The sequence below is a fragment of the Caballeronia mineralivorans PML1(12) genome (assembly GCF_001028175.1).
In the GTDB taxonomy this organism is placed as follows: Bacteria; Pseudomonadota; Gammaproteobacteria; order Burkholderiales; family Burkholderiaceae; genus Caballeronia; species Caballeronia mineralivorans.
Map to the genome: position 1 here is coordinate 1 of NZ_AEJF01000184.1, position 44059 is coordinate 44059.

Below are 44059 nucleotides of genomic sequence, written 5' to 3' on the forward strand. Positions count from 1 at the left end.
CCCGATGCGCGCGGATGAAGTCGCCGAGCGCATGTGCCGGCGTGGCGTCGAGGGGCGGCGCGGAATCCGTTGTGCCGGTGGCGGGGGCGGTAGGTGACAAGGGCATGAGGCTCAATACGCGTTTTGGACAGTCCGGCAGCGGTTCGGGTAGGCTAGATACCAGAATAACCGTGCAACTTGTACCGGTACAGGAGGTGCCTATTGTAGCGTTGCCACCGGCAGGAAAATACTGACGAAAACCTTGAGCAATCGATGAAACGTCGCGATAAGATCGCCGCCTATCGAGGCGAAATAAGAAAAGAAAAAGCCGGCTGCACAAGCCGGCTTTTCATTGAAGCGTGATCACGCTGCCTAAGGACGAATCACCCCGTATTGCGCAGCCCTGCCGCAATTCCGTTGATCGTCAGATGAATCCCGCGTCCGAGCCGCACGTTGTCATCGCCCGCTCGATGGCGTTTCAGCAACTCCACCTGCAAGTGATTCAGCGGATCGAGATACGGAAAGCGGTTCTTGATCGATCGCGCAAGCAGCGGGTTATTCGCGAGCCGCTCGTTATTCCCCGTGATCTCCGACAACACGCTCGATGTCCGCTCCCACTCCGCCACAATCCGGCCGAACACATGCTTGCGGAGCTTCTTATCGGTGACGAGCTGCGCGTAACGCGAGGCCACCGCAATGTCCGTCTTCGCCAACACCATGTCCATGTTCGACAGCAGATTCGCGAAGAACGGCCAGGTCTTGTGCATCTTCTTGAGCGTGGCGAGACGGCGGGTGCGCTCGGCGGCGTCGGGCGAGCCGTCGAGGAACTCGGTTACCGCGCTGCCGAAGCCATACCAGCCGGTGAGCAGCAGGCGGCATTGACCCCACGAGAAGCCCCACGGAATGGCCCGCAGATCCTCGATCTTGCGTTGCTTCGGATCCTGCAGTTTCCGCGATGCCGGCCGGCTGCCGATGTTCAGTTCAGCGATCTCCGAGATTGGCGTCGATTCGAAGAAATACTCCTTGAAGCCGGGCGTTTCATAAACCAGCGCGCGATACGCGGCCATCGCCGAATCCGACAGCGTCTGCATGGTGGCTTCGAATAGCGGCAGTTGCGCCGGCGTGTTCTCGTGCGGCAAAAGCGATGCTTCGAGCGTTGCAGCAACCACGAGTTCGAGATTGCGCCGCCCGATCTCCGCATTGCCGAACTTGCTCGCGATCACTTCGCCTTGCTCGGTCGTGCGGATCTGGCCATCGACGGTACCCGGCGGCTGCGAAAGAATCGCCTGATAGGTCGGACCTCCCCCGCGGCCGACCGTGCCTCCGCGGCCATGAAATAGCCGCAGCGTGGTCTTGTGCCGCTTGAACAAAGCGACCAGCGCCAGTTCTGCACGATAGAGTTCCCAGTTCGATGTGAGGAAACCACCGTCCTTGTTGCTGTCGGAGTAACCGAGCATCACTTCCTGCTCGCCGCCTTGCAGTTCGACCAGCTTGTCCACGCCCGGCAGCGCAAAAAAGTCGCCCATGATGTGCGGCGCGTTGCGCAAGTCGGCGATGGTTTCGAACAGCGGAATCACCATCAGGCCATCGTGCGCGGGATCTTTGGCATGTCCCAGGCGGCCATGCAGCAGGCCCGTTTCCTTCTGCAGCAACATCACTTCCAGCAAATCGCTGACCGTTTCCGTGTGCGAGATGATGTAGTTGCGCACCGCGCGTGTACCGAATTTCTCACGCGTCACGCGCGCCGTTTCCAGTACGCCGAGTTCGCTCTTGGCGAGATCGGAGTATTCGAAATAGGGCAGGCGCAGCGGTCGCGGCTGCGCCAGCTCGCTCAGCAGCAACGTGACCTTATCGGCTTCGGGCAGCGCGGCGTAATCGTCCTGGACGCCCGCCCGCGCGAGCAGTTCCGCGATCACCGTTTCGTGAATGTCCGAGCTCTGACGCAAGTCGATGCTCGCCAGATGAAAGCCAAACACTTCGGCCGCACGCGCGAGCGGCGAGAGCCGCGGCGCCGACAAATACTCGCCGTGATGCGTCGCCAGCGATTCGATCAGCACGTTCAGGTCGGCGGCAAATTCGGCCGCCGACGCGTACGGTTTTGCCGGATGACGGCTGCGCGCCGCGACCACGCCGTGTCCCAGCCGCTCGTCGGCGCTGGCCACCAGCCGCGCATACACGCCGATCAATGCCCGCCGATACGGCTCATCGATACGATGCGGCGACGAATCCGGCGAAGCATCGGCGAGCTTCTTCAGCGCATCGCTTGCGCCGGCCAGCAAATGCGACACCGACAACTCCGCGCCCAGCTTATGCACCTGATCGAGATAGTGTTCGAAGATCACCGTGGCCTGTCGCGTGATGGCGTGTACCAGCGTGGGGGCGGTGACATTCGGATTACCGTCGCGATCCCCGCCGATCCAGCTACCCATTTGCAGGAACGGCGGCAGGCGCGCGGGCAGGCCGTGCTCGGTCAGCGCGCCTTCGATATCGGCGTAAAGCGCGGGGATCTCTTCGAGGAACGTCGCGTGGTAATACGACAGCGCGTTTTCGATTTCATCGGCGACGGTCAGGCGGGCGTCGCGCAGCATCCGCGTTTGCCACAGCGATGTGACGCGCGAGCGCAGCATCGCCTCGTTGTGCGCCCGTTCGCGCGCGGTCAGTTCCTGGTCGCGCTCGGCGAGCAGTCGGGCGACTTCGTGTTGCGCATCCAGAATGCTCTTGCGCGAGACTTCGGTCGGGTGGGCGGTGAGCACCGGAACGATGAGCGCGTCATCGAAGAATTTTTGCAGCGTGGCTTTCGCCGACGCCGCATTCGGGCTCGCCTTCAGGCGCTCGATTGCATAGGCCATCGTGCCGGGTTGCGGGGCCGAGCCCGCCAGCGCGTGGATCCTGCGGCGCCGGTTGTGATGCCGGTCCTCCGCGATATTCGCCAGATGCGAGAAATAGCTGAACGCGCGCACGACGCTCACCGTCTGCTCGGGCGAGAGCGATTTCAGGCGCTTTTCCAGTGTCTGCGACGCTTCGTTGTCTTCCTCGCGACGAAATTTCACTGCCGTCTGACGAATCGTTTCGACCACATCAAACACTTTGTCGCCTTCCTGCTCGCGCACGACGTCGCCGAGCAGGCGGCCGAGATAACGGATGTCTTCGAAGAGCGGCAGGTCCTTGTCGTCGCGCGCACGCGACGAGGCTTTGGGCGGCTTGCCGTTCTGACTGGTTTCCTCGGGCGCGGGAATGGCCGCAGCACGTCCGTTCGCCACGCGTTTGGTCGTCCCGGTGGTTTTGGACGCCTTGGCGACAGTTGCCGCGCGGCTGATAGCGGCGGACGCCGTATCGGGCGTGGTGGAAGAAGCATCCTTCGATACCGCGTTGCGGCGGGGGCGGGCGTTGCGCGCCGATCCGGGAGACGTCACGTTGAGTTCCTCTTGAAAGCCAGAGACAGGATACGGAGGCGGCCGGGCGCCGGAGACCGGCGCGACACCGCCGGCCAGTGCGACGTTCGACTGCTTTGCCATGCTGCATTACTGCGTTGCGGATGAAACCGGGGATGCGAAGGTGCCTGACCGCGGGCGCACGATAAAATGCGTGCCCCGGCGATGCCGCGCGATGCGGCAAAACCTTGTTGTCTCCGTCCTGCCGCATCGCGCGAAACCCGTGCCGCGGCGCTTGGGCGCGGGGTCCGACTGTAAATGGGCAATGGCGTGCGTGCTACCATTGTTCGTTATCCATCCCGTCATTCGATTGACCTGCAATGAACTCCGAGACGCCTTCCACGCCACCGCCCGAAAGTCTGGTTATTGCCTCGCGGGAAAGCCGTCTAGCCATGTGGCAGGCCGAGCACGTGCGGTTTGCGCTGCACAAATTATATCCATCTTGCGACGTCAAAATCCTCGGAATGACGACGCGCGGCGATCAGATTCTCGACCGGACCTTATCGAAGGTCGGCGGCAAGGGCCTGTTCGTGAAGGAACTGGAAGCCGCACTCGCCGACGGCCGCGCCGATCTCGCCGTGCATTCGCTGAAAGACGTGCCCATGGAATTGCCTGACGGCTTCACCCTGAGCACGATCCTCGAGCGCGAAGATCCTCTCGATGCCTTCGTCTCGCCGCACTATGCGTCGCTCGCGGAGTTGCCTGAAGGCAGCATTGTGGGAACCTCCAGCCTGCGTCGCGAAGCCATGTTGCGCATGCATTTTCCTCATCTAGACGTCCGCCCGTTGCGCGGCAATCTCGATACCCGGCTTGGCAAGCTCGATCGTGGCGATTACGCAGCGATCATTCTTGCCGCAGCCGGCTTGAAACGGCTCGGCCTTGAATCACGGATTCGTGCGAGCTTGCCGGCTGAAACCAGTTTGCCCGCTGCAGGGCAGGGTGCGTTGGGTATCGAAATCCGTGCCGGCCGCGAGGATCTCGCCGCGTGGCTCTCGCCCTTGCATCATGAAGCGACGGCGGTGGCAGTCGAAGCCGAACGGATGGTGTCGCGCTCGCTTGGCGGCAGTTGCGAAGTGCCGCTTGCCGCGTACGCCGACTGGCGCGACGGTGTGCTGCATCTGCGCGGCTGTGTATCGACCATCGACGGCACGCGGGTTCTGCGCGCCGAAGGCTCGGCCAAGGTTGCCGACATACAGGCTGCGCTCGATCTCGGCAGCCGCGTCTCGGCCGAACTCGAAGCGCAGGGCGCGATGGACATCGTCCGTGCGTTGAGCACCGCGAGCGGCGCGCATATTCCTCCCGCTGCATCGCCTGCTGACTGATGGCGAGCGCTCACGGATCTGCCCAATCATCGGCTGAACGGCCAACGCAGCGACCGGCTGTTGTCGTCACGCGTCCTTCGGGCCAGTCGGCCGCTTTGTTCGCGCTGCTTGAGCGAGCAGGATTTGAGCCGCTCGAGTTTCCACTCATCGATATCGGCCATGTGGCGGATGCCGCGCCGCTGCGCGCCGCGCTCGGCGAGTTGTTCGCGCCCGCTGAACTTGGGTATGCGCTGGTGGTGTTCGTATCGCCGAATGCAATCGATCACGCTTTCACCGCGCTTAGTTCCGCGTGGCCTTTGCATGTTCCGATCGGCGTGGTAGGACCCGGCAGCGTGGCCGCGCTCGCGCGACAAGGCGTAACGCCGCCGGCCTATACGATCATCAGCCCGGGGGCTGGTGCAACGGTGACTGAAACCCCCACGGACCCCCGTTACGATTCCGAAGCGCTGTACGCGGCGATCGAAGCGCATTTCGGCGCCGATGGTCTCAAGGACAAACGCGTTCTGATCGTGCGTGGTGACGGCGGCCGCGAGTGGCTGGCGGACGCGTTGAGCGCAGCGGGCGCGAAGGTGGAGAAGGTGGCGGCGTACCGGCGGATCGTGCCGGAACCGTCCATGCGCGACTGGGAACGCATCCACGCGCTGCTCGCCGGCGAGCCCCATGCATGGCTGCTGACGAGCTCGGAAGGCGTGCGCAATCTCGAAGAACTTGCCCGCGAACATCTCACCGTCGATGAAACCCTGGCGCTCAAGCACGTGCCAATCGTGACGCCGCATCCGCGTATTGCCGAAGCCGCGCGGCAAGCGGGTTTTGATAGGATTACGGTGTCCGGAGCCGGCGACGAGCGTATCGTGCAGGCGCTCGTTACTATCTTCGCCCCGGCAACGGAACAGAAAGCGCAACAAAAAGAAGAACCGGAAGCGCAGGTTGCAAAAGCGCAGGAACATGGATACAAGGCCTCGACGGCAGCGCCGTTCAGCCAGTCCAGTCAAACCAACCAGGAGTCCGCGCCGACGGATTCCAGGCCGGCTTCAACGCCGGCTCACCAACCGGCTCAATCACGCATGACTGATTCGATCGATACCAGTAAGACCGCTGCTCAATCCACCTCGTCAACTCCGCCGTTGCCGCCGAACACACCGTTCACGCCTTACGAGTCGCAGCCAAAACAGCGTGGCGGCGGTGCGGGCACCGCGCTACTCTGGCTGGTGTTGTTGATTGTGGTGGTGGTCGCGGGGGTGGGCGGTTTCATGCTCAACCGCAAGTTCGATCAACGTGATGCGCAACTCGCGCAACGTATGCAGGCCAACGACACGCAAACCGCCGCGTTGCGCGCCCAAGCCGATCAGGCAGCCAGTTCTGTGTCTGCCATCAACACGCAGATCATCCAATTCCAGGGCAAGCTCACCGACGCGCAGGCCCAAAGCCAGGCGCTGCAGCAGCAATATCAGGATTTGGCGAGCAATCGCGACGACTGGACGCTTGCTGAAGTCGAGCAGATCCTGTCGAGCGCAAGCCAGCAGTTGCAACTCACCGGCAACGTGCAGCTTGCGCTGTTCGCGCTGCAAAGCGCCGACACGCGTCTCGCGGCCACCACTGGTCCGCAGATCGTGACCATCCGTAAAGCCATCGCGCAGGACATGGACAAGCTGCGCGCAACGCCATCCACCGATCTCACCGGGCTTGCCATCAAGCTCGACACAGCCATCGATCAGATCGACACCCTGCCGCTCGCCGGCGAAGCGCCGATCGCGCCGGCTACGGCGCACGCGGATGCTCCCGCCAACACCGCGTCGATCGCGGCGGCGACCCATCAGCCGCAGTGGAAAGTGTGGCTGCAGCAGATTGCCACCGGGATCGGGCAGCAGTTGTCGAGCCTGGTGACGGTGCGTCGAATCGACAACGCCGACGCCATGCTCGCGTCTCCCGATCAAGGTTATTTCGTGCGTGAGAACGTGAAGCTGCGCTTGTTGTCGGCACGTTTGTCGTTGCTCTCGCGCAGCGAACCCGCGCTCAAGTCCGACCTTCACGCCGCCGATACCGCGCTCGGCCGCTACTTCGATCAATCGTCGGGCAAGGTCAAGGCGGTCCGCTTGCTCCTGCAGCAAGTCGATCAGGCGTCGCTCGCGGTCACCGTGCCCGATCTGAACGCGAGTCTCGCGGCGGTTCACCAGTTCAAGCGAGGCGGATGATGACGATGCGTGGACTCATCTGGTTTGTGCTGCTGTTTGCGGCGGCCGCGGCCTTGGCGCTGGTCGGTGTCTTCGACGGCGGGCAAGTGCTGCTCGTGATGCCGCCGTATCGGGTGGATGTATCGCTGAATCTGTTCGTGGTGGCGCTGGTGGTGTCGTTCATCGTGATCTACGCCGTGCTCCGCGCCATTCGCAGCGTGCTGAAGATGCCGCAGCGGGTGTCGGCGTATCGCACGCGCTCGCGGCTTGCGAAGGCGAACGCCGCGTTGCGCGATGCCATCGGCCATCTGTATGCTGGACGTTTTTCGAAGGCGGAGAAGTCGGCGCGCGATTCCCTTATCGCCGATGAAAACAGCGGTGCGGCAGGCCTGATCGGTGCGAAGGCGGCGCATGAGATGAACGAGTACGCGCGCCGCGACGAATGGCTCGCGAAGGTGACGGATAGCGACTGGCAGGACGCGCGTTTGATGGCGACTGCCGACATGCGCGCCGATGGCCGCGACGCCGATGGCGCGCTGGTCGCGTTGACCGAGATGCAGGCGCAGGGCGGGCGGCGTTTGCATGCGCAGCAGATCGCGCTGCGCGCGCAGCAGCAGTTGAAGAACTGGGGCGAAGTGCTGAAGCTGGTCAAGACGCTGGAGAAGCGCGAGGCGCTGCATCCGGCTGTCGCGGTGCGGTTGCGTCAGGTCGCCTCGGAGAATCTGCTGCGCGACCGGCGTCATAACCCGGACGCGTTGCTGGAGTTCTGGCAGTCGTTGTCGCCGATCGAACGGCAATCGCCTCGCCTCGCTGACCTTGCTGCCGAGTTGTTGATCGCGCTGGACAGAAGGAACGATGCGCGCAAGATTGTCGAAGAAGCGCTGAATCACAATTGGGACGCGCGTTTGTTGCGGCGTTATCCGGATTGCGCGTCGCCGGGCGATGCGTTGCCGTTGATCCAGCGTGCCGAAGCGTGGCAGAACGAGCGCACGGAAGATGCGGATCTGATGTTCACACTTGGGCGGCTGTGCCTGCATCAGCAGTTGTGGGGCAAGGCGCAGGCCTTCCTGGAATCGGCATTGAAGCTCGCCGATAACGAACCCTTGAAGATCCGCACGCATCGGGCGCTGGCTCGATTGCACGAACAACTCGGCGATAGCGAAAAAGCTAGCCTGCATTATCGCGAGAGCGCGCTGGCGATGAACGTGGTTTGATTTTTTGCAGGCTTTGAAAAAAACCGCGGGCTTCTTTGACAGAAGCCCGCGGTTTTTTATTGCGGCATCGAGCGGCGTGCCGCTGCGTTACGCGAAAGCCGACGAATCAGTACGTGGGCACGGCCGGATCGACTTGACGCGACCATGCGTCAATACCGCCGAACAGGTTGAACACGTGCGAAAAGCCGCGCGATTCGAGGAACATGCCGACTTGCGCGCTACGGGCGCCGTGGTGGCAGATGCAGACGATTTGCGCTTCGTCGTCCAGTTCTTCGCTGCGCGCCGGGATGTCGCGCATCGGGATGGCGACGATGTTGGCGAGCTTGGCAGTTTCGATTTCCCACGGTTCGCGGACGTCGAGCAGGACAGGGGCGGGACGCGATGAATCGGCGAGCCATTCGGCCAGTTCGGGTGCGGACAGGTTTTGCATGGGATTCCGGTGAAAGTGGTGAGCGACAGCGAGCCGTATGGCCTGCCGATGCTACCGGCACAAACAAACGAACAGCTTGCTACGGGAGACTTTGGACTCGCCGCGAAAACGGGAAAGCGCAGATGCAAGCGCGGGCACGAGTCCGAATCTGCCAATGTGCCGCGTCAGAACTTGAAGCGCGACGGCTGCACGGCGTTCTTGAGCGGCGGGATTAGCGTTTCGAAAATATCGGCGACGCGGAATTGTTTTTCGTCCACGCGCGTAATGATCTGCGCCTTCATGACCGGTGCACTGCCGACAAACGCCGCCAGCCGCCCGCCAATCTTCAACTGATCGAGGAATTCCTGCGGCATCACCGGCAGGCCGCCCGAGACGCAGATCACGTCATACGGTTCGCCGTCTTTCCAGCCGAGCGCGCCGTCACCGAGTGCGACCTGCGCGTTCGATACCCCGTTCGCCGCCAAATTCTCTTCGGCCAGCTTCGCGAGTTCGGGCTCGATTTCGACGGTCGTGACCGAACGGCCACGTGCGGCGAGCAACGCCGCCATGTAACCCGAGCCGGCGCCAATCTCGAGCACGACTTCGTGCTTTTTCACGGCCAGTTCCTGCAGCACCCGCGCCTCGACTCTCGGAAACAGCATGTGCTGGCCGGCGGGCAGCGGAATTTCGAGATCCGCGAACGCAATGTTGCGATACGCGGTCGGAACGAAATTTTCACGCTTGACGATCGACAGCAGGTTCAGGACGTCCTGGTCCAGCACATCCCAGGGACGGATCTGCTGTTCGATCATGTTGAAACGCGCTTGCTCGATATTCATGTTCAGTCTGCGGGTCGATCGACCGTTGGGGTGGAGTTGACGTAAATGAAATGCCGGAAATAAGACGAAAATCGAGGAGAGATTGTAGCAAATAGCCAAGCGCTTTCGCTCGCGGCTGCGGGCGGGGCCGCCGGCACAAGCGCCAAAGCGCCAGTCAGTGTGGCAGCCGGACGTCCAACTTAAGCGTGACGAGCCGCGCGACCAAAATGAACCCGGTCGATATCAACACGCTGTACACCCCTTGCAGCCCGAGCCAGTCGAGCCCCAGATACAGCCAGCAGCCCGCGAACGCGCACACCGCATACGGGCGCGAATCGCGCAGGATCAGCGGCACCTCGTTGCACAGCACATCCCGCATGATGCCGCCGAACACGCCCGTCACCACGCCCATCATGGCTGCCGTGAACGCGGGCATCTGCGCGTCGAGTGCGATCGACGTTCCCGAAATGCTGAACAGGCCAAGCCCGATGGCATCGGCGATCAGCAGCGCGCGCTGGTCGAACAAGCGCGTGGTCGTGCGCAGCAGGACCGGCGCAAAAAGCGCCATGACGAAAATGACGATCACGTAGTCCTGATGCTGGACCCAGTAAAACGGCCGGCGCGAGAGCAGTACGTCACGCATCGTACCGCCGCCAAAAGCCGTGGCAAGCGCCACCAGGAACGCACCGACGGCATCGAGCCGGCGCTTTCTCGCTTCGATCAGCCCGGAAATTGCATACGCGAAGATCGCGAATGCCTCCATGATCGAGATGGCCAGCGTGAGCCTGGGATGCACGATTACGGCCCCTTGCGCTGATCGTGCCGCTTGTCCTCGCCGCGAACCCGAAGATCCCGGTCTTGCGGATGACCATGATGTTGCGGCGAGCCGCCCGGCTGCAGCAGCACAAGCACCGCGCCCGAGCCGCCGTCGTGCGGCCGCGCCTGACAGAACGCGATCACTTCCTCTTTCTGCACGAGCCACGCGCGCACCTTGCCCTTGAGCACCGGTTCACGTCCGATCGACCCGAGTCCCTTGCCGTGGATCACGCGCACGCAGCGCAGCCCCCGTTTCACCGATTCACGGATAAATTCCGATAACGCCTCACGTGCTTCCTCGCGCCGCATGCCGTGCAGATCGAGTTGCGCCTGCACGATCCACGCGCCGCGCCGCAGCTTGCGCACCACTTCCTGGCGCACGCCGTGCCGGCAATAGGAGAGGGTGTCGTCGGTATCGAGCAGGCTTTCGGGATCGTATTCGTCGGAGAGTGCTTCGTGCAGCACGGCTTCTTCGTCAAGACGCGTCTGCAACGGCAGCGGCGACGGCGGCAGGCGCGGCGGCGTCATACGGGGCGGGACTTTCAGCGGTTCCACCTCACCGATGGCGCGGCGAAACACATCCGCGTCCGCGACGGCTTCGCGCTCGCTCATCGCGGTGGCGGCGCGCTGTATTTTGCGCTTGGCAGCCTCGGCTTCGAGCGAGTTGCGCAACCCGCTGAGCCCCGCGAGGCCATCGCGTTTCAATGCCGCCGACAATTCCTGCGCCGTCGGCGCAGTAGTCTTTGGCAGGGTCGTGACGGCACCCGGCGCGGCGTCGCGCTGGCGCTTGAGCTTGGGTTCGTTCGGATGGGGCAGGTTCTTGGGCATTGCACGGCAGAAGAAAATGCACGGCGGCGGAACACGGTTCACGCCGCTTTCGGAAACCCTTTTTAACATGGGAAGCGGAAAAATCGGCGCGCGGCGGTGTTTTGAACCGCCTTCGGGCGCGCTGAAAACACAAACGCCGGCCGATCCAGGGGATCGCGACCGGCGTTTTGTTGCCCGCGTATCGAGGCGGCGCTGAACGTCATCTTGACCGCTCGTTGCGCCGCCGCCCCGGCCGCTTAGCGTTCCGCTTCGGCGCTCATCGACCGTTCGGCGGGGTTTTCGTCGATGCTTTCAAGATAACGCTGCGCATCGAGTGCGGCCATACAGCCTGTGCCGGCGCTCGTGACAGCTTGGCGATAGATGTGATCCTGGACGTCGCCGGCGGCGAATACGCCCGGGATGCTCGTGCCCGTCGCGTTGCCTTGCAGGCCGCCGTGCGTGATGATGTAGCCGTTCTTCATCTCCAACTGGCCAACGAACAGATCGGTATTCGGCTTGTGGCCGATTGCAACGAACACACCTTGCAGCGGGACGTCGCTGGTCGTGCCGGTTTCCGTGCATTTGATCCGCAGGCCGGTCACGCCGGTATTGTCGCCCGTGACTTCATCGAGGACGTGGTTCCACTTGATGTCGACCAGGCCTTCCTTTTCCTTCGCGAGCAAGCGGTCGATCAGGATCGGTTCAGCACGGAACTTGTCGCGCCGATGAACTACAGTCACCTTCTTCGCGATACCCGACAGATACAGCGCTTCTTCCACGGCCGTATTGCCGCCGCCGATCACGGCCACTTCGCCGTTCTTGTAGAAGAAACCGTCGCAGGTCGCGCACGCCGACACGCCTTTGCCCATGAACGCTTCTTCCGAAGGCACGCCAAGATATTGCGCCGATGCTCCCGTCGCAATGATCAGCGAGTCGCAGGTGTACTCGCCCGAGTCGCCGATCAGGCGGATAGGTCGTTCGGTCAGCTTGGCGGTGTGGATGTGATCGAAGACAACTTCGGTGTTGAAGCGCTCGGCGTGATCGAGCAAACGCTGCATCAACTCCGGGCCTTGCACGCCGCTTGCGTCACCGGGCCAGTTTTCGACGTCGGTGGTCGTCATCAGCTGACCGCCCTGCGCCAGGCCCGTGATGAGCAACGGCGACAGGTTGGCACGCGCCGCGTAGACAGCGGCGGTGTAGCCGGCGGGGCCGGAACCGAGAATCAGCACTTTTGCGTGTTTGGGCGAAGACATGAGAGCAATCCGTTGTGGTTAGGGCCGAACCGTTGATCCATTAAACGATTCATATCGACTTGAGCGCGCGGACAGGGGAAAGTCGCTTTTGGCGGCGAACCGCATGCCGCGCGCGGCTATCAGTGACCTGTAGTTAGGTGCGAATTCGCCATTATAAAGGCCGTGAAGAAGGCCCGCCGAGTGATCCTTTTAATCGCGGCCATAGCACGCTTGAAGGCTCGCGGCGTGTAACACGGGTGTTACAGGGTGAAACCGCAGACCATTTTTACTCGATCATCGCAACGCAGCGTTTACAATGCGTCATTAACTCTGTCGACCCGGTGCACTGTGTGCAACGGATCAAAAAGCCTTACGGATCAATGGCAAAAGCTACCTATTCTGCAAGCGCGCAGGCATTGCCGCACCGCATGTCGCGCCTTTTCACCGAGATTCGATGGATCTTGCAGGTCGCGCTCTGCGTGTTCCTGCTGATGGCGCTGGTGAGCTACAGCCGCCACGACCCAAGCTGGACCCACGCCGCCCAGGTCGACCAGATCGCCAACTGGGCGGGCCGCGTGGGCGCGTGGACAGCAGATATCCTGCTGCTTTTGTTCGGGCTGTCGGCTTATTGGTGGGTTGTGCTGCTGGTGCGGCGGATCATCGCGAATTATCGGCGGATCACCAATCACGAAGAGGCTGACGAAGCGCCGTCGAAGGATCGCACGTGGCTTGCCGAGGCCTTCGCGTTCGTGCTGGTGCTGGCCGCGAGCGACGGCATTGAAGCGTTGCGGATGTGGTCGCTCAAGGTGCAGGTGCCGCGTGCACCGGGCGGCGTGATCGGCGAGGCCGTTGCGCATGGCGTCTCCCACGCGCTGGGTTTCACCGGCGCGACGCTGTTCCTGCTGGTCGCGCTGGCGATCGGTCTGTCGCTGTATTTCAACTTCTCCTGGCTGTCCGTCTGCGAAAAAACCGGCGACGCCATTGTGGCCACCATCACCGGCGCGAGAATGCGCCGCGAGGCGGGCCGCGATCGCAAGCTGGGTGAAGCCGCGGCTGAGAAGCGTGAAGGCAAGGTCGTGCGCGGGCGCGTGAAGATAGAGGAGCAGGAACCGGTGATGATCGTGCCGCCGGTCGCGCCCGCCAAGTCGGCGCGCGTGGAGAAGGAAAAGCAGGTGCCGCTTTTCACCGATCTCCCCGGCGATTCCACGCTGCCGCCGCTGGCGCTGCTCGACGCCGCGCCGGAAGTGAAGGAAACCATCTCCGCCGACACGCTCGAATACACGTCCCGGCTGATCGAGAAAAAGCTCAAGGACTTCGGCGTGGAGGTGAACGTGGTTGCCGCCTATCCGGGACCGGTTGTGACGCGCTACGAAATCGAGCCGGCAACCGGCGTCAAGGGCTCGCAGATCGTCGGGCTGGCGAAGGATCTGGCGCGCTCGCTGTCGCTCGTCTCCATTCGCGTGGTCGAGACCATTCCTGGCAAGAATTTCATGGCGCTCGAGTTGCCGAACCAGCGCCGCCAGACCGTGCGTTTGTCCGAGATTCTCGGTTCGCAGGTTTATGCCGATGCCGCGTCGCCTTTGACCATGGGTCTCGGCAAGGATATTGGCGGGAAGCCGGTATGCGCCGATCTCGCGAAGATGCCGCACTTGCTGGTGGCCGGCACTACCGGTTCGGGCAAGTCGGTGGGTATCAACGCGATGATCTTGTCGCTGCTGTATAAAGCCACCGCCGACGAAGTGCGCATGATCCTCATCGACCCGAAGATGCTCGAAATGAGCGTCTACGAGGGCATTCCGCATCTGCTTTGTCCGGTCGTCACCGACATGCGCCAGGCTGGGCACGCGCTCAACTGGGCGGTGGCCGAGATGGAACGCCGCTACAAGCTGATGAGCAAGATGGGCGTGCGTAACCTCGCTGGTTTCAACAACAAGATCGACGAAGCCACCAAACGCGACGAGAAGATTCCTAACCCGTTCAGCCTGACGCCGGATGAACCGGAACCGCTGAACCGCTTGCCGACCATCGTGGTCGTGATCGACGAACTCGCCGACCTGATGATGGTAGTCGGCAAGAAGGTGGAAGAGCTGATCGCGCGGATTGCACAGAAGGCGCGCGCCGCCGGGATCCACTTGATTCTGGCAACGCAGCGGCCGTCGGTGGATGTGATCACCGGTTTGATCAAGGCCAACGTGCCCACGCGCATGGCGTTCCAGGTGTCGTCGAAGATCGATTCGCGGACCATTCTCGATCAGCAAGGCGCCGAATCGCTGCTCGGCATGGGCGACATGCTTTATCTGCCGCCCGGCTCGGGCTTGCCCGTGCGTGTGCATGGCGCGTTTGTGTCGGATGAAGAAGTGCATCGCGTGGTGAACAAACTGAAGGAGCAGGGCGAGCCGAATTACATCGAAGGCATTCTTGAAGGCGGCGTGCTGGGTGACGGTGAGGATGGTGCGCCGGGTGGCGCGGGTGCGGGCGGCGCAGAAGGCGAGGCTGATCCGCTTTACGATCAGGCGGTGGAAATCGTGATCAAGAACCGCCGTGCGTCGATCTCGCTGGTGCAGCGGCATCTGCGCATCGGTTATAACCGGGCCGCGCGACTGCTCGAACAAATGGAAAATTCGGGGCTCGTTTCCGCGATGTCCTCGAACGGCAATCGCGAAATCCTCACGCCGGCGCGTGAAGCTGAATAAGGTTTTCTGGAGAGTTTTTTATATGCAGTCAGTTTTGAGATCGGCTTTGGGGGCAGTTTTGAAGTCAGCTTTGAGCTCGAGTAACCGCACGATCAAAGCCGTCGTTTTCGGCGCTTCGATGTTGCTGGCGTCGCAGGCTTTCGCGAGCGGCACCGAGCAGCTGAAGACGTTCATCGCGCAAGTGCACTCGGCGCACGGCACCTTCGTCCAGCGCGAGGTGAAGGCGCCGAGCAAGGCAGCGTCGGCCACGCAGGGCGTGGCCTCGAGGATTAGCGGTACGTCGAGCGGCACGTTCACGTTCGCGCGGCCCGGCAAGTTCATCTGGTCGTACGAGAAACCCTACGCGCAAGTGTTGCAGGCCGACGGCGACAAACTTTACGTCTACGACAAGGACTTGAATCAAGTCACTATCCGGCCGTTGGGCAACGCACTGGGCGCGAGTCCGGCCGCGATTCTCTTCGGCAGCAACGACCTCGACAAGAATTTCACGTCGCGCGACGCGGGCGTGAAGGATGGCATCGACTGGTTGGAACTGACGCCGAAAGCGCAGGACACGCAATTTCAGCAGGTCGGCATCGGCTTCAAGAACGGCAATCTCGAAGCGATGGAATTGCATGACGTGTTCGGTAACGTGACGCTGCTGACGTTCTCCAATATCGAGAAGAATCCGCCGCTCAAAGCCGATCAGTTCAAGTTCATCGTGCCGAAGGGCGCGGATGTGATCAACGGTTGATACCGTTGCCTGACGCGCGAGACGGTTGCCGCCTCGCGCAAATAAAGCATTCCTCAAGTCGTCCGGCTTAGCCGCCTGTCAAGCCGCCGACGACCGGCTTTCCTCCGGTCGACCCGCTACCAACGCCAGATAAGCCACCGCGCCCACCAAAAGGGCCGGCAGCGTTGCGCCGAGGTTCGGCAGCCACTGATTGATCGCGTGATACGCCGCGATCCCCAGCGCCCACGCAATAAACCCGCTTACGTGCCAACCGCCCGAGAACCCGTACGGTCCGCGCGGATCGGTGAGCGCGCCAATTTCAACGCGGCGTTTCCTCACGATAAAGTGATCCGCCAGCACCACGCCAAACAGCGGCGCGAACACCGAGCCGATCAGCAGCAGGAAGTTCTGGTACTTGCCCATCTGCACGAGCAACGCGATCAGCGTGCACAACGCGCCGAATGCGGCCGACAGCAACGGCACGCTTGCCTTCGCCCAGAACGTACCGGTGGAGACGGCGGCCGAATGGATATCGGCGAAGGCGTTGTCGATTTCATCGATGAGAATCAGCAGCAGCGCAATCCCGCCCGCTGCCTGGGCCAGCGCGACGGTCAGAAGCGCATCGCCGCCGCCCGCCGCCAGACCGTAGAACGCGCCGAGCGCATAGAACCAGATATTCGCGATGCCATAGCCGAACAGCGTGCCGCGGAACGTGCCGCCTGCGCTGCGCCCGAAGCGCGTGTAATCGGCGATCAGCGGCAGCCACGAGAGTGGCATGGCGACCACCAGATCGATACCCGCGCCGAACGGCATTTCACCGGTGCCGGGGCGGTTCATCAGCGCGCCAAAATCCTGCTTCGACAGCAAGTTCCACGTCAGCCAGCCTGCGCCGCCAAGCAGCAGCCAAATGCCCCACGTGCGCAAGAAGCGCCGGACGAACGACAACGGTCCGGTGATTGCGAGCGCCGTGGCCAGCACGCCGAAGATCAGCGTCCAGATGAGCGGCATCGAGAGGCCGAACGATTGTTTTGCGAGGGCATCGGCGGAATCGCGCATCACGATGATTTCGAATGAGCCCCAACCGACCAGTTGCACGGCGTTGAGGACTGCCGGCACGGATGCACCGCGTAGCCCCAATGTGGGGCGCAACGACGACATGGCGGCGAGCCCCGTGTCCGTTCCCACTACGCCCGCGAGCGCGAGCAAGATCACGCCGATCACCGTGCCGATCACGATGGCCGCAAGCGCATACGGCAGCGACATGCCCGGCACGAGCAGCGCGCCGGCCTGCGCCACCAGCAAGCCGATGCCGAGCGAAAACCACAAGGCAAAGGCGTCCGACGTGCCAAACGCGCGGCGCGCGTGCGGAACCGGCAAAAGCGGCGCGTAGGTCGATGCGCCGGTTTCGCCGGTCGTGGCCGTAGTGTTCTCTTGTCCCATTCGCGTTTCGTCCTTATGTGTAGGGCTTGACCCGGTTCATGCGCGTTTCTGCGAGCGTTGCGCGGCTGTCATAATCACCCGTTGCGGCTCGATTCACGATTTACGATTATCGAGGCGAACCGCCCATTTTGAAGCAGCGGCGGCGTCCGTCTCGAAAAGCGCACGATTATCGCTGTCTTTGCTCAAACTGCACCATCCAGACTTATTTGGAAACCTTTCAGAGCGCCATGTTCGAAGAAAACCGTGCCAATGTTCCGCTTGCCGAGCGTCTGCGCCCTCGCACTATCGACGAGGTCATCGGCCAGAAACACCTTCTCGGCGCGAGCAAGCCGCTGCGCGTCGCGTTCGAGTCCGGCGAAGCGCATTCCATGATCCTCTGGGGGCCGCCCGGCGTCGGCAAGACCACGCTCGCGCGGCTGATGGCGGCGGCGTTTCATGCTGAGTTCATCTCGCTGTCGGCAGTGTTATCGGGCGTGAAGGACATTCGCGAGGCGGTTGAACTGGCGCAGATTCATCGGGCGAACGGGCATCAGACGCTGGTGTTCGTCGATGAAGTGCATCGTTTCAACAAGAGTCAGCAAGACGCGTTCTTGCCGCACGTGGAGTCGGGCTTGTTCGTGTTCGTGGGCGCGACGACCGAGAATCCATCGTTCGAAGTGAACAGCGCATTGCTGTCGCGGGCGGCCGTGTATGTGCTGAAAAGCCTCGACGCGAGCGAGCTCACCGAGTTACTGGATCGTGCGCAGGGCGAACTGGGCGGCCTCACGTTCACCGATGAAGCCCGTGACGCGCTGATCGGTTCTGCCGACGGCGACGGCCGCAAGCTGCTCAACAATCTCGAGATCGTTGCACGGGCGGCCGCGCAGCAGAAGTCGACAAACATCGACGGCGCGTTGCTGGGCAGCGCGCTTGCGGAGAATCTGCGCCGTTTCGATAAAGGCGGCGACGCATTTTACGACCAGATCAGCGCGCTGCATAAATCGGTGCGCGGCAGCAATCCCGACGCGACGCTTTACTGGTTTTGTCGAATGCTCGATGGCGGCGCCGATCCGCGCTATCTGGCGCGGCGCATCGTGCGCATGGCTTGGGAAGACATTGGTCTCGCGGACCCTCGTGCCGGCCGGATTGCGCTCGATGCTGCTGAAACCTATGAGCGGCTGGGTACGCCGGAAGGCGAGCTGGCGTTGGCGCAAGCGCTGATTTATCTGGCGATCGCGCCGAAATCGAATGCCGGCTACATGGCCTATAACGAAGCGCGGCGGTTTGTGAGCAAGGATCAATCACGCGGCGTGCCGGTGCATTTGCGCAACGCACCGACCAAGCTGATGAAGGAGTTGGGTTACGGGCATGAATACCGTTATGCCCACGATGAGCCCGATGCGTACGCGGCCGGGGAAACGTATCTGCCGGACGGCATGCGCGAGCCGCACTGGTACGAGCCGACGCCGCGTGGGCTGGAGGGCAAGATCGGCGAGAAGATGGCGCGGCTCGCCGAGATGGACGCGCAATGGCGGCGCGAAAACAAGGGGGAGAAGAAGTAACCGTGTCACGGGGGATGAATCGAAAAGCAGCCCGTTTCACGAAAGATCCTGAAGACCTTGTTGGTGCCGAAAACAACCTCGTTGCCAGGCCGAACGGCTAACGCGGCCAAACCGCGGCAATAACCCTTCGGTGCTGCGCTAAAATCGCGGATTCGCACCCACTAAGAACCGGCCCTGCCATGCTCGACATTCAACTTCTGCGCAAAGACCCCGACGCTGTTGCCAAGCGCCTGGCCCAACGCGGCTACACCCTCGACGTTGCTGCGTTTGCGGCACTGGAAACCGAACGTCGCGAGATCCAGACGCGCACCGAAGAACTGCAGATGCGTCGCAACACGTTGTCGAAGCAGATCGGCGCCATGAAAGGTCGTGGCGAGGACACGTCAGCGGTGATGGCCGAAGTGGGCGGTATTGGCGACACGATGAAAGCGTCGGCGGCGCAACTCGACGATATCCAGAAGCGTCTCTCCGACCTGATGCTTGGCGCACCGAACCTGCCGCACGAAAGCGTGCCAGTCGGCCGTGACGAGACGGAAAACGTGGAGGTTCGCCGCTGGGGCACGCCGCGTTCGTTTGATTTCGAAGTGAAGGACCACGTCGATGTGGGCGCGCCGCTCGGCCTCGACTTCGAGACTGGCGCGAAGCTCTCGGGCGCGCGTTTCACGCTGCTGCGTGGTCAGATCGCGCGGCTGCATCGGGCGCTTGCGCAGTTCATGATCGACACCCATACCGAGCAGCACGGCTACACCGAGGCGTACACGCCGTATATCGTGAATCCGGAGATTCTGGTCGGCACGGGCCAGTTGCCCAAATTCGCGGACGACATGTTTCGCGTGGAGAAGGGAGGCGAGGAAAACACGGTCACGCAATATCTGATTTCCACGTCCGAAATTTCGCTGACGAACACGGTGCGCGAAAGCATTCTCGACGCCGCCGCGCTGCCGGTGAAGCTCACCGCGCATTCACCGTGCTTTCGCTCCGAAGCGGGCTCGTATGGCCGCGATACACGGGGTCTGATTCGCCAGCATCAGTTCGATAAAGTGGAAATGGTGCAGGTCGTATCGCCGGAAAAATCGTATGACACGCTCGACGAAATGGTCGGCCACGCCGAAGCGATCCTGCAAAAACTCGAACTGCCGTATCGCGTGATTACGCTGTGCACCGGTGACATGGGTTTTTCGGCATCGAAGACATTCGACCTGGAAGTCTGGCTGCCGGCGCAGAACACGTATCGCGAGATTTCGAGCTGTTCGAACACCGAGGCGTTCCAGGCGCGCCGGATGCAGGCCCGGTTCCGCAATGCACAGGGCAAGCCCGAATTTGTCCATACGCTGAACGGCTCGGGACTGGCGGTCGGACGCACGCTCGTTGCGGTGCTCGAGAACTTCCAGAACGCCGATGGATCGGTGACGGTGCCGGCCGCATTGCGGCCGTATCTGCGTGGGGTCGAAAAGCTGGAAGTGCCGAAAGCGGATTGAGCCCGCGTGTTGTAACAGGCTCACGAAAAGGGGTTGGAAATCGATTCCGAGTCGTCTATAATCTTTCTCTTCGCTGAGCACCGACCCGCTCAACGAGGGCCGCAAAGAGCAGTAAAGCGGTTGCAGTAAATGGAAAGGTGGCAGAGTGGTCGAATGCGCTGGACTCGAAATCCAGTGTACCTTTAGGGGTACCGTGAGTTCGAATCTCACCCTTTCCGCCAGAATGCTCAAAAAATCCCCGTAAAATCAATGATTTGCGGGGATTTTTGTTTCTCGACTTACGATTCAACTATCAAAGCTAATACGTATCCGTCAGCGGAACCCGTTAGGGCGGTTTTGCGCGGCTAAATGTCGACGATCTTTCGCAGTAGAGAGTACGAAACGCGCCAGTGGCCATCGGTGTCATTAACGGCGACCGATGCGGTCTTGGCATTCAGCCTCACGACGACTCCGACGCGCTCGCTTAGGTGCTTGTCGGTGAAGCTCACTGTGTCACCGATGAAGAATTCTTCACGCTGCGTTCTCGGCGGCGGTGTCGGTTCGACGTCAGGCTGACCAGTCGAAGTTTCTGGGATGATCGCCGCATAGTGCACTCCCCAACGGCGTCGAGTTGCGCTGTCTTGAACCACTGCCTGTGTCTGCCGGAGTTCAACTATGGTGCCTTTCGCCGGCGGCCCAAGCGGGTTGTCGCCGATGTAGTTGACGGCCATCCCCAGGTGCAGGCGTTGACGTATTTCGAGAATACGTCGGGGATCATCAAGCATTTTGCCGATAGCAAGATAGAGCCGATATAGCTCGGCACTGGGCGCCTGCCGAAGCGAGTCGAGAATGTCCATGATGTTGAGGTGTTTTTAACGGGTGAGCGGCAAGAGCTCGTTCACGCGATTGACGGGATACGACGGCCATTGCTCAAGCGTCCGTTCGAGCCACGCGTCGGGCTCGATACCATTAAGGCGAGCCGTTCCGATGAGTGAGTATATCGTTGCGCCCGCACGGGCACCGCGTGCAGAACCCGCGAACAGCCAGTTTGACCTTCCGAGGGCAAGGGGCCTGATCTGGCGCTCAAGCGCATCGTTGTCTGGCAACAGGACGCCGTTCTCTGTATATCGGACAAGCGCCTCCCAATGTCGCAATGCATAACCGAAGGCTTTGCGCCCTAGTCGAAGCCGTCTTTTCAGAACGGTGCTTCGGACGACCATTTTTGGCAAACCAACGAGTTAATGAAGAGGATGGCTGCTTACAAACACTCCGGTATCTGGATCGACGGCATAAAAATGGTCGATCGTCATCGCAATTTCGGACAACCCCATTGAACTAACACTAATCACGAAACCGGGCTGCCCTTGCTCAACGGTAGGCCAACCAAAGGTGCACGCCTGATTCGATTTGTAAAACGGGCTGTCCGGCCATGGATTGCGAAGGTTGAAGCGAGTGGTCAAATCGGCGTTCCAGATTGCCGCTGACGTTGTGCCGTCACTCTGCCAGGAGGTTATTAGAAAGCCGGAACGGTCCGGGAGTAGGTCATAATTGATCTTGTCACCCCCACGCTCCAATTCAAGTTCGAGCGTGCGACCACCGCAATTCCACCGCAGCTTTACGATCTTCACAATGCCGTGCGGCGGGTAAAGCTTTCGTCGTTCTTCGCTCGACATCCATTCAGCAATTTCTTCCCCGTTGACGCCGACCTCGGTCAAGCTTTCAACTTTCATTTGAAAAGCGCCTGGGTAAAGCTTTCTGGCTTCGGACGGAACAACAGTGTCGGCGTACCGCTCATTTTGCTCCCAATAGGTGCCACAGGAAGGGCAGCGGTGTAGTCTCGAATGCGTCGAGTAATTGATGGCGAGCTCCGGCGGCTGCTTTCCAGATTCCCAGAGGTTTCGGCATACGAGGCAACCGTTATCTTTCCACCGACTCATATCCAAAAATCTCTCATGGGCATCCTGTCGTCATTGCCAGTTTATCAAGGGGATATGTCGACCGTTAGTAGTGCGGACATGCTCAGCAGCGCCGTTGGTGCGCAACCCGGCAACTTGCGGATACCGCATTCCAGCAACGAGAACACCGAACCGCTATGGCGACAATCGCCTAGTCAGAGGCTTTCTCGGAAATAATCTTCGACATTTCGCACTTTGTCGAGCAGTTCGTCGTCTTCACACCATTCGCCGACCGCACGGCTCAGGCCTAAGCCGGCGCCGGGCCGAGTTTCCCCCCTCGATCGCCGAGGCAGCTTATCCTGACTAGCAGTATCCCTTAAGACCTGTAGATTTCGAATGAGCGTGTCGTACGATCCGATAAGCCATACCTCAGCGCCAGCAGCTTTCGCGCGCCGCCGCTTTTCTTCCGCCATGAAGATGAGCCCATCTAGACGTAGAAGAAACTCTGCAGTGCGCCGACCGCTCACGACGAAAGCCGGCGAAGCGTTTCGATAGTGGCAACCATACCGGTGTCTGGCGAATCCGCGACGGACAGCACATCTAGGGCGAGGGGCATATTGTAATGAATGGCCTTGTCTTCTTTTTGTGTCTTTTTAGACATGCAAATTGGCGAGAAAGTCATCGAAATTATATGCAATTTTTCGCATATACCGATATGAGCAGGTCCCGTCATCTCACTATTTGCCCCATCACGGTAATACACCCCTCCGTCTTTCATTGCCGGAGCCTGACAACAAACGACGTAGGGTCGCTCTGGCCGTGTGTGAACGACACGACATACTTGCAAGGAAGGGACGCCGGGTGGTGCTGGATATAACGATGATCTAGGATCGTTTGGGGAACTGTGCTGTTAGCTCGGTTAATCGATCAGTTTTTTGTCGCGAAGCTTCTGCAGGTAAATCAACCCATCCGGGTCCGCAGAAAAAATCCCGTCTCCATCAAGCATGTATGCTTTCAGTAAGCTCTGCGTGCCTCCGTCTTCATCGGCCAGCTTAATCAAAGCTTGTCCCAGTCGATAGTGGACGAATGGATTTCCTGGGCCGCCAGGACCATTGAGCGCATCGTAGAAACTATGCCGCGCAGCGTCCAATTGGCCGAGTTGGCATTGCGCGTTCCCGATGGATGCCGACAACCATGTGTAGATAATGCGACGGATCATTATAATTGTTCAGGAAATCCTCGCGAGTGATGTGGCGTTCAGCCGCACTGATAGCTACTCCACAACCACTTAGACAGCATCGCGGTTGTCCGTCAACGACTTCAACTCTTAGGTGTGCCGAAAGGAATACGCGGAGGCGAAAGTTGACGCAGGATCGTCAAATGTATATCGGCATTGACCTTCTTGAGGTGATCCACCGTCATGCGACCGCCGGCAACTAAGGCGGGCTCAAACCCATAAATTTCCCCACTTTGTGGTGGCCCTAGCTTTGCCAACGTCCTTTCGAACATTGGCCTTTTGCTCTCGTCCTTGAGGTCGCACTCGTCCGGCGTCGTGCCAGCGAAAAACATGCTGACTTCATGATTTGGATTCACCAAGGGTTTCTTCAAATCCTTTTCGAGGGCGATCAGAGAATGTATGGGGCAGGAAACTGTGAGGCTGGGTCCAGTCCTTTCGCCCCAAGCGAATAGCTTCCCAAAGGCTGTTCTGGCAATAACATGGTAGCTATCGATTTCTTCAAATGGCGTATCTTCTAACCACATGTCGAGTACGTCTGCGTAGTCGTCGGGATTCACCGTCCAGAACAAACCATGACGGTAACCGCACCAGCCCTCACTTTTCCAATAGCTGAGCAACTGATCCGGGAGCACCCCTTGGAATTTTGCGACGGTCTCGTCAGGTACATTCGCTTGGCTGGTGGCTTCACCAAACTGCGAGATAAAGAACGAAAACAATTTGTCTCTCATCGCATCCTTGGTCTCCGTATGATCTGAACTTCGCCTCTTCCGTGTTAGTTCGTTGCCGTCCTTGAGTGCCCGGCTCAGCGTGAACAATTCACATGCTACGGCAGCCTCTAAAGCTTCGCTCCAGCGAAAGGTATTTTTGGCGGAGCGAGCTGACGCAGAATGGTCAGATGCACATCAAGGTTGACCTTTTCCAGGTGCTCAAGTGCCATCCGGCCGCCCGCCACCAGTGCAGGTTCGAAGCCATACATTTGGGTGGACGACAGCGGACCTAGTGTATGGCGGGCGTGTTCGAACAGCGATTTCTTGTGTTCGTCCTTGAGGTCGCACTCATTGCGGGTCTTCGCACCGAAGAACGTCTGCACACGAAAGTCGGGATTGGGCAGCGTACTTTTCAACTCCCGCTCCAATGCTATGAGCGAGAAGGTCGGACAGGAGACAGTTAGGCTCGGCCCAGTCTTTTCTCCCCACGCGAACAACTTGCCAAATGCCGTTCGGGCGATTATGTGATAGCTGTCAATTTCCTCGAACGGGGTATCTTCCAACCATAGATCCAGTACGTAGCCGTAGTCGTCAGGATTGACAGTCCACAGCGGGCCGTTCGCATATCCACTCCATCCTTCTTCGGCCCAATATTTCAGCAACTGGTTCGGCAATACATTCGTGAATTTTTCGATACTGGCCTGTGGAACGTCGACACGCCTCGTCGATTCCCCGAAGTTGTTGATAAACAAGTCGAAAAAGAAAATACCTTATTGTTGACGAGTTCGGGATGCCATCTGCACCTAAAAAATTAAAAGACGCCCGCTCGTATGCTCCAGTATTGGCCAACGACAGGAATTCCTTGTATTGAGTCGGTAGACTAATATTTATTTAGCTCATTTTCCATTCTATCAATCTTCTGCCTTACCTTCAGAGCATTGTCCATTACTGCCCTCCGTTCGCCCTAGCGGCTGAAGCGCCGCCGGTATGCGTCGCTGCGTCGTGGGATCACTCTGGATCAACTGCATGCTAGTACCGTCCTCATTATGGCGCCATCGTTTGGCGAATCCGCGACGGAAAGGACGTCCACGGCGAGCGGCATATCATCGTGAATGTATTCTTGGACTTTGGGCTTGCCACCGAATGCCGAAAGGGCATGCCGGCCTATAGATTCTCGCTCGGCGGATATAGGACTTTTAGTCATGCCACCGGCCACTGCTGTTTTCGAGCGATCAGATCAACGTCCGTTGCCGTAGCAGGTCCAGGTACTTTTCCCCACCATCTTCCACAAAAATTGTATCGCCATCCAGCATATAGGTCCGCAAGAGCATCTCTACGCCTCTTTCAGTCTGTCCTTGTTCCACGAAGACTTGACCTAGTCGGTAGGTTACAAAGGGAGAGGGCGAACTGCCGGAACAGTTTAGAGCATTCTGCAGCGCTTCCTGCGCACGCTTATAGTTATTGAGTTCATAGTATGCATCGCCAATAGCTGCATACAGCCACTCCGACGCTTCCCAATTGTTTTTAGGCTCCGGCAAAATCTCTAAAGCTTCTTCCCATGTGCTTATGGCATCAGGCGCGCGGCCCTGGTCAAGGAAGTCGCTCCCAAGCTGACTGAGTTCGTCCAGCTTGAGAGCAATGTTTGCCGGCAATGTCGTCACTTCTTGTCCTTTGACACTCGCTTCACGAATTCCAAGTATTTTTTGTCCTCACCGGAAAATGGCCTATTTCCGTACTGTTCAAACAGAGGTAAAAAGAACTGAGAAGCCTTGTCGAGATCGCCGGCTTCAAAATAAACGGTTCCGCTGAGGAAGCCTACTGTCAAGTCCGGCCCGGTTCCCGGACCATATGCTTCACGCATTTCAGAAAGCCAATGTCGTGCTTTGTCGAACTGCTTTGTGTCGCGATAAAAAATGACAAAACCTCGGCAAAGTGACGGAGCTAGGTCATATTGACGCTTTGGTTCGGGCAACACTTTCCAAGCCTTAAGGAAATCAGTCTCGGCTTCGTCTAGCGCCCCACGCTTCCAAGCTTCCCGACCTGCAGCGCCGAGTGCGTAGACTTCCTTGGTCAGATTCTCTGGTAGTTTCGTAGCCATTAGTTAAGTGGGGGTAAGTAACTTTCACCAAGTTTAGCACCGAGGGATCGGTTGACCCAGTACGGTTGGAGATCGTAATTATCGGAATCCAGCATCCAATCACGGACTTCAGGGGACTTCGCCCCATACTGTCTGCCAACGTCATTCCACCAGGTCACCGCGTCAGTCTGGTGAGCCATGTCAGCGTCCTTGAGCGGATACCATTGACCGTCGTATTCAAACTCTTTCTCTCCCGTGAATGGGTCTTCGCGCAATCTTCCCTCTTCAGTGAGCCGCTCCTGGACTTCTCTACCCGTCCGTGAACTCTTCCCGGGCGTCCGGCCAAGGTATTTTTCGCGAAGCCGTTTGGGTTTGATCTTTACCCCGTTTCCTGCCGGCTTGACATCCGCCAAGGCTTCTGCAGCATCTGCACCTTTCGCGCCGGCAGTTCCCGCTTCTGCCGCCTTACCAGCCTGTCCGGCAGCATCAGCGGCTTCTCCAAGCTTTCCAGCCGTGTTTGCGATTTCGCCAGCTTTGCCAACTGCGTTCGCCGCTTCGCCCACCTCGCCCGCGACGTTCGCTGCTTCGCCGGCCTTTCCAACAGCACCGACTCCGCCGACGAACAGGCCACCGACATCGATCGCTCCACGGCCCAGCGCCTCTCCATAATTTCCTTGCGCCCAAGCCTCCGCATACGGCTTCGTAATGCCATCAACGATAGCGCCGGGATGGTTGTATATCGTCTGCGCGGTCTGGGAGACCGCTTGCTGCGTTTCGGAATAGCCGTGATAGCTGTACAAGCCTGTGAGATTGGAAAGCTCTTCGGCAGCCTGCGATACCGAGGACAATTTGGCCGCGCCCACACCCAGGCCGACGACCCCTTTGCCCATGTCCCACAGTGCGCCGCCGGCCCCTTTGAAGAACCCGCCCACCTGGTGCATGACACCCTTGTCGGGCGGAGGATTCGCATCCCCAACTACATTCCCGCTGGTGTCGACCGAGCTCCCCGGAGCCGGTGCGGTGACATAGGTGCCTGTGCAGTTGCCATTGTTCATCGTGCACGGATCACCGTCCCGGATGATCGCGTGTCCGCCAGCTCTGACCGTGCTGCTACCCTTCGTCGGTTTGACTTCACCGCCAACCGTGCTGGATTTCACCCCGTTCGCCGTACCTGGTTCATCGCCCGTGCACGTCGGGACCACGCTTTGATCGAGCACGTAGGCTGGCTTGCCGTTGAACCGCACGCTCGACACGATGCCGGTCGAGCCGCCCAGATCAGCGACTATCTGATACGGCACGGGCGGCGTTGAACCACCCATTGGTGTTTTGCAAACGTCCGGCGTATTGCTCACCGCCTTGAAGCTACCGTTCTGACGCGTCGCAATCCGGTTGCCCTTGGAAAAATGATCGGCGGGCTGTGCGTCCGTCTCTGGCTGATATCGCCCCGACTCGAAACGCTTTTGGACTTCCTGACCAGCCCAGCCGAACGTTTCGCGATCTACCGGGCGACCGCGTTCGCTCCACGGATTCGGCGTGTTCCATAGCGCGTCAAGATTGCTGGCGGCATTCCTCGCCTGCCCGACGTTCTGGATGTTGAATTGCTGGCGGAAAACGTCGGCGGCGTCGCCGCTGATCGAAACCTGCAAAGGGTCAGCCATCGGCTGCTCCTAGATCGATACCCACGCCGGTCTCGGGAAATGCCGATACGCGGTTAGTGTCAGAGCGCTGGATAAACCGGGCTTCGAAGCGCTGGATGCCCGTGGCTCTCAGGAAGGTGGCGCGCCAAACAAGTGTCGCTGCGGGCCTCGATGCATCCGACAGGTCGATAGACAGGGTGTCCAGCAGAAGCGGAGCAAACTTTAACGTCTGATCCGTGTATGCCCATCCCATCGGTAGATGGCCCGGCAACTGGATGCGCAACAACGTGTTGCCCTCGGCATCGCTGTCAGTGCCGGTTGTGCCTGCGGGCAGGAGATTAGTCAGCAGGATCGCTTCGTCACCCTTCAGATGGGGTGTTTGCATCTGCTCAGGTGCACCGTTCCAGTAGCCGAACTGGAAGTCGTCGGGCAATCCCGGATGCCGTTCCGCCAACCAGTGCTCATCGTATGTACCGGCAAGCGCGCGCCGTGGGGACCATGCTTTGCCGATGACACCGAAACCCGCCCGTCGCAGCGCAGGGGAGGGCTGCCCCCGTAGGCTATCGATCCATGCTTGTGCGGTAACCGGAGCACTATCCGCCTCGATTTGCGGGGCGCGAATCCTCTCCGGCTTGACCGCCTTCAGGAACCACGGCTCGGTAAAGCCGGTTCCGACCGGATTGTCCTCACAGACCGTATGCGCGACCGGACTATCGCCCTGGTCGGTATGCTCCGCCCACTGCTGATCGTTTAGAAGAAATTCTTTCGGTACGCGCTTTGCCGCGGGATCATCTGCGCAGACGAGGCATTGTCCACCCCACGTATGCTCGTATCGGACCGGCAGTTCAGCTACCGGCTCAGGCGATGTCAATTTCCACGCGGGGAGGCGAACGAGGCCAAGGGTGCACAGTGTCATTAGTTGGCTCGCTCGCCGCACAAGTCCCGAGCGCGGCACAAGCTCTCGCGGCCCAGTGATCGCAAGGCGGCGATCCAGCAGAACCTGCGGCGCTGAAGCACCCATCTGCCCCGAGGCGGCAGACGATCCGATGATCTGCGCGCGTACAGCAAACCGCGGGACTGCTCGACCTGACGGAGCATGCGCGCTGCCGCTGATCACTACGTCGCAAAGCGGCTTGTAGGGCGCAAGATCGCTTTCCTCCGCTACGCTGGACCGGTTGGGTTCGCCATAGAAGCGATCCGAGGTCGCGAGCGGTTTCTGCGCTTGTGCAAGCACGAGCGAGCCGTCGTGCAGTTCGAAGGTTTGCCGCAGTACGATGGTGTGAAATGCCGCACCGTCGGGCATAACCGACTCGAACGCCAGCGCCGGAAAGGGCGTGTGATTGGAGAATTCCATCGCCAGCGCTCAGTTGATGTCGACGTCTTTGCCGTTGATCTGAACCGGCCCGGAGCCTTCGATCAGCAACTGAGTGCCGCGCAGCGTGATGTGTCCGTTGCTCTCGAGAATCAGGACGGCGCTGCCGGTCTTGAGTTCGATTCGGTCGCCTGCGGTGATCGTGTAGCTCTTGCCCACCATGGTGGTTTTGGAAAGCCCGACCTCTTCAGCACTCGCGAGTCCGGCCGCAGAATTCATCGCGCCAGCAACCGTCACTGTGTAGGCACCGCCGACTGTCAACGCCTTCGCGAGCCCGACCGTCTCGGTAGACGTCAGCGCAACCACCAGGTTCTCCATCCCGCTGATGGTCTCATTGCGATTGCCGCCAACAGAAAGCGTCTCATTGCCGCCGACCTGCTCGGTGCGATTTACGCCGACGGTAATCGTCTCGTTGTTACCAACCGTCTCCGTGCGGTCGTTGTTGACCTGAACGGTCTCGTCATGATCGACGGTCTTTACGCGGTCATTGCCGACGGTATGAGATTCGTTGTTCTCGACCTCGATGCGCTGGTCCTTCTCCGCATGAATCCACACCTCTTCTTGGCCGCGCTTATCCTCGAAGCGGATTGCATTAGCGTTGGCCGCCGTTGCTCCCTTGCTCGAACGGGTCAGAAAGCCGCTTTGGGTCGCGTTGGCAGGTAGCGCCCACGGCGGCGTGTTCTGCGCGTTGTACACGCGTGAAGTGATGAGCGGCCTGTCCGGATTTCCGTCGAGGAATGAAACGACCACCTCGTCTCCGATGCGCGGAATCTGGACCGCACCAAATCCTCCACCCGCCCAAGGCTGACCCACGCGCACCCAGCATGAACTGCGATGATCCCTTTGGCCCAGACGGTCCCAATGGAACTGCACCTTCACGCGACCCAACGAGTCAGTGTAGATTTCCTCGCCCTTCGGGCCGACCACGAAGGCCGTCTGTGGGCCGAGTATCATCGGCTTCTGGGTGCTCAGCGAAGGCCGGAATGGAATCTTCTTGCGGATGCACACGAAGCTGTTCGAGTACGTTGCCGAACCCTCGTGCGATTGATAGTTGTTCATTCCGTGATGGCTTACAGACAGTATCAGGAACTGACAGTCCTCCTGCGTGCCGGAATCATGGTCGTAATGCCCGGTCAGCTGGAAAAAGCGTCCAGGGCCGAGCGTCCGGCAGTTGCTCGATCCGATGAAAACCTTGCCCGCCGCTTCGAGCGCCTCCAGGCGAAAGCGGGTCAACTCTTCGCCGCGATCCGTTGAGTCAAATCCGTGCAAGCCGACGTAATCGTAAATCTCGTAGCGTTCGGCATTGCCCTGGTCGGTGGTCGTGTCCGCTGACACAAAGCGACGCGCACCCGGTGCCTTGTAGTCGAACGTTTTCATGCTGATGCGGCCGGACTCGAGTTGCCGGTCGGCACGCCAACTCGTCACCACGCTCTCGTTGTCGAGCATCTCCCCTGTTGCATATCGCAACGTTGAGTCGCCATCGATTGGCTTGGCCCCTTGCGAGTCGTCCGTGATAATCAGCTTGTGACCGTCCTTCGTGTGCTCAAAATAGAAGTAAAGTCCTTCTTGTTCAAGCAACCTGCGTACAAAGTTCAGGTCCGACTCGCGATACTGGGTGCAATAACTGTAGGGCTTCGGGTCCTTGCGAACACGAAATTCATAGGACGCGAGCTTCGAGTATTGCAAGAAGACATCGCTGAGTATGTCCTCTACGGTTTTGTCCTGAAAAATGCGGGTGTCAAAGCGCCGGCCTAGCATCCATATCCACGGACGCACGGTTGCCGAGTAGGTCGACAGACCGCCGTCAGTTCCAAGGTGGATAAAGCGTGTGACATAACCATTAAAATAGCGTGTCGATCCGTCATTAACTTCCAATTCGATTGAAACTTGCTGGGCGATCAGTTGTTTCAGCTCGATGGTCGCGTCCTGAGAAACCAGTCCAACCTCAATATTGAAAAGCTGTGACAACTCGTCACTACAACTGAAGTCGCTAACCAGCAACTGGGACTGCCCGGACAGCGGGGTGTCAATCGAAAAGAGCCTGCTGTTCTGCAGCCCAAAGAAGCTTGTTACATCGGACATCTGCATGACGTTCCCCCATTTCCCGCTAGTCAGTTATGCGCATACAATGTCGAAGACCTGAAAGGTATGACGAAATCTGCCTCGCGATTATATTGCGTGTCGAAGGCAACAACCGCGCTCGATAAAAATTAACGATTTGTTCATGCAGTCATGAGCAGTGATGTGGCAATATTTTCTCGTTCTATTCGAATTGCATAGACAGGTAAAATATTCCGCGCGTATTCCGATTCAACAGCGCAGGCAACCATGAGCGATACAGATTTTTACGCTTGCACCGCCGATGATCCAAGTACGCTGACCGGACATTACGGTCTGCTGGGACCCGGGAATTCACCGTGGCTAGGCGCAACGGGGTCGTATGGCTCGGAGGTCGCACCGCTGATGTTGAACCTCGGCGGCAAGCTCTATCCGGCAGATTGCGCGACGGCCGCGCGCTACCTGATTGCCGAACTGAAATACGACGACAAGCTCACTCCACAGGAACGTCTTAACGATCTGGCTCAACTGCAACAAGCGCTTCGCGATGCCGAAACAACGGTCAATAAAACTGAATTTGGCAAACTGTACAAAGAAGCGCAGAGCGTTCCAGGCTTGACGGGAGATTTTCTCAACGCGCTTTATTCCCCTTCAAATGTTGGCGCAACATTGGCTACCGCGACAGGTGCTGCAATGTCGCTGGTGTCGAAAGCACCCACTTCACAACTGATCGACATTCCCGAGTCCACAAGGCAGAAGCTTATCTCGTGGGCAAAGAAAGGCGGTAACCAAGGCATCAAATCCGCACGGAAACGTTTTGGCGACTCGCTGAAACTCGTGCGAGTCGAGGGCAAATGGGCTTTCGAAATTCCAGTCAACAAGCAGGCTGCGGGTTATGTAATCAAGGGGCGCGCCGCAGCGAATGTGGTCCGCATTCCGGCTTATCGTCAGGCAGCGCTGGAAGCGCTCGAAGCGCGTAACCGAATCAGTATTGAAGGGTTTAGCGGCACGATCGGCGGCCGCATTACTGGATTCCACGCGGGTGGATTGCTGGCGCTCGGCCCCCAGGCGATTTTCGATGCCATCGATGCGCGTAATCTGCGCGATTTCGCCAGTCTGGAAGCGCATAGCCAGCCCGCGAATGCCGCCGGATGGCTGGCGGGTTGGGGGGCGGGTGCGATGCTGCCGGCGCTCGTTGTCGCGTTGCCGTTCGAGGTACCGGTTCTGGCTGTGATTGCAGTCGGATTTGGCGTCGGTCTGATCGTGCAGGTCGCCGTGAATCACTATTACGGCAAAAGCATCGGCGACACCTGGGATCGATTCGCCGCTTCGCATCACTGGTAGGCTGGGTGCATGGAAAAAAATATTATTAAGCTGCCGCTCGGCATGTTTGCGTTCAACGTGTTGTTCGGCGCGCTGGCGGTGGCGAGTTTTCCGGTGCTGATTTGGGCGCTGCCTGTGATGCTCGGCGCCGCGTTCGTGTATGCCGTGTTTGCGGCTTTTTTTGCGACTGGATACACGGCCTATCATCAGGGCATGAGCATTCTCATGCGGCTCAATTTCTGCCTCTTCGCGGCAACAGTGTGTGCACTGCTTGCAGACACGCTCGGCCTTGCGCCGCGAGCGATGTTCGTCTTGACAGGCGGATATTTCGCCGCGCTGATCACGGCGTATTTCATTTTTTTCTTCCGGGAACGAGGGCGGAACTGGAGCGACTTCCGCGACTCGCTACGCAGCCCCACGCTTGCTATCGAAGGGGTGATGGTGGTGCGGTTCATTCGTGTGCGCGGAAGCTCCCGGGCAAAAAAAGGCAAATCGCCATCGCTCCTTGCGCCGCTTGGTGCGGCGGCGGGCGTGGTCGCAATGACAGTCGTCGGCGCTGTGTTTGGTGCCCAGGGGAAAGCGCTTTTTCAATGCGCCGTTGAGGCCGCGATTCTGGTGGCGCCCTTCGCCGTGCTCCCCTTTGTGATGACGTATTTTGTGGGCGTCCACGAAGTGAGGCGCGTCGAGAAACGACAGCGGACCCGATTTGTGTTCGACAATGTCGAGGCATTGCAACATGAGCGTGCGAAGTTGGGCATCGCCCGGCTCGTCAATCCCAGGCTGCGGCAAGTGGTGCCTCCGGCCCAGTAGTACGCCGACAGGAAAATCCGCAAGCGAAACGACGTACAACGACGATCGGAATGGAAGAACTACTGCCTTTCTACGAGCGCGAGCTAACGTTGCTCCGACAATACGCGCGCACGTTCGCTGAGCGGAATCCCAAAATTGCTGCCCGGCTCGCCATGGTCGGCGACAACTCCGAGGACCCGCATGTTGAGCGAATGCTCGAATCTTCGGCCCTGTTGGGTGCTCGTATCGGCGCGCGGATTGAGGATGAGTTCCCTGAATTCACCGAGGCACTGCTGGAAATGCTGTACCCGCAATATCTGCGGGTGATTCCATCGTGCTCGGTCGCGCAGGTCGCAGCGGATTCCCATGCAAGTCAATTGACCGAAGCTGTGACGATAGCGCGTGGAGCGGCACTAGAAGCACGCGTCGGTGAGTGCCGGTTTCGTACTGTCTATGATGTGACCGTGTTGCCTCTGCGTTTGACCGAGGCCCGGTACTCTGCGACGGCTATCGCACCGGTGAGCGCCCAGCTTCCGTCGAACACTACCGGATTGGTTTCGATTTCGTTCGAGCCGGCAACAGAAGCTGAAGCGTTTGGCTCGACCAAAGATGACCGTCCGGTGCGGATACACCTCACTGGACAGCAGACCTTCGTATCGGCATTGACCGATATTCTCTTGTTGCGCACAGTCGCCGCGTTTGTCGAGGCGGATGCCAGCGGTCGATGGAAGGCTCTCACGGACATCCCGTTCAGGGCCGTCGGCTTCGAGGATCAGGATGCTCTTGTCGGCGGCGCGTCGGACACCCCCTTGGCTTTTCGCATGCTAACGGAGTTCTTTGCCTTTCCCGAAAAGTTTCAGTTTATCGACCTCCATTTTGCCCGCTTGCTGCGAGCCGCGGGCACATGCCGGAAGCTGACGCTGCATATCGCCGTCGCAGACGTGCTGAAGGAATCGTCTGTCGCGCGCGCGATGGAGACGCTTCAGGCCGACAATCTGCGGCTCTTCTGCACGCCCGTCGTCAACCTGTTTAGACGTGAGGCATCGCCACTACGAAATCCCAATAACGCGATCTCATACCCGGTTGTACCCGAGGCACCGCGCGTTCCGAACACTGAAATCTACTCGATCGATTCCGTCTATTCGATCGAGCAGACGGCGGCAGGCAAGGTGGTGACGGAAATCCCGCCATACCGTTCGATGCTGCATGATGAATCGGCTCAGTCATCGCGAACATACTGGCTTGCCCGCCGCGATCCATCGGTTGCTCAGCAGCGCCCAGGCTATGAAACCGAGATTTCGTTTGTGAGTATCGATGGGGCACCGGCCGCGATTAAAACTGATCAGTTGGCAATCGAGCTGACCTGCACCAACCGGGACTTGCCGCCAACCATGCCTTTCGGTATGCCCGGCGGCGATTTGCTGAATGAGGACGCATCGTTCGCCTGTGCTATTTCAATGCTACGGCCGCTTACCAGAAGCGTGAGGCTACCGCAGGGCGGTAATGCTCTCTGGCGTATCGTGGCGCAACTCGCGCCGAATTCGCTTTCGTTGCGGCTTTCCGGACTCAGAGCGTTGCTTGATCAGTTTGCTCATTCGGCATCGATATCCATGTCAAGTCTGATCGACGGTATCGCGGGACTCGATCATCGCCCGTGCATGAGATGGATGCCCGTTAAGCCGCTTGCAACGTTCGTCCGAGGTATAGAAGTGACGTTGACGATAGATGAGGCAGCGTTCGCGGGCATCAGTCTAGGTATCTTCATTGGCGTGATGGACCGGTTTTTTTTACCGTACGCGCATTTGAACAGTTTCACCCAACTGGTCGTCGTTTCAAAAAGTACCGGTGCCGAGATCCAGCGCTGCGCGCCCCGTCAAGGCACCTCGCCGCTTCTCTGAGTCCCGCAAATGTGCGTGCGCTATCAAGCATGTCAGCACTGAAATCCCAACAAAACGGTAAACGCAGCAATGCGGAAAGTCTGAATCTTGGCCGGCTGCGTGCTGCATTAGGGACGCGCTCGCGGCATCTTTCGCTGATACCGCTTTCGCCGACTTCTTGACGACACCGCTGGGTAGGCGCATGATGGCATATGCTTTGGCATATGCCGAGGAGGGCATCATGACGAAAACGACTGAGAACCGGCACGTCCGGCTGTTTCGCAATGGCCGCAATCAGGCGATCCGGATTCCACGCGATCTTGAGCTACCGGGTGAGGAGGCCGTCATCCGCAGAGAGGGCGCGCGCCTGATTATCGAGCCGGTGAAGACCGTGCCATTAAGGGAGTTGCTCGCGCAGTGGGCGCCGCTTGACGAGTCCTGGCCGGAAATCGAGAGTCTGCCTGCGGAACCGGTTGACCTTTAATGTCCCTGTACCTGCTCGACACGAACATCATCTCCGACGCGATTCGCAACACGCGTGGCTCGTGCGCGGTCCGTATCGGACAGGAGCCTGCGGAGAACATCTGCACGTCGATCATCGTGGCTGCCGAACTGCGCTACGGGCTGGAAAAGAAAGGCTCAGACGAGTTGACCAAGCGTGTCCAGCGCGTGCTGACAAGCTTACCGGTGATGGCGTTCGATAGCGAAGCGGACCGGTTCTACGGAAGGTTGCGTGCCGATCTGGAACGCCAAGGCAAGGTGATCGGCGCGAACGACATGCAGATTGCCGCGCATGCGCTGGCGATGGACGCGGTGCTCGTCACGGACAACATCGATGAGTTTTCCCGGGTGCAGGGCCTTGAACTCGAAAACTGGCTGCTACGCGGTGCTGGCTGACACGCGGATGGGAAGGTTCGCGATGGTATTGTCGCCATCGTCGTTAAGGTGCGAGCGATGACGCGATGGCGTAGTTATCGAGAAGGTTCTTCGATAGCCACTGAAAACGCCGTAACGAGATTTCCGCGTCTGGCCTGAGCGCCGTTGTTCGGCTCAAGCCGCACCAGAAAGTCGATGTCCTTTTGCGCGAGCCGAGCGAACTGCTCTTCCACTGCGGCGAATTTCAGCAGGCACTGGACCTGCCAGTTCATCCCGACGACGAGCCATCGAGACAGGCCGTTCCACTCGCTCAGAAGGATGGCTCCAGCGCTGCAATACTCCTCCGCGAATTTTTCGATGCGCTTCTCGACAATGCGCGTGTCGTCGGGCGACATGGTGCCCGCAATGCGAATCGAGACCGAATGCGCAACCTCATCGTGTGCCAAGTAGATCGTCGCGATACCGCCAAGATGACGGGACACCCGGTCGATCTGTTCAGCGTCTAGATCGTCTTGTACGGGTAGCGCCCCTGACAGGACGTATTCTCCGTTCTTCTCCATGAGACTTCTCCGCTACCTCCGCGCCGCAGGTGACGATGCGGCAGCATGCTCCGGCGCCGGGCACGCTGCCAATGATCGTGGTCGATGCGATCACACGGGCTGTTCAAGTCGCGCCAGAATCCACGCCTGTCGCGCACGCATCGCACGGACCTGCTGGTCCAGATCGTCTAGTTCGGTGAGCAGTTCGACATGACGTTCAAGCCCGATAGGCAAGAAGGACAGATCTCCATACAGATTCCTGCTGAAGACCGCACCGGCACGAGCCCATTTTTGCGAAAACTGCTTGAGTGTGTCCTCAGTTTCCGCTTGTTCAGTCTCGGACAGACGGCCGCTTACGTGGAGGACTAAAGTATGAGTGACTGCGTCAGTCGCAAAATAGACGTGAGCTGGGTTGGCGAGCCTCTCAGCCAGGCGCACCGCATGGGCATGCTGGAACTGAGGGTGTACGGGCAAGGCGCCGCAGATTTCGTACGTTCCATGCATGAGCGTCTCCAGGGGACGACAGGGCGCAGCTATCCGACAGGCGAGACGAAGCCTGTACCGAAGACAGGTGCGGTACCATCGAGGTGAACCATATGATATGAGCACATTAGTACGCGTTTGTACCGTAGTCAATAACCAAAATGTGACAAATGGATGATTTTTCGGCGCGTCTAAAGCAGGAACGGCAACGCTTGGACTTGAACCAGGCTGAATTCTCCGCACTGGGTGGGGTCCAGAAGCAGGCGCAGTTCCATTACGAGCGAGGAACGCGACGCCCCAACTCCGATTATCTTGCGAAGATTGCGTCTGCTGGCGTGGATGTTCACTATGTGCTGACCGGCCGCAGTGCCACGCTCGCATTAGACGGTGACGAGCAAGCCATACTTACGGGATACAGAGCGCTTGATGCGCGCAAGCGAACTGCAATTCGGGCGCTGATCGAGGCGATGGATACCATACCGGGAAGCACTCAGGAGAATGACGACTCGTCACAATCTCCTCCGCCCGCACGACGTCGGTCGACGGGCACACGCAACGACGACCGGGGTTAACAATAGTTAGCCTTTTAAACTGATCCGTCGACATGCCCTAGGGTTTCAGCCTTCGCGTCTTGGATGCGACGCTTATTCCCACCCAGGAGTCACGCTTGGCCTCGATGGCTGAGTATGGGCGAGCCGGCGCTGACGACGAGAATAGGACTACCAACCGCTATGCAGACTCCCAAGCGGGCGCATCCAGTCACTCCAGGTCGGTAGTTCCATCGGTTTGCCAGAACCGAACCGCCCGCATATCTATTGCTCTACACCCGCTCCAATTTGCCGCTGCGGGCTCGTCACGAACTACAGACCACGATCGCCATTGATGTGTTCGCCGTAGCTCCCGTCTTGCGGTGCAATTCCCACCCCACAGAGTTTCATGCCTCGTTCATCCCGAACCCGGTCAGGTGGTGCGCGACAATTGGGAAGTCCGCTCGATACGCATGTACAGGCGTCACGGAAAGCGAGACAGGCTTGTCGACCGGCGGCGCGACGGGGCCTGTAGGCAGTGACGGCAATCGCCAGCAAGCTCTTGCGGACGTTGAGAGCGAGGTGGTTCATGCGTGAACCTCCGTTGTGGGAATCCGATGGCGGTGCAGGCCTCGACTGACGCCTCTCGGCAAACGGCGAGGCAATTGTGTGAAAAGCAACCGCGAGTTTGCTGATTTAGCCTCGTTCGGCTTATAGCCATATCAATAACTGTTTAAAATCTCTAGTTCATTGCATTAATTAAGTTAATAAGCACGTGCGTGCATATTAATAACCGATGCAAAACTACGACAAAAAACATCGTAACGTCCCTCGCTTTAAGCGGTGGTGAAGCGAGAGCCCATAAATAATAACTAAAAAAGGTAATTAGGACCCCTCCGATTGGTCCCGTACGTCCCTGCAATTTAATCTTTCGCTTCGTTGCGGAATTCAGCCCAATAGAAATTCGGTGAACCTCATTCACAATGAATGTGCACGAATGTGGCAATTAACGTTGCTGTTCGATTTAATGTTACGTAGCAAACCCCATGTCCAATTTAAAGAAATTTTTTTTGCCGCACTGGTCATCGCCGCGACCGATATTTCGTGTGCTCAAGCGAGCGAGTTCGCTGGTCCCTACGCCGGCTTCAAGGTAGGGGAGAACTGGTCTGACGCATCCGGCGTCGTTAACACCGCATCCCATAGCACCACGTTCCCCGGCCTGACCGCGGGCTATGGATTCGATGTAAAGCAATTCATGATCGGCGCAGAAGTGTTCGCGGATTTCCACCACGGTTCGACCACCTACAAGGACGGTGGCGTGGACCTCAAGGTCGGAATGCCATTCAACACGATCATGCCCTATGCACGTCTAGGTGTGACGGGAAGCTGGCCTAATGCGCGCCTTCATGGTGGCTTGGGCGTCGAATATAAATTCATGAAGCAATTCAGCGTCGCGGCCGAATGGGCCGCCGATTCAAGTAGCCATGACGGAACTAAACGCAATAACGACAGTTTCACCCTCGGGCTTCATTACTATTTCTAATTGCCTGAATAATTGATTCAACGAATATTAAAAAATCCCCGATGAATTATTAATTCACCGGGGATTTTTTATTTAGCGATGGTCAGTTAAATTCAGGTGGTGCAGCGCGCAATATCGAAGCGCATTTCCGGCTCGGACAGTCCGCCGTAATCGCCCGAAGATTTTTGTACCTTCACCGTCGACCCGTATTGCGATGGCGTGAGCGTCACTAGCCACGCGTTCGGTCCGACGAGCAGTTCCGAGGCGCTACCCAGCTTCGACGCGGATACGGAAGGCAGTTTGTCTTCGAGGCAATTGAGGACGTCGCCGAGCGGGCGGTGTGACGACACGTAGATCACCGGACTTGATGCACGAAGTTCGGGGACGCTAGAGGAACTGCACGCAGCAAGGGCGAATAAAGATGCAAGCAGGGATGCGAACGGGACAACTCGGCATGAAGGCATAAGCAATGGGCGTCAGTAAAAACGAGGCAGCGATAAAACGGAAAAGGCCGTAAATCAGGGGCCAAAACAACCCGCAGAAGCAAACTGAATCAAGCCTAAAGCATGACGTTGCCGGGCAGCAAGGCAATCGTACAAGTCATCGAAAAAAGAGGGGAAAAGCGCGCGATGCTATCATCGCCGGCATCCTGAATTATTGCGCCGGTGAATCACCGAACCCGCGCGCCGACACACCAACGCTCCATGGCCATCACACTCAAGTCGCCTGCCGACATCGAAAAACTGCGCATTTCCGGGCGCTTGGCCGCAGAAGTCCTCGCGATGATCGGCGAGCATGTGCAACCGGGCGTCACCACGGAAGAATTGGACACGATCTGCAATCGCTTCATTGTCGATGAACTGAAGGCGATTCCCGCGAACGTGGGCTACATGGGTTTTACGAAGACCATTTGCACGTCGGTGAATCACGTGGTCTGTCACGGCATTCCCGGCGGCCGGGTGCTGAAGGACGGAGACATCGTCAACATCGACGTCGCGATCATCAAGGACGGTTATTTCGGCGATACCAGCCGCATGTACTACGCCGGCACGCCGAGCCGCGAGGCAAAACGGCTATGCGACACGACGTATGAAGCGATGCTCGCCGGCATTCGTGCGGTGCGTCCGGGCGCGACGCTGGGCGACATCGGCTATGCGATCCAGACCGTTGGGAATCGCGAAGGGTATTCGATTGTGCGCGAGTATTGCGGGCACGGCATTGGCCGCGTGTATCACGAGGATCCGCAAGTGCTGCACTACGGGCAACCGGGCGCGGGATTGCGTTTGAAGCCGGGGCTGGTTTTCACCATCGAGCCAATGATCAACGCGGGTCGCGCTGCAACGCAGCAATCGCGCGATGGCTGGACAGTGACGACAAAAGACCGGTCGCTGTCGGCGCAATGGGAGCACATGGTCGCGGTGACCGACGCCGGCTTCGAACTGCTGACTCCATGGCCTGATGGCACGGGCGAATACGACGCGCCGTGATGTGGTGACGAGTGATCTGACTCGCGCGGGTGGTGGGCTGGAAGGCCCATGGCAAGGGCGTTTCGCGCATCGCCTGAAATAATGATTTGACTCGTTCGCCTGTTCGGTTGAAGCTACTAAAACGACTAAGCTGGCTTAGGAAAGCTTAAGAAGCTTGTGAAAGCTTGAGAGAAAAACACCCGCATGAGTCCTTCACTAACTGTTCGCAGGATCGCCCCGCATCAAGGTGCAGTCCTGCGCGAGCTTCGTACAGCGTCATTGCGCGAGGCGCCTTACGCGTTCGGGGAGACGCTGGAGGAGGCCTTGTCCGCCGATGTCGCAAGCTTCGACGAAACGGCCGATCGCCACGCGAATTCTCCCACCACTGCGTCGTTTATCCTGTACACCGAAGGTCATCCGGCGGGTCTGGTCGGTGCGTTTATCGATGAAGCGCCGGACCCGCGCGCTTTCGTCTACGCGTTGTGGGTTGCGCCGGCAGTGCGGCATCTGCGAGGTGGCGAATTGCTCGTTAATGCCGCCACGCAATGGCTCGCGGAACGGCGCGTGCACGATGTCTTCGCCTGGGTCACCGATGAAAACCGCAACGCGATGCGTTTCTACGAGCGCCTGGGTTTCGGTCCGACTGGCGAACGACGCCGTATTCCAGCGCATCCCGAGGAATACGAAACCCTGCTCGTGCGTCGCGTGAGTGATCATGTGACCTGAGCGCTCGACCTGAACCGGGACCCGCAGCGTTCTTCGCGTCACGGTTTGCTTGGCTCTGATTTCCCTCGCCGTCCTTTCTGCCTCTTCCATCGTGCTGCCGTCGCGCCGCCCGCATTTGGGCGTCAATCTGAAATATTCCGTTTGCTTGCCTCACGCCTGTAAAATACGCAAAATTTTTGGCTTTACCTATGTCGCTCAAAAAAACGCCCTTTTTCGAATTGCGCAGCGGATCTGTCGACACGCTTCTGTTTGTCGTCAAGACTACCGACCTCGACGCGCTGCGCACAGAACTCACGCGGCGCTTCGAAGCGACTCCCGAGTTTTTCGCGAACGATACGGTCGCCATCGACGTGCGCCGTCTGAGCGCCGACGAGCGCATATCGATCAGCGAGCTCGCGGCGTTGCTCGACAGCGTGCGTATGCGCCCGATCGGCGTGGTTGCATCGGGGGATCAGGCATGGGCGTCCGAAGGCGCGCTGCCGTTGCTCGAAGCACGCGACCGGCGCGGTGCGCCGAAGCCGTCGGTGGATGCGGGCATTGAGAATACCGAGGCGGCGGCGGTGATCGAAGCGGCCGTGGCGCAAACGCCTGCGCCCAGCGCGCCCGTGCCGAAGACGACCATCATCGACCGGCCGTTGCGTTCGGGCCAGCAGGTCTATGCGAAGGGCGATCTCGTTGTGCTGGGACTGGTGAGCTATGGCGCGGAAGTGATCGCGGAAGGCAACATTCATATCTATGCGCCGTTGCGCGGCCGCGCGCTCGCGGGTGTGCACGGCAATCTCGATGCGCGCATCTTCTGCACGTGTCTGGAGCCGGAACTGATCTCTATCGCCGGCATCTACAGGACGATGGAAACACCGCTTGGCCCTGATGTGCTGGGCAAGTCGGTGCAGATCTGGCTCGACGAAGAAAAACTGATGATCGAACCGCTGCGACTGACCTGAGAGGCATCAGCCGGGTGCGCCTGATGGGGACGGCGCGCTCTCGGACAGAAGGCCAGCGGACTTAATTGACGAACACAAGGTACAGGAATGGCAAAAATCATTGTGGTGACTTCGGGCAAGGGCGGCGTCGGCAAGACGACCACCAGCGCGAGCTTCGCATCGGCCCTCGCGTTGCGCGGGCATAAAACGGCCGTGATCGACTTCGATGTCGGCCTGCGCAATCTCGATCTCATCATGGGCTGCGAACGCCGCGTGGTGTACGACCTCATCAACGTGATCCAGGGCGAAGCGAACCTCCACCAGGCGCTGATCAAGGACAAGAAGTGCGAGAACCTGTTCATCCTGCCGGCCTCGCAGACGCGCGATAAAGACGCGCTCACGATGGACGGCGTCGAGAAGGTCATCAACGACCTGATCGCGATGGACTTCGAATACATCGTCTGCGATTCGCCGGCAGGGATCGAGTCGGGCGCGTTGCTGGCCATGCATTTCGCCGACGAAGCGCTGATCGTGACAAATCCGGAAGTGTCGTCCGTACGCGATTCGGACCGCATTCTCGGGATTCTCTCGTCGAAGACCAAGCGCGCCATTGAAGGCAAAGAGCCGATCAAGGAACATCTGCTGATCACGCGCTATAACCCGAAGCGTGTGAGCGAAGGCGAGATGCTCTCGCTCACCGACATTCAAGAGATCCTGCGGATCGAACTGATTGGCGTGATTCCTGAGTCGGAAGCCGTGCTGCATGCGTCCAATCAGGGTCTGCCGGCCGTGCACCTCGATGGCACTGACGTGGCTGAAGCCTACAAGGACATCGTTTCGCGCTTTCTTGGCGAAGAAAAGTCCCTGCGCTTCATCGACTATCAGAAGCCAGGTCTGTTGCAACGCATCTTCGGCAACAAGTAAGGGGACGCAATGTCGATTCTTTCGTTTTTGCTGGGCGAGAAAAAGAAGTCCGCTTCGGTCGCGAAGGAACGCTTGCAGTTGATCATCGCGCACGAGCGAGCGGGCGGTCATGCGCCCGCCGATTATCTGCCGGCGTTGCAACGAGAACTCGTTGCCGTGATTTCCAAGTACGTGAAGATTTCAAGCGACGATATCCGGGTGAGCCTGGAGCGTCAGGACGATCTCGAAGTACTCGAAGTGAAGATCGAGATTCCATCAGTTTGAGGTGGGGTGGGGTTGCGTTTGAATCAGCGCTGAATATTCGCTGTCTGCGTGCAGCACCTGAAAGCCGGAATCGTTGTTCGATTCCGGCTTTCGTCCTTTCCGGTTATTGATTGCGCGATGCCGGAAAGCATGCACCTTCAAATCGCATGGGCAAATTACATCAATATTCCGTTGCAGATTCGCCAACGCCGTTACACCGGCGCTGTCGGCTAAAGCGTGGCCTCGCGCATTGAGTGTGTATCGCCGATACGAGGCGAACAACTCAAGAGGCCGACCATGAAAATTCGACTGTTAATCGCCCAAGCGGCCATTGTTGTGGCCGGCGTTGCCGCTGTCGCAGGAAGTGCGTCGGCTGAGGTCATCATCGTGGCGCCGAACGCGCCGCCGCCCGTGCGCGTGGAATCCGTGCCGCCCGCGCGCGTCGGTTATGTGTGGGATCACGGCCACTGGCGCTGGGAACACGGCCAATACGTGTGGAATCCGGGGCACTGGGAAGTCGAGCGCGTGGGGTATCACTGGGTTCCGGGACACTGGATTGCACGCGGCGGTGCATGGCGCTGGATGCCCGGACACTGGGCCTGAGCTGCGATACGTCGCTAGCTTCACGGGCGGCCCGATGAGCGCCGCCCGAATCCGATGAACCCGTTGCGGAGTTCCACATGAAAACCAAACTGTTGATTATCGGCTTGCTCGTAAGCGTGCTCGCTGGCTGCATTGTCGTGCCGGCGCATCCGTATGCTTATCGGCCGGCGCCGCGCGTCTACGTTTATTAAGCTGCTATTTGGTCACTGGCGC

The 44059-nt window shown here is 59.2% G+C and carries 42 protein-coding genes and 1 tRNA gene; 21 read left to right on the forward strand and 22 right to left on the reverse strand.

Annotated features, from left to right (window positions below; translation table 11 throughout):
- Positions 1 to 362 precede the first annotated feature (362 nt).
- On the reverse strand, positions 363 to 3392 hold the full coding sequence (gene ppc, locus EOS_RS31245) for a phosphoenolpyruvate carboxylase (RefSeq protein WP_047896111.1): 3030 nt from the start codon (positions 3390 to 3392) through the stop codon (positions 363 to 365).
- A gap of 338 nt (positions 3393 to 3730) precedes the next feature.
- Here ppc and hemC point away from each other — a divergent pair, with 338 nt between their 5' ends.
- The 3 genes from hemC to EOS_RS31260 are packed head-to-tail and all read left to right on the forward strand — an operon-like array spanning position 3731 to position 8117.
- Complete coding sequence (hemC, locus tag EOS_RS31250) at positions 3731 to 4732, forward strand: hydroxymethylbilane synthase (protein WP_047896074.1); 1002 nt, start codon at positions 3731 to 3733, stop codon at positions 4730 to 4732.
- Positions 4732 to 6924, forward strand: a complete 2193-nt coding sequence (gene hemDX / locus EOS_RS31255) for a fused uroporphyrinogen-III synthase HemD/membrane protein HemX (RefSeq protein WP_047896075.1) — start codon at positions 4732 to 4734, stop codon at positions 6922 to 6924. The genes hemC and hemDX overlap by 1 nt, the downstream gene beginning before the upstream one ends.
- On the forward strand, positions 6924 to 8117 hold the full coding sequence (locus EOS_RS31260) for a heme biosynthesis protein HemY (protein ID WP_200908724.1): 1194 nt from the start codon (positions 6924 to 6926) through the stop codon (positions 8115 to 8117). The genes hemDX and EOS_RS31260 overlap by 1 nt, the downstream gene beginning before the upstream one ends.
- 106 nt (positions 8118 to 8223) lie before the next feature.
- Here EOS_RS31260 and EOS_RS31265 read toward each other — a convergent pair whose 3' ends face one another.
- The 5 genes from EOS_RS31265 to trxB form a co-directional block, all read right to left on the reverse strand.
- Positions 8224 to 8547 (reverse strand): rhodanese-like domain-containing protein, encoded by a 324-nt coding sequence (locus EOS_RS31265; protein WP_047896077.1) that lies wholly within the window; start codon positions 8545 to 8547, stop codon positions 8224 to 8226.
- Positions 8548 to 8711: 164 nt separating this feature from the next.
- Complete coding sequence (locus EOS_RS31270; protein ID WP_047896078.1) at positions 8712 to 9365, reverse strand: protein-L-isoaspartate O-methyltransferase family protein; 654 nt, start codon at positions 9363 to 9365, stop codon at positions 8712 to 8714.
- 154 nt (positions 9366 to 9519) lie between these two features.
- Positions 9520 to 10140, reverse strand: coding sequence for a trimeric intracellular cation channel family protein (locus EOS_RS31275; RefSeq protein WP_047896079.1), 621 nt, complete (start codon positions 10138 to 10140; stop codon positions 9520 to 9522).
- A 2-nt stretch (positions 10141 to 10142) separates the two neighbouring features.
- Positions 10143 to 10988 carry a Smr/MutS family protein gene (locus tag EOS_RS31280; RefSeq protein WP_047896112.1) on the reverse strand — a complete coding sequence of 282 codons (846 nt, stop codon included), beginning with the start codon at positions 10986 to 10988 and terminating at the stop codon, positions 10143 to 10145.
- Between the two features lie 236 nt (positions 10989 to 11224).
- A complete protein-coding gene (gene trxB, locus EOS_RS31285; protein WP_047896080.1) occupies positions 11225 to 12220 on the reverse strand; it encodes a thioredoxin-disulfide reductase in 996 nt (331 codons plus the stop codon).
- Between the two features lie 359 nt (positions 12221 to 12579).
- Between trxB and EOS_RS31290 the strand changes: the two genes are divergently transcribed.
- The gene (locus EOS_RS31290; RefSeq protein WP_047896081.1) at positions 12580 to 14892 is read left to right on the forward strand and encodes a DNA translocase FtsK; all 2313 of its coding nucleotides are present in this window, start codon (positions 12580 to 12582) and stop codon (positions 14890 to 14892) included.
- 70 nt (positions 14893 to 14962) lie between these two features.
- Complete coding sequence (lolA, locus tag EOS_RS31295) at positions 14963 to 15625, forward strand: outer membrane lipoprotein chaperone LolA (protein WP_407639195.1); 663 nt, start codon at positions 14963 to 14965, stop codon at positions 15623 to 15625.
- Positions 15626 to 15703: 78 nt separating this feature from the next.
- Here the strand turns inward: lolA and cytX are convergent, their stop codons facing one another.
- Positions 15704 to 17044, reverse strand: coding sequence for a putative hydroxymethylpyrimidine transporter CytX (gene cytX, locus EOS_RS31300; protein WP_047896083.1), 1341 nt, complete (start codon positions 17042 to 17044; stop codon positions 15704 to 15706).
- Positions 17045 to 17271: 227 nt separating this feature from the next.
- Between cytX and EOS_RS31305 the strand changes: the two genes are divergently transcribed.
- The 3 genes from EOS_RS31305 to EOS_RS31315 all read left to right on the forward strand — a co-directional run bounded on the left by EOS_RS31305 (position 17272) and on the right by EOS_RS31315 (position 20284).
- A complete protein-coding gene (locus tag EOS_RS31305) occupies positions 17272 to 18585 on the forward strand; it encodes a replication-associated recombination protein A (RefSeq protein ID WP_047896084.1) in 1314 nt (437 codons plus the stop codon).
- Between the two features lie 179 nt (positions 18586 to 18764).
- The gene (gene serS / locus EOS_RS31310; RefSeq protein WP_047896085.1) at positions 18765 to 20063 is read left to right on the forward strand and encodes a serine--tRNA ligase; all 1299 of its coding nucleotides are present in this window, start codon (positions 18765 to 18767) and stop codon (positions 20061 to 20063) included.
- Between the two features lie 131 nt (positions 20064 to 20194).
- Positions 20195 to 20284 (forward strand) — tRNA-Ser (locus EOS_RS31315).
- 123 nt (positions 20285 to 20407) lie between these two features.
- Here EOS_RS31315 and EOS_RS31320 read toward each other — a convergent pair.
- From EOS_RS31320 to EOS_RS31380, 12 genes are all read right to left on the reverse strand, one after another.
- Positions 20408 to 20899: a hypothetical protein gene (locus EOS_RS31320; protein WP_047896086.1), complete on the reverse strand. Its 492-nt coding sequence runs from the start codon at positions 20897 to 20899 to the stop codon at positions 20408 to 20410.
- A 15-nt stretch (positions 20900 to 20914) separates the two neighbouring features.
- Positions 20915 to 21262 carry an IS66 family transposase gene (locus EOS_RS49345; RefSeq protein ID WP_047896087.1) on the reverse strand — a complete coding sequence of 116 codons (348 nt, stop codon included), beginning with the start codon at positions 21260 to 21262 and terminating at the stop codon, positions 20915 to 20917.
- Positions 21263 to 21280: 18 nt separating this feature from the next.
- The gene (locus EOS_RS31330; RefSeq protein ID WP_047896088.1) at positions 21281 to 21772 is read right to left on the reverse strand and encodes a hypothetical protein; all 492 of its coding nucleotides are present in this window, start codon (positions 21770 to 21772) and stop codon (positions 21281 to 21283) included.
- 688 nt (positions 21773 to 22460) lie between these two features.
- Positions 22461 to 22715 carry a hypothetical protein gene (locus EOS_RS31340; protein WP_047896090.1) on the reverse strand — a complete coding sequence of 85 codons (255 nt, stop codon included), beginning with the start codon at positions 22713 to 22715 and terminating at the stop codon, positions 22461 to 22463.
- A gap of 141 nt (positions 22716 to 22856) precedes the next feature.
- Positions 22857 to 23156, reverse strand: coding sequence for a tetratricopeptide repeat protein (locus EOS_RS31345; RefSeq protein WP_053064091.1), 300 nt, complete (start codon positions 23154 to 23156; stop codon positions 22857 to 22859).
- A 101-nt stretch (positions 23157 to 23257) separates the two neighbouring features.
- Positions 23258 to 23902, reverse strand: a complete 645-nt coding sequence (locus EOS_RS31350; protein ID WP_047896091.1) for a GAD-like domain-containing protein — start codon at positions 23900 to 23902, stop codon at positions 23258 to 23260.
- A gap of 107 nt (positions 23903 to 24009) precedes the next feature.
- The gene (locus tag EOS_RS31355) at positions 24010 to 24633 is read right to left on the reverse strand and encodes a GAD-like domain-containing protein (RefSeq protein ID WP_235443018.1); all 624 of its coding nucleotides are present in this window, start codon (positions 24631 to 24633) and stop codon (positions 24010 to 24012) included.
- Between the two features lie 480 nt (positions 24634 to 25113).
- A complete protein-coding gene (locus tag EOS_RS31360; RefSeq protein WP_047896093.1) occupies positions 25114 to 25542 on the reverse strand; it encodes a tetratricopeptide repeat protein in 429 nt (142 codons plus the stop codon).
- Positions 25539 to 25979, reverse strand: a complete 441-nt coding sequence (locus tag EOS_RS31365) for a hypothetical protein (RefSeq protein WP_047896094.1) — start codon at positions 25977 to 25979, stop codon at positions 25539 to 25541. The genes EOS_RS31360 and EOS_RS31365 overlap by 4 nt, the downstream gene beginning before the upstream one ends.
- Positions 25979 to 27604, reverse strand: coding sequence for a PAAR-like domain-containing protein (locus EOS_RS31370; RefSeq protein WP_235443019.1), 1626 nt, complete (start codon positions 27602 to 27604; stop codon positions 25979 to 25981). Before EOS_RS31370 ends, EOS_RS31365 begins: the two co-directional genes overlap by 1 nt.
- 4 nt (positions 27605 to 27608) lie before the next feature.
- Positions 27609 to 28949, reverse strand: a complete 1341-nt coding sequence (locus tag EOS_RS31375; protein WP_047896096.1) for a DUF2169 family type VI secretion system accessory protein — start codon at positions 28947 to 28949, stop codon at positions 27609 to 27611.
- 9 nt (positions 28950 to 28958) lie between these two features.
- A complete protein-coding gene (locus EOS_RS31380) occupies positions 28959 to 31055 on the reverse strand; it encodes a type VI secretion system Vgr family protein (protein WP_047896097.1) in 2097 nt (698 codons plus the stop codon).
- A gap of 240 nt (positions 31056 to 31295) precedes the next feature.
- Here EOS_RS31380 and EOS_RS31385 point away from each other — a divergent pair, with 240 nt between their 5' ends.
- The 5 genes from EOS_RS31385 to EOS_RS31405 all read left to right on the forward strand — a co-directional run bounded on the left by EOS_RS31385 (position 31296) and on the right by EOS_RS31405 (position 35911).
- The gene (locus EOS_RS31385; protein WP_047896098.1) at positions 31296 to 32369 is read left to right on the forward strand and encodes a hypothetical protein; all 1074 of its coding nucleotides are present in this window, start codon (positions 31296 to 31298) and stop codon (positions 32367 to 32369) included.
- Between the two features lie 9 nt (positions 32370 to 32378).
- Positions 32379 to 33158, forward strand: coding sequence for a hypothetical protein (locus EOS_RS31390; protein ID WP_047896099.1), 780 nt, complete (start codon positions 32379 to 32381; stop codon positions 33156 to 33158).
- 50 nt (positions 33159 to 33208) lie between these two features.
- Positions 33209 to 35035, forward strand: coding sequence for a type VI secretion system baseplate subunit TssF (tssF, locus tag EOS_RS31395; RefSeq protein WP_047896100.1), 1827 nt, complete (start codon positions 33209 to 33211; stop codon positions 35033 to 35035).
- Positions 35036 to 35255: 220 nt separating this feature from the next.
- Positions 35256 to 35498 (forward strand): antitoxin, encoded by a 243-nt coding sequence (locus tag EOS_RS31400; protein ID WP_047896114.1) that lies wholly within the window; start codon positions 35256 to 35258, stop codon positions 35496 to 35498.
- Positions 35498 to 35911 (forward strand): type II toxin-antitoxin system VapC family toxin, encoded by a 414-nt coding sequence (locus EOS_RS31405; RefSeq protein ID WP_047896101.1) that lies wholly within the window; start codon positions 35498 to 35500, stop codon positions 35909 to 35911. Before EOS_RS31400 ends, EOS_RS31405 begins: the two co-directional genes overlap by 1 nt.
- 74 nt (positions 35912 to 35985) lie before the next feature.
- On the opposite strand, the gene EOS_RS31410 is transcribed toward EOS_RS31405, so the two are convergent.
- Both EOS_RS31410 and EOS_RS31415 read right to left on the reverse strand, forming a co-directional pair.
- A complete protein-coding gene (locus EOS_RS31410; protein ID WP_047896102.1) occupies positions 35986 to 36450 on the reverse strand; it encodes a hypothetical protein in 465 nt (154 codons plus the stop codon).
- Positions 36451 to 36540: 90 nt separating this feature from the next.
- Entirely contained in the window at positions 36541 to 36933 is a 393-nt protein-coding gene (locus EOS_RS31415) for a hypothetical protein (RefSeq protein WP_047896103.1), read from the reverse strand.
- 149 nt (positions 36934 to 37082) lie between these two features.
- Between EOS_RS31415 and EOS_RS31420 the strand changes: the two genes are divergently transcribed.
- Positions 37083 to 37484, forward strand: coding sequence for a helix-turn-helix domain-containing protein (locus tag EOS_RS31420; protein WP_063779116.1), 402 nt, complete (start codon positions 37083 to 37085; stop codon positions 37482 to 37484).
- A 922-nt stretch (positions 37485 to 38406) separates the two neighbouring features.
- Positions 38407 to 38982, forward strand: coding sequence for an outer membrane beta-barrel protein (locus EOS_RS31425; RefSeq protein WP_235443020.1), 576 nt, complete (start codon positions 38407 to 38409; stop codon positions 38980 to 38982).
- A 92-nt stretch (positions 38983 to 39074) separates the two neighbouring features.
- Here EOS_RS31425 and EOS_RS31430 read toward each other — a convergent pair whose 3' ends face one another.
- Positions 39075 to 39311, reverse strand: coding sequence for a hypothetical protein (locus tag EOS_RS31430; RefSeq protein ID WP_235443021.1), 237 nt, complete (start codon positions 39309 to 39311; stop codon positions 39075 to 39077).
- 354 nt (positions 39312 to 39665) lie between these two features.
- On the opposite strand from EOS_RS31430, the gene map reads away from it, so the two are divergent.
- From map to EOS_RS31460, 6 genes are all read left to right on the forward strand, one after another.
- The gene (gene map / locus EOS_RS31435) at positions 39666 to 40448 is read left to right on the forward strand and encodes a type I methionyl aminopeptidase (protein WP_047896105.1); all 783 of its coding nucleotides are present in this window, start codon (positions 39666 to 39668) and stop codon (positions 40446 to 40448) included.
- A 183-nt stretch (positions 40449 to 40631) separates the two neighbouring features.
- Complete coding sequence (locus EOS_RS31440) at positions 40632 to 41153, forward strand: GNAT family N-acetyltransferase (protein WP_047896106.1); 522 nt, start codon at positions 40632 to 40634, stop codon at positions 41151 to 41153.
- Between the two features lie 188 nt (positions 41154 to 41341).
- Positions 41342 to 42097, forward strand: coding sequence for a septum site-determining protein MinC (gene minC / locus EOS_RS31445; RefSeq protein WP_047896107.1), 756 nt, complete (start codon positions 41342 to 41344; stop codon positions 42095 to 42097).
- 87 nt (positions 42098 to 42184) lie between these two features.
- Positions 42185 to 43000: a septum site-determining protein MinD gene (gene minD, locus EOS_RS31450; protein ID WP_047896108.1), complete on the forward strand. Its 816-nt coding sequence runs from the start codon at positions 42185 to 42187 to the stop codon at positions 42998 to 43000.
- Between the two features lie 9 nt (positions 43001 to 43009).
- Positions 43010 to 43264 (forward strand): cell division topological specificity factor MinE, encoded by a 255-nt coding sequence (gene minE / locus EOS_RS31455; RefSeq protein WP_031359136.1) that lies wholly within the window; start codon positions 43010 to 43012, stop codon positions 43262 to 43264.
- 276 nt (positions 43265 to 43540) lie between these two features.
- Positions 43541 to 43846, forward strand: a complete 306-nt coding sequence (locus tag EOS_RS31460; RefSeq protein WP_047896109.1) for a YXWGXW repeat-containing protein — start codon at positions 43541 to 43543, stop codon at positions 43844 to 43846.
- Positions 43847 to 44059 lie beyond the last annotated feature (213 nt).

Coding starts and splice junctions, on each gene's coding strand:
- EOS_RS31440 (WP_047896106.1), top strand. CDS start 40,632: ATGAGTCCTTCACTAACTGTTCGCAGGATCGCCCCGCATCAAGGTGCA.
- EOS_RS31345 (WP_053064091.1), bottom strand. CDS start 23,156: ATGATCCGTCGCATTATCTACACATGGTTGTCGGCATCCATCGGGAAC.
- EOS_RS31410 (WP_047896102.1), bottom strand. CDS start 36,450: ATGGAGAAGAACGGAGAATACGTCCTGTCAGGGGCGCTACCCGTACAA.
- EOS_RS31350 (WP_047896091.1), bottom strand. CDS start 23,902: ATGAGAGACAAATTGTTTTCGTTCTTTATCTCGCAGTTTGGTGAAGCC.
- EOS_RS31330 (WP_047896088.1), bottom strand. CDS start 21,772: ATGAAAGTTGAAAGCTTGACCGAGGTCGGCGTCAACGGGGAAGAAATT.
- map (WP_047896105.1), top strand. CDS start 39,666: ATGGCCATCACACTCAAGTCGCCTGCCGACATCGAAAAACTGCGCATT.
- minC (WP_047896107.1), top strand. CDS start 41,342: ATGTCGCTCAAAAAAACGCCCTTTTTCGAATTGCGCAGCGGATCTGTC.
- trxB (WP_047896080.1), bottom strand. CDS start 12,220: ATGTCTTCGCCCAAACACGCAAAAGTGCTGATTCTCGGTTCCGGCCCC.
- EOS_RS31460 (WP_047896109.1), top strand. CDS start 43,541: ATGAAAATTCGACTGTTAATCGCCCAAGCGGCCATTGTTGTGGCCGGC.
- EOS_RS31320 (WP_047896086.1), bottom strand. CDS start 20,899: ATGGACATTCTCGACTCGCTTCGGCAGGCGCCCAGTGCCGAGCTATAT.
- hemDX (WP_047896075.1), top strand. CDS start 4,732: ATGGCGAGCGCTCACGGATCTGCCCAATCATCGGCTGAACGGCCAACG.
- minD (WP_047896108.1), top strand. CDS start 42,185: ATGGCAAAAATCATTGTGGTGACTTCGGGCAAGGGCGGCGTCGGCAAG.
- EOS_RS31400 (WP_047896114.1), top strand. CDS start 35,256: ATGACGAAAACGACTGAGAACCGGCACGTCCGGCTGTTTCGCAATGGC.
- EOS_RS31265 (WP_047896077.1), bottom strand. CDS start 8,547: ATGCAAAACCTGTCCGCACCCGAACTGGCCGAATGGCTCGCCGATTCA.
- EOS_RS31385 (WP_047896098.1), top strand. CDS start 31,296: ATGAGCGATACAGATTTTTACGCTTGCACCGCCGATGATCCAAGTACG.
- EOS_RS31390 (WP_047896099.1), top strand. CDS start 32,379: ATGGAAAAAAATATTATTAAGCTGCCGCTCGGCATGTTTGCGTTCAAC.
- serS (WP_047896085.1), top strand. CDS start 18,765: ATGCTCGACATTCAACTTCTGCGCAAAGACCCCGACGCTGTTGCCAAG.
- EOS_RS31415 (WP_047896103.1), bottom strand. CDS start 36,933: ATGCATGGAACGTACGAAATCTGCGGCGCCTTGCCCGTACACCCTCAG.
- EOS_RS31280 (WP_047896112.1), bottom strand. CDS start 10,988: ATGCCCAAGAACCTGCCCCATCCGAACGAACCCAAGCTCAAGCGCCAG.
- EOS_RS31270 (WP_047896078.1), bottom strand. CDS start 9,365: ATGAATATCGAGCAAGCGCGTTTCAACATGATCGAACAGCAGATCCGT.
- EOS_RS31380 (WP_047896097.1), bottom strand. CDS start 31,055: ATGCAGATGTCCGATGTAACAAGCTTCTTTGGGCTGCAGAACAGCAGG.
- hemC (WP_047896074.1), top strand. CDS start 3,731: ATGAACTCCGAGACGCCTTCCACGCCACCGCCCGAAAGTCTGGTTATT.
- EOS_RS31365 (WP_047896094.1), bottom strand. CDS start 25,979: ATGGCTACGAAACTACCAGAGAATCTGACCAAGGAAGTCTACGCACTC.
- EOS_RS31375 (WP_047896096.1), bottom strand. CDS start 28,949: ATGGAATTCTCCAATCACACGCCCTTTCCGGCGCTGGCGTTCGAGTCG.
- EOS_RS31290 (WP_047896081.1), top strand. CDS start 12,580: ATGGCAAAAGCTACCTATTCTGCAAGCGCGCAGGCATTGCCGCACCGC.
- EOS_RS49345 (WP_047896087.1), bottom strand. CDS start 21,262: ATGGTCGTCCGAAGCACCGTTCTGAAAAGACGGCTTCGACTAGGGCGC.
- EOS_RS31260 (WP_200908724.1), top strand. CDS start 6,924: ATGACGATGCGTGGACTCATCTGGTTTGTGCTGCTGTTTGCGGCGGCC.
- EOS_RS31405 (WP_047896101.1), top strand. CDS start 35,498: ATGTCCCTGTACCTGCTCGACACGAACATCATCTCCGACGCGATTCGC.
- cytX (WP_047896083.1), bottom strand. CDS start 17,044: ATGGGACAAGAGAACACTACGGCCACGACCGGCGAAACCGGCGCATCG.
- minE (WP_031359136.1), top strand. CDS start 43,010: ATGTCGATTCTTTCGTTTTTGCTGGGCGAGAAAAAGAAGTCCGCTTCG.
- EOS_RS31305 (WP_047896084.1), top strand. CDS start 17,272: ATGTTCGAAGAAAACCGTGCCAATGTTCCGCTTGCCGAGCGTCTGCGC.
- tssF (WP_047896100.1), top strand. CDS start 33,209: ATGGAAGAACTACTGCCTTTCTACGAGCGCGAGCTAACGTTGCTCCGA.
- EOS_RS31420 (WP_063779116.1), top strand. CDS start 37,083: ATGGATGATTTTTCGGCGCGTCTAAAGCAGGAACGGCAACGCTTGGAC.
- EOS_RS31340 (WP_047896090.1), bottom strand. CDS start 22,715: ATGAAAGACGGAGGGGTGTATTACCGTGATGGGGCAAATAGTGAGATG.